At 68.6% G+C, this 56,062-nt stretch carries 56 protein-coding genes (2 of these 56 running past the window's edge); 17 read left to right on the top strand and 39 right to left on the bottom strand.

Annotated features, from left to right (window positions below):
- Positions 1-311 carry the 5' portion of a hypothetical protein gene (locus tag BS329_RS27130; protein WP_076164067.1) on the bottom strand. 124 nt of this gene lie to the left of the window's left edge, so only the first 311 of its 435 coding nucleotides appear in the window; its start codon is at positions 309-311; its stop codon lies beyond the left edge, outside the window.
- A gap of 36 nt (positions 312-347) precedes the next feature.
- Positions 348-977 (bottom strand): glycosyltransferase family 29 protein, encoded by a 630-nt coding sequence (locus BS329_RS27125; RefSeq protein WP_076164459.1) that lies wholly within the window; start codon positions 975-977, stop codon positions 348-350.
- A 143-nt stretch (positions 978-1,120) separates the two neighbouring features.
- Between BS329_RS27125 and wzm the strand changes: the two genes are divergently transcribed.
- The 4 genes from wzm to BS329_RS27105 all read left to right on the top strand — a co-directional run bounded on the left by wzm (position 1,121) and on the right by BS329_RS27105 (position 5,668).
- Positions 1,121-2,074, top strand: a complete 954-nt coding sequence (gene wzm, locus BS329_RS27120) for a galactan export ABC transporter permease subunit Wzm/RfbD (RefSeq protein WP_076164457.1) — start codon at positions 1,121-1,123, stop codon at positions 2,072-2,074.
- A 3-nt stretch (positions 2,075-2,077) separates the two neighbouring features.
- A complete protein-coding gene (gene wzt, locus BS329_RS27115) occupies positions 2,078-2,902 on the top strand; it encodes a galactan export ABC transporter ATP-binding subunit Wzt/RfbE (RefSeq protein WP_076164066.1) in 825 nt (274 codons plus the stop codon).
- Complete coding sequence (gene glfT1, locus BS329_RS27110) at positions 2,899-3,807, top strand: galactofuranosyltransferase GlfT1 (protein WP_076164065.1); 909 nt, start codon at positions 2,899-2,901, stop codon at positions 3,805-3,807. The genes wzt and glfT1 overlap by 4 nt, the downstream gene beginning before the upstream one ends.
- A gap of 145 nt (positions 3,808-3,952) precedes the next feature.
- The gene (locus BS329_RS27105; protein WP_084750209.1) at positions 3,953-5,668 is read left to right on the top strand and encodes an arabinofuranosyltransferase AftB family protein; all 1,716 of its coding nucleotides are present in this window, start codon (positions 3,953-3,955) and stop codon (positions 5,666-5,668) included.
- A 113-nt stretch (positions 5,669-5,781) separates the two neighbouring features.
- On the opposite strand, the gene BS329_RS27100 is transcribed toward BS329_RS27105, so the two are convergent.
- From BS329_RS27100 to BS329_RS27085, 4 genes are all read right to left on the bottom strand, one after another.
- Positions 5,782-7,263 carry a hypothetical protein gene (locus BS329_RS27100; protein ID WP_076164064.1) on the bottom strand — a complete coding sequence of 494 codons (1,482 nt, stop codon included), beginning with the start codon at positions 7,261-7,263 and terminating at the stop codon, positions 5,782-5,784.
- 12 nt (positions 7,264-7,275) lie between these two features.
- Complete coding sequence (locus BS329_RS27095) at positions 7,276-7,815, bottom strand: DUF3558 family protein (RefSeq protein ID WP_076164063.1); 540 nt, start codon at positions 7,813-7,815, stop codon at positions 7,276-7,278.
- Between the two features lie 5 nt (positions 7,816-7,820).
- Complete coding sequence (locus tag BS329_RS27090) at positions 7,821-8,297, bottom strand: hypothetical protein (RefSeq protein ID WP_244197305.1); 477 nt, start codon at positions 8,295-8,297, stop codon at positions 7,821-7,823.
- Positions 8,298-8,440: 143 nt separating this feature from the next.
- Entirely contained in the window at positions 8,441-9,205 is a 765-nt protein-coding gene (locus BS329_RS27085; RefSeq protein WP_076164062.1) for an ESX secretion-associated protein EspG, read from the bottom strand.
- 114 nt (positions 9,206-9,319) lie between these two features.
- Between BS329_RS27085 and BS329_RS27080 the strand changes: the two genes are divergently transcribed.
- Positions 9,320-9,562, top strand: a complete 243-nt coding sequence (locus BS329_RS27080) for a hypothetical protein (protein WP_076164061.1) — start codon at positions 9,320-9,322, stop codon at positions 9,560-9,562.
- A gap of 4 nt (positions 9,563-9,566) precedes the next feature.
- On the opposite strand, the gene BS329_RS27075 is transcribed toward BS329_RS27080, so the two are convergent.
- The 3 genes from BS329_RS27075 to BS329_RS27065 form a co-directional block, all read right to left on the bottom strand.
- Positions 9,567-10,007: a hypothetical protein gene (locus BS329_RS27075; RefSeq protein ID WP_244197304.1), complete on the bottom strand. Its 441-nt coding sequence runs from the start codon at positions 10,005-10,007 to the stop codon at positions 9,567-9,569.
- Between the two features lie 129 nt (positions 10,008-10,136).
- Positions 10,137-12,062 (bottom strand): glycosyltransferase, encoded by a 1,926-nt coding sequence (locus tag BS329_RS27070; protein WP_076164060.1) that lies wholly within the window; start codon positions 12,060-12,062, stop codon positions 10,137-10,139.
- A gap of 6 nt (positions 12,063-12,068) precedes the next feature.
- The gene (locus BS329_RS27065) at positions 12,069-12,566 is read right to left on the bottom strand and encodes a GtrA family protein (protein ID WP_076164059.1); all 498 of its coding nucleotides are present in this window, start codon (positions 12,564-12,566) and stop codon (positions 12,069-12,071) included.
- A gap of 101 nt (positions 12,567-12,667) precedes the next feature.
- Between BS329_RS27065 and dprE1 the strand changes: the two genes are divergently transcribed.
- Together dprE1 and dprE2 are read left to right on the top strand one after the other, a co-directional pair.
- Positions 12,668-14,038 carry a decaprenylphosphoryl-beta-D-ribose oxidase gene (gene dprE1, locus BS329_RS27060; protein WP_076164452.1) on the top strand — a complete coding sequence of 457 codons (1,371 nt, stop codon included), beginning with the start codon at positions 12,668-12,670 and terminating at the stop codon, positions 14,036-14,038.
- The gene (dprE2, locus tag BS329_RS27055) at positions 14,035-14,790 is read left to right on the top strand and encodes a decaprenylphospho-beta-D-erythro-pentofuranosid-2-ulose 2-reductase (protein WP_076164058.1); all 756 of its coding nucleotides are present in this window, start codon (positions 14,035-14,037) and stop codon (positions 14,788-14,790) included. Before dprE1 ends, dprE2 begins: the two co-directional genes overlap by 4 nt.
- 123 nt (positions 14,791-14,913) lie before the next feature.
- Here the strand turns inward: dprE2 and BS329_RS27050 are convergent, their stop codons facing one another.
- The 5 genes from BS329_RS27050 to glf form a co-directional block, all read right to left on the bottom strand.
- Positions 14,914-16,422, bottom strand: coding sequence for a hypothetical protein (locus tag BS329_RS27050; RefSeq protein ID WP_076164450.1), 1,509 nt, complete (start codon positions 16,420-16,422; stop codon positions 14,914-14,916).
- Positions 16,423-16,511: 89 nt separating this feature from the next.
- Entirely contained in the window at positions 16,512-16,850 is a 339-nt protein-coding gene (locus BS329_RS27045; RefSeq protein WP_076164057.1) for a hypothetical protein, read from the bottom strand.
- Positions 16,851-16,947: 97 nt separating this feature from the next.
- Complete coding sequence (locus BS329_RS27040) at positions 16,948-17,913, bottom strand: decaprenyl-phosphate phosphoribosyltransferase (RefSeq protein WP_076164056.1); 966 nt, start codon at positions 17,911-17,913, stop codon at positions 16,948-16,950.
- Positions 17,910-18,425, bottom strand: coding sequence for a phosphatase PAP2 family protein (locus BS329_RS27035; protein WP_076164448.1), 516 nt, complete (start codon positions 18,423-18,425; stop codon positions 17,910-17,912). Before BS329_RS27035 ends, BS329_RS27040 begins: the two co-directional genes overlap by 4 nt.
- The gene (glf, locus tag BS329_RS27030; RefSeq protein WP_076164447.1) at positions 18,418-19,644 is read right to left on the bottom strand and encodes a UDP-galactopyranose mutase; all 1,227 of its coding nucleotides are present in this window, start codon (positions 19,642-19,644) and stop codon (positions 18,418-18,420) included. Before glf ends, BS329_RS27035 begins: the two co-directional genes overlap by 8 nt.
- Before the next feature lie 83 nt (positions 19,645-19,727).
- On the opposite strand from glf, the gene BS329_RS27025 reads away from it, so the two are divergent.
- Positions 19,728-21,737: a DUF6541 family protein gene (locus BS329_RS27025; RefSeq protein WP_076164055.1), complete on the top strand. Its 2,010-nt coding sequence runs from the start codon at positions 19,728-19,730 to the stop codon at positions 21,735-21,737.
- Positions 21,738-21,869: 132 nt separating this feature from the next.
- On the opposite strand, the gene BS329_RS27020 is transcribed toward BS329_RS27025, so the two are convergent.
- Positions 21,870-22,763: an LLM class flavin-dependent oxidoreductase gene (locus tag BS329_RS27020; protein ID WP_076164054.1), complete on the bottom strand. Its 894-nt coding sequence runs from the start codon at positions 22,761-22,763 to the stop codon at positions 21,870-21,872.
- Positions 22,764-22,862: 99 nt separating this feature from the next.
- Here BS329_RS27020 and BS329_RS27015 point away from each other — a divergent pair, with 99 nt between their 5' ends.
- On the top strand, positions 22,863-23,699 hold the full coding sequence (locus BS329_RS27015) for an HAD family hydrolase (RefSeq protein WP_208619277.1): 837 nt from the start codon (positions 22,863-22,865) through the stop codon (positions 23,697-23,699).
- Positions 23,700-23,811: 112 nt separating this feature from the next.
- On the opposite strand, the gene BS329_RS27010 is transcribed toward BS329_RS27015, so the two are convergent.
- From BS329_RS27010 to BS329_RS27000, 3 genes are read right to left on the bottom strand one after another with little or no spacing between them, the layout of a single operon-like run.
- Complete coding sequence (locus BS329_RS27010; RefSeq protein ID WP_076164053.1) at positions 23,812-24,546, bottom strand: lysophospholipid acyltransferase family protein; 735 nt, start codon at positions 24,544-24,546, stop codon at positions 23,812-23,814.
- A 48-nt stretch (positions 24,547-24,594) separates the two neighbouring features.
- Entirely contained in the window at positions 24,595-26,034 is a 1,440-nt protein-coding gene (gene wsfD / locus BS329_RS27005) for a glycan biosynthesis hexose transferase WsfD (protein ID WP_076164444.1), read from the bottom strand.
- A complete protein-coding gene (locus BS329_RS27000; protein ID WP_076164052.1) occupies positions 26,031-27,641 on the bottom strand; it encodes a hypothetical protein in 1,611 nt (536 codons plus the stop codon). The genes wsfD and BS329_RS27000 overlap by 4 nt, the downstream gene beginning before the upstream one ends.
- A gap of 233 nt (positions 27,642-27,874) precedes the next feature.
- Between BS329_RS27000 and BS329_RS26995 the strand changes: the two genes are divergently transcribed.
- Positions 27,875-28,168, top strand: coding sequence for a DUF6541 family protein (locus BS329_RS26995; protein ID WP_341866341.1), 294 nt, complete (start codon positions 27,875-27,877; stop codon positions 28,166-28,168).
- Positions 28,169-28,474: 306 nt separating this feature from the next.
- Here the strand turns inward: BS329_RS26995 and BS329_RS26990 are convergent, their stop codons facing one another.
- Genes BS329_RS26990 through BS329_RS26960 form a run of 7 tightly spaced genes read right to left on the bottom strand, consistent with a single transcriptional unit; the run spans position 28,475 to position 34,868 of the window.
- On the bottom strand, positions 28,475-29,443 hold the full coding sequence (locus tag BS329_RS26990; protein WP_076164050.1) for a lysylphosphatidylglycerol synthase transmembrane domain-containing protein: 969 nt from the start codon (positions 29,441-29,443) through the stop codon (positions 28,475-28,477).
- 34 nt (positions 29,444-29,477) lie between these two features.
- A complete protein-coding gene (locus BS329_RS26985) occupies positions 29,478-30,719 on the bottom strand; it encodes an acyl-CoA reductase (RefSeq protein ID WP_076164049.1) in 1,242 nt (413 codons plus the stop codon).
- Entirely contained in the window at positions 30,716-31,768 is a 1,053-nt protein-coding gene (locus BS329_RS26980; RefSeq protein ID WP_076164048.1) for a LuxE/PaaK family acyltransferase, read from the bottom strand. Before BS329_RS26980 ends, BS329_RS26985 begins: the two co-directional genes overlap by 4 nt.
- Positions 31,765-33,162 (bottom strand): AMP-binding protein, encoded by a 1,398-nt coding sequence (locus BS329_RS26975; protein ID WP_076164047.1) that lies wholly within the window; start codon positions 33,160-33,162, stop codon positions 31,765-31,767. The genes BS329_RS26980 and BS329_RS26975 overlap by 4 nt, the downstream gene beginning before the upstream one ends.
- Positions 33,162-33,887, bottom strand: coding sequence for an SDR family NAD(P)-dependent oxidoreductase (locus BS329_RS26970; RefSeq protein WP_076164046.1), 726 nt, complete (start codon positions 33,885-33,887; stop codon positions 33,162-33,164). Before BS329_RS26970 ends, BS329_RS26975 begins: the two co-directional genes overlap by 1 nt.
- Positions 33,887-34,126, bottom strand: a complete 240-nt coding sequence (locus BS329_RS26965) for an acyl carrier protein (RefSeq protein WP_061980346.1) — start codon at positions 34,124-34,126, stop codon at positions 33,887-33,889. The genes BS329_RS26970 and BS329_RS26965 overlap by 1 nt, the downstream gene beginning before the upstream one ends.
- 16 nt (positions 34,127-34,142) lie before the next feature.
- Positions 34,143-34,868 carry an acyl-ACP--UDP-N-acetylglucosamine O-acyltransferase family protein gene (locus tag BS329_RS26960; RefSeq protein WP_076164045.1) on the bottom strand — a complete coding sequence of 242 codons (726 nt, stop codon included), beginning with the start codon at positions 34,866-34,868 and terminating at the stop codon, positions 34,143-34,145.
- A 157-nt stretch (positions 34,869-35,025) separates the two neighbouring features.
- Here BS329_RS26960 and BS329_RS26955 point away from each other — a divergent pair, with 157 nt between their 5' ends.
- Both BS329_RS26955 and BS329_RS26950 read left to right on the top strand, forming a co-directional pair.
- Positions 35,026-36,132, top strand: a complete 1,107-nt coding sequence (locus tag BS329_RS26955; RefSeq protein ID WP_076164044.1) for a DegT/DnrJ/EryC1/StrS family aminotransferase — start codon at positions 35,026-35,028, stop codon at positions 36,130-36,132.
- Positions 36,129-37,088, top strand: a complete 960-nt coding sequence (locus BS329_RS26950; protein WP_076164043.1) for a Gfo/Idh/MocA family protein — start codon at positions 36,129-36,131, stop codon at positions 37,086-37,088. The genes BS329_RS26955 and BS329_RS26950 overlap by 4 nt, the downstream gene beginning before the upstream one ends.
- Positions 37,089-37,159: 71 nt before the next feature.
- Here BS329_RS26950 and BS329_RS26945 read toward each other — a convergent pair whose 3' ends face one another.
- Both BS329_RS26945 and BS329_RS26940 read right to left on the bottom strand, forming a co-directional pair.
- On the bottom strand, positions 37,160-37,915 hold the full coding sequence (locus BS329_RS26945) for a hypothetical protein (protein ID WP_076164042.1): 756 nt from the start codon (positions 37,913-37,915) through the stop codon (positions 37,160-37,162).
- Complete coding sequence (locus BS329_RS26940) at positions 37,912-38,421, bottom strand: SigE family RNA polymerase sigma factor (protein ID WP_076164442.1); 510 nt, start codon at positions 38,419-38,421, stop codon at positions 37,912-37,914. The genes BS329_RS26945 and BS329_RS26940 overlap by 4 nt, the downstream gene beginning before the upstream one ends.
- A gap of 112 nt (positions 38,422-38,533) precedes the next feature.
- Here BS329_RS26940 and BS329_RS26935 point away from each other — a divergent pair, with 112 nt between their 5' ends.
- Positions 38,534-39,100, top strand: coding sequence for a hypothetical protein (locus BS329_RS26935; RefSeq protein WP_076164041.1), 567 nt, complete (start codon positions 38,534-38,536; stop codon positions 39,098-39,100).
- 2 nt (positions 39,101-39,102) lie between these two features.
- On the opposite strand, the gene BS329_RS26930 is transcribed toward BS329_RS26935, so the two are convergent.
- From BS329_RS26930 to BS329_RS26905, 6 genes are all read right to left on the bottom strand, one after another.
- Positions 39,103-39,678 carry a copper resistance CopC family protein gene (locus tag BS329_RS26930; protein ID WP_076164040.1) on the bottom strand — a complete coding sequence of 192 codons (576 nt, stop codon included), beginning with the start codon at positions 39,676-39,678 and terminating at the stop codon, positions 39,103-39,105.
- A gap of 123 nt (positions 39,679-39,801) precedes the next feature.
- The gene (locus BS329_RS26925; RefSeq protein ID WP_076164039.1) at positions 39,802-40,377 is read right to left on the bottom strand and encodes a Uma2 family endonuclease; all 576 of its coding nucleotides are present in this window, start codon (positions 40,375-40,377) and stop codon (positions 39,802-39,804) included.
- A gap of 180 nt (positions 40,378-40,557) precedes the next feature.
- Positions 40,558-41,184, bottom strand: coding sequence for an acyltransferase (locus tag BS329_RS26920; protein ID WP_076164038.1), 627 nt, complete (start codon positions 41,182-41,184; stop codon positions 40,558-40,560).
- Entirely contained in the window at positions 41,171-42,367 is a 1,197-nt protein-coding gene (locus BS329_RS26915) for a glycosyltransferase family 4 protein (RefSeq protein ID WP_076164037.1), read from the bottom strand. The genes BS329_RS26920 and BS329_RS26915 overlap by 14 nt, the downstream gene beginning before the upstream one ends.
- 26 nt (positions 42,368-42,393) lie before the next feature.
- The gene (locus BS329_RS26910) at positions 42,394-43,323 is read right to left on the bottom strand and encodes an NAD-dependent epimerase/dehydratase family protein (protein WP_076164036.1); all 930 of its coding nucleotides are present in this window, start codon (positions 43,321-43,323) and stop codon (positions 42,394-42,396) included.
- Positions 43,324-43,330: 7 nt separating this feature from the next.
- Positions 43,331-44,461 carry a DegT/DnrJ/EryC1/StrS family aminotransferase gene (locus tag BS329_RS26905; RefSeq protein WP_076164035.1) on the bottom strand — a complete coding sequence of 377 codons (1,131 nt, stop codon included), beginning with the start codon at positions 44,459-44,461 and terminating at the stop codon, positions 43,331-43,333.
- Between the two features lie 104 nt (positions 44,462-44,565).
- On the opposite strand from BS329_RS26905, the gene BS329_RS26900 reads away from it, so the two are divergent.
- Entirely contained in the window at positions 44,566-47,691 is a 3,126-nt protein-coding gene (locus BS329_RS26900; protein ID WP_076164034.1) for an AfsR/SARP family transcriptional regulator, read from the top strand.
- On the opposite strand, the gene BS329_RS26895 is transcribed toward BS329_RS26900, so the two are convergent.
- Positions 47,661-48,356, bottom strand: a complete 696-nt coding sequence (locus tag BS329_RS26895; RefSeq protein WP_076164033.1) for a hypothetical protein — start codon at positions 48,354-48,356, stop codon at positions 47,661-47,663. The genes BS329_RS26900 and BS329_RS26895 overlap by 31 nt on opposite strands.
- Positions 48,353-48,565 (bottom strand): hypothetical protein, encoded by a 213-nt coding sequence (locus tag BS329_RS26890; RefSeq protein WP_076164032.1) that lies wholly within the window; start codon positions 48,563-48,565, stop codon positions 48,353-48,355. Before BS329_RS26890 ends, BS329_RS26895 begins: the two co-directional genes overlap by 4 nt.
- Positions 48,566-48,709: 144 nt before the next feature.
- Here BS329_RS26890 and BS329_RS26885 point away from each other — a divergent pair, with 144 nt between their 5' ends.
- Both BS329_RS26885 and BS329_RS26880 read left to right on the top strand, forming a co-directional pair.
- On the top strand, positions 48,710-49,801 hold the full coding sequence (locus tag BS329_RS26885; RefSeq protein WP_076164031.1) for a C45 family peptidase: 1,092 nt from the start codon (positions 48,710-48,712) through the stop codon (positions 49,799-49,801).
- A complete protein-coding gene (locus BS329_RS26880; protein WP_076164030.1) occupies positions 49,798-51,354 on the top strand; it encodes an MFS transporter in 1,557 nt (518 codons plus the stop codon). The genes BS329_RS26885 and BS329_RS26880 overlap by 4 nt, the downstream gene beginning before the upstream one ends.
- A 147-nt stretch (positions 51,355-51,501) precedes the next feature.
- On the opposite strand, the gene BS329_RS26875 is transcribed toward BS329_RS26880, so the two are convergent.
- Both BS329_RS26875 and BS329_RS26870 read right to left on the bottom strand, forming a co-directional pair.
- Positions 51,502-51,993, bottom strand: a complete 492-nt coding sequence (locus tag BS329_RS26875; protein ID WP_076164029.1) for a nuclear transport factor 2 family protein — start codon at positions 51,991-51,993, stop codon at positions 51,502-51,504.
- Entirely contained in the window at positions 51,990-52,586 is a 597-nt protein-coding gene (locus tag BS329_RS26870) for a TetR/AcrR family transcriptional regulator (protein WP_076164028.1), read from the bottom strand. Before BS329_RS26870 ends, BS329_RS26875 begins: the two co-directional genes overlap by 4 nt.
- An 8-nt stretch (positions 52,587-52,594) precedes the next feature.
- Here BS329_RS26870 and lhgO point away from each other — a divergent pair, with 8 nt between their 5' ends.
- Positions 52,595-53,851, top strand: coding sequence for an L-2-hydroxyglutarate oxidase (lhgO, locus tag BS329_RS26865; protein ID WP_341866344.1), 1,257 nt, complete (start codon positions 52,595-52,597; stop codon positions 53,849-53,851).
- Between the two features lie 157 nt (positions 53,852-54,008).
- Here lhgO and BS329_RS26860 read toward each other — a convergent pair whose 3' ends face one another.
- Both BS329_RS26860 and serS read right to left on the bottom strand, forming a co-directional pair.
- Positions 54,009-55,001, bottom strand: a complete 993-nt coding sequence (locus BS329_RS26860) for a DUF3558 family protein (RefSeq protein ID WP_076164027.1) — start codon at positions 54,999-55,001, stop codon at positions 54,009-54,011.
- 25 nt (positions 55,002-55,026) lie between these two features.
- Positions 55,027-56,062, bottom strand: partial view of a serine--tRNA ligase gene (gene serS / locus BS329_RS26855; protein ID WP_076164026.1) — the 3' portion only. It continues 233 nt past the right edge of the window; the window shows 1,036 of its 1,269 coding nt (coding positions 234-1,269); its start codon lies beyond the right edge, outside the window; it ends in the stop codon at positions 55,027-55,029.

The following is a 56,062-nucleotide window of genomic DNA, read 5'->3' as shown; positions in this document are numbered from 1 at the left end:
CGCGCCTCGGCCAGTTCGGGCTTGTCGGCGTGCGCCGGCAGCGAGATCGACTCGCGCAGGTCCTCCAGCTGGGCCTCCTGGGCCGCGACGCTCGGGATCAGGCGGTCCAGCTCGGCGCGGGTCCAGCGCAGGTCGCCGCGCGCGTGCTCGAGGCCGCTTTCAGCGCCGTCGAGGCGGCGGCGGTGGTCCGCGGTGGCGTGTTCGAGTTCGTTGACACGCCCGTTGAGGTCGCGGAGCCGCTCGTCGATCCGGAAGTCGATGAGCCGGGCGATCCGGCCGATCACGCCGCTGCGGAGTTTCTGCACTGCCATGGGGTGGTTCCTTCTCGGGATGGGCTGGCTGGGAATTCAGCGCAGGAGTTCGGTTTCGCCGGTCTTCGTCCAGGAGTCCAGCAGCCTGCCCTCGGCGGCGATCCGGTGTTCGGGGCCGACGATGCAGGAGTCGCCCGCGGCGTGCTCCCAGTGGGTCTGGTTCGGGTCGTCGATGAACGAGAAACCGGAGATGACCAGGTTGGCGTGCGGGAAGGACGTGCGCGCGATCCAGGCGGCCAGCGTCCCGGTGGTCGACCACAGGCCCTCTTCGCGACTCGGCAGGCCGAGCGCGTCCGAGAGCGGCAGGACCACCTCGCGGTTCGGCACCGGGACGTAGCCGAGGTCACCGGGCCACCAGCCCGGGATGGCTTCGGGCTCCCAGTGCATCCGCCCCGGCTCGACCAGCAGGTACAGCCGCTTGCGGTAGTCGCGGAAGACATGCTTGGTGGCGCGGACGGCGCGGTTGAAAACGACGACGTGCACCCGGCTGCCGACGGTTTCGGGACCGCCCGGCTCGTCCACGACGAAGCCGTTGACCCGGATCACGAGGTCGCAGGCGTCGATGGCCTTCGCCCGCCGGGAGTCCGGCGACAGCGGCTGGTTCCCCACCACGGCCACCGAACGCGGCTCCGGCCGGTCGGCGTATGCGGCGAGCAGATTCACCATCAAGCTCGCGTCGCCGAGTGCAGCAGTCATGAGGGGAGAAAGTACCAGCACACCCACCACGTCGGGTGCGAAGCCGACGGTAGCTTTCCGTGGTCGGACGGGGCGGCCCCGGCACCGGCCGCCCCATCGGTACCCTCGTTCCCGTGCATGCCACCAGCACGGTTCACGCCGCCGACGGTGCTGCGCCGACCTCGGTTCCGCCGATTTCGGACAGCAAGACCTTCGCGCGCGCGTTCGCCGACATCAAGACCGGGTTCGCCGCCAAGGAGCTGTGGGGACACCTCGGCTGGCAGGACATCAAACAGCGCTATCGCCGCTCGGTGATCGGTCCGTTCTGGATCACCATCAGCCAGGGCGTCATCGCGCTCGGCCTCGGACTCCTGTACTCACAGTTGTTCCACATGCCGACGGCGACGTTCCTGCCCTACATCAGCACCGGGTTCATCATCTGGGGCTTCATCAGCGGCTGCCTGTCCGAGGGCATGGAGACCTTCATCTCCAACGAGGGGCTGATCAAACAGCTCCCGGCGCCGCTGTCGGTCTATGTACTGCGGACGGTGTGGCGCCAGACTCTGATGCTGGTGCACAACCTGATCGTCTACGTGATCGTGCTCGCGGTCTTCTTCACCTCGCTGAACCACCAGTACTCGCTGAACACCGGCAACTGTGACGGGAACTTCTCCGGTATCTGCCACCCGGGTATCGGCTGGTACTCCCTCAGCGCGATCCCCGGTTTCTTCCTGCTCGCGCTCAACGCCGGCTGGGTCACCCTGCTGCTGGGCATCATCTCGACCCGCTACCGCGACATCCCGCAGGTGATCAACTCGATCATCCAGCTGCTCTTCTACATGACGCCGATCGTGTGGCCGATCGACCAGCTGATGGCGGGCGGCGCCCGGGTCGACACCTCGTGGGCGTTGCCGTTCGTCTACGGCAACCCGTTGTTCCACTTCATCCAGATCGTGCGTGCTCCGATGATCGGGCAAGCCGTCAGCCCCTACAGCTGGGTGATCGTCGGTGGCATCACCGTCATCGGCTGGGGTCTCGCGCTGGTCGCGATGCGTAATTACCGTTCCCGCGTCTCTTATTGGGTGTGACAAGTGGTCAGCATTGATGTGCACAACGCCTTCGTCGACTTCCCGATCTTCGACGCTAAGACCCGCTCGCTGAAGAAGCGGGTGCTGGGCAAGGTCGGCGGCAAGATCGGCACCGAGAGCAAGGTGCCGATCATCGAAGCCCTCCACGACGTGACGCTCTCGCTGAAACAAGGCGACCGCGTCGGCCTGGTCGGCCACAACGGGGCCGGGAAGTCGACCCTGCTGCGGCTGCTGTCCGGGATCTACGAGCCCACCCGCGGTTCGGCGAAGATCTCCGGCAAGATCGCGCCGGTCTTCGACCTCGGCATCGGCATGGACCCGGAGATCTCCGGGCTGGAGAACATCATCGTCCGCGGCCTGTTCCTCGGGATGACCGCGAAGCAGATGGAAGCGCGCGTCGACGACATCGCGGAGTTCACCGAACTCGGCGACTACCTGCAGATGCCGCTGCGGACCTACTCCACTGGTATGCGCGTGCGGCTGGCGCTGGGCGTGGTCACCTCGATCGACCCGGAGATCCTGATCCTCGACGAGGGCATCGGCGCGGTCGACGCGGCGTTCCTCAACAAGGCCAAGGACCGGCTGAAGGACCTCGTCAAGCGGTCCGGCATCCTGGTGTTCGCCAGCCACTCGGACGAGTTCCTCTTCGAGCTCTGCGACTCCGCCATCTGGATGGACGAGGGGCACGTCAAGCAGCGCGGTTCGCTGCGCGAGGTGCTCACCGGCTACAAGGGCCGCGACCCGTTCGAGAACATGAGCCAGGAGACGCTGGAGCGGTTCGGCGTCGCACCCGAGCCCGTCTCGACGACGAACGGCGGCCAGGGATGACCAGCGAGACGAGGCAGTTGCCCGAAGGCGCCGTCGTCGGCGTCGTCGTCACGCGCCATCGGCGGGAACTGCTTTCGGACTCGCTCAAGGTGATCGCCGCGCAAACGCGGCCGGTCGACCACCTCGTCGTGGTCGACAACGGGCCGGACCAGTCGGCGCGGGCCATCGTCGAGAGTTACCCCCTCCCCGTCACGTACCTGCCTTCGCACCGCAACCTCGGCGGCGCGGGCGGGTTCGCGCTCGGCATGCTGCACGCGCTTTCCCTTGGCGCGGACTGGATCTGGCTGGCCGACGACGACGGCCGCCCGGCCGACGAGAACGTGCTCGCGATCCTGCTGGACGAGGCCGAAAAGCGGGGCCTCGCCGAGATTTCCCCGGTGGTGTCCAACATCGACGCGCCGGACAAGCTCGCGTTCCCGTTGCGGCGCGGGCTGACCTGGAAGCGCTCGTCGTCGGAACTGGGCGTCGACTTCCTGCCCGGCATCGCCTCGCTGATGAACGGCGCACTGTTCCGCGCGTCCACTTTGGACGTCGTCGGCGTGCCGGACCTGCGGCTGTTCTTCCGCGGCGACGAGGTCGAACTGCACCGGCGCCTTGTCCGTTCGGGACTGCCGTTCGGCACCTCGCTCAAGACCGCGTACCTGCACCCGGACGGCTCGGACGAGTTCAAGCCGATGCTGGGCGGCCGGTTCCACGCGCAGGACCCGGAGAACGAGGTCAAGCGCTACTACACCTACCGCAACCGCGGATACCTGCTGTCGCAGCCGGGAATGCGCAAGATCGGCGCGCTCGAAGTGGTGCGGTTCGGGTTGTACTTCGTCGGCGTGAAGCGGGATCCGAAGGCGTTCTTGCAGTGGCTCAAGCTGGTGCGGCAGGGCCGCAAGGAGAAGTTCTTCCGCTACTGAGACATCCGAAAGGCCAGGGTGGCCACCCGCGCCGATGAGGAAGCTCGACGGCGCGGGTGGCCACTTTTGTTCGCGGGGCAACCTGTGCCCGGCTCCAGTCGTGAATACAGAGCACAAGGACAAGAACCTTATAAGGGGTCAGATCGTGGACGCACCCGTACTCGCTCCGGAAACTCCCGAAGCGAGACCCAGATCCAGACCTCGTTTCGACCGGAACTTCGTCAGCATCGGGCTGGTCGTGGCCCTGTTCGCGGTCCTCGCGTGGAACCGAAGATGGGTGTGCGACGATGGACTCATCGTGCTGCGGACGGTGCAGAACCTCCTGGACGGCAACGGTCCGGTGTTCAACGCCGGTGAACGCGTCGAGGCGAACACCAGCACGCTGTGGACGTACATCCTCGCACTTGCCGGCCTTTTCGGCGTACGGCTCGAATGGGCGGCCGTCATCCTCGGCCTGCTCCTCGCGGTCGCCGGGATGGCGCTCGGCCTCGACGGCGCGCGGCGCCTGTACCCCTCGAAACTGATCGTACCGGCCGGAGCCCTCGTGCTTCTCGGCCTCTCGCCGTTCTGGGACTTCGCGACGTCGGGCCTCGAAACCGGCCTCGTCACCTGCTGGCTCGCGGGCGTGTGGTGGCTTTTGGTCCGCCACGCCACCCAGCCCGACACGCGGCCATGGGCGACGGTCTTCCTTCTCGGGCTCGGCCCGCTGGTCCGCCCCGAATTCGCACTGGTGACGGCGCTCGGGGGCGTCGCCCTGCTCCTCATCGCCAAGCCGGGCTGGAAACGCGCCCTGCTCTGGATTCTCGTGGCAGGCGTACTGCCGGTCGGCTACCAGGTCTTCCGGATGGGCTACTACGGCCTGATCACGCCCAACACGGCGCTGGCGAAAGAAGCTTCGAAGGCCCGCTGGGACCGGGGCTTCTTCTACATCGCCGACCTGCTCGACCCGTACCTGCTGGTGATCCCGCTGCTCACGCTGGTGGTCATCGCGGCGTTGGTACTCCGGAAGCTGACCCGTGCGACGACCATCGTGGTCGTGATGCCTGTCGTCGCCGCGCTCGGCCTGCTGTTCTACGTCACGCGCGTCGGTGGTGACTACATGCACGGCCGAATGCTGCTTCCGTCGCTCTTGCTGCTTCTCCTCCCGGTGCTCGCCGTACCGCTCGGCAAGTGGACCGCGCTGCCGCTGCTGGTGCTCGGCGTCTGGGCCGTGGTGAGCGGCGGCTGGTTGCGGGCGCCCTCGGCGATCGAGCACAAGATCGGCGCCCACGCCATCACCGATTCCCGCGTCTTCTGGGTCGACACCACGGCCAAGTCCCATCCGATCCTGGCCGAGGACGCCGCTTTGGCCCCCGGCTATCTGCCGGAGCTGGCCAAGGCCATGGAAGGCAAGCAGGGGCCGGTCGTCGTGGTGTCGGTCGACCACCGATGGCTCGTCGTACCGGCGCGGGAGCGGACCGTGGTCTCCTCTCCCGGCCCGCTCGGCTTCCCCGGCATGCTGCTGCCCTACGACTACAAGGTGGTCGACGACATCGGGTTGGCGGGCCCGCTGGCGTCGCACTCGATCTCGGTCCCAGGCTGGCCGATGGGGCACGACAAGCTGCTCTCGGTCGCCTGGGCCATCGCGGACGCCGGGCGGGGCACCCCGGAGGAGCTGTCCGCGGCGATCGAGGGCGCGGTACCCGGGGAGGAGATCGCGTCCGCGAGGCGTGCCCTCGCGCGGCCGGAGATCCAGGAAATGCTGGCTTCCGTGCGAGCGCCGCTGACCGGAAACCGGTTCTGGGAGAACCTGGTGCATTCGGTCGGCCGGTCCAGCCTGCGCTACGACCGCGACCCGTACATCGCCCAGCACGGGACCTGAGCCAGGGCAAGGCCCTTCAGGTACTGATGCGGTCGGCGGCGTGACAGGAAAGGCCCCTTCATTCGCGAAATTCGCAATGAAGGGGCCTTTCCTGTCACTCTCGCTGAGAACCTCTATTCGCCGATCACCGGGGGCGCGGTGCGCATGTCGGTGCCGAAGACCTCGTCCGGGTCGCCCTCGACGAGGTACGTCGGACGCTGGTGCTCGGTGTCCTCGTCCCCGTCGGCGTGCTGGCCGCGACCGCCCATGCCACCGCCCATGGCGGGCCCGCCGCGACCGGCGGCGCCACCGCCGAGACCACCCATACCTCGGCCTGCCGCCGCTTCGGCGGCGCCGACACCGCCGGGACGGGCCGCGCCGGACGCGGAACCCGAACCGGGCGTGGAACCGGCGCCGCTACCGGGACCGAAGCCGCTTCCGCCACCACCGCGGCTGTTCCGCCCGTTGTACTCGGAGTCGCCCATCCCGCCGCCCATCATGGGCGCCATCGGCATCGGGCTCATCGGCATCGCGTTCGAGTTCGAGGGGCCGGGTGTGGTGACCGGCGGCGGGGTGTTCAGGAGGCCGGACGGCGTCGTCCCCGAGGGGACACTGCCGGATCCCGTGCTGGATCCGGGGCCGGGCAGGTGCCCACCACCCGGCGGGATGGCGGTGCCGCCGCCGCCTCCACCGCCGCCTCCGCCCCCACCGCCGCCGCTACCGGGCGGGATGTAGGTGTTGCCGGGCGGGATGTAGGTGTTGCCGGGCGGGGTCGAGCCGGGCGGAACCTGGTATGGCTGCGGCTTGCCCGGCTCGTCGATCCCGCCGCCACCGCCGACGCCGAACTTCGGCGGCTCGGCGAACGCCGGCTGCTTCGACGCGGCCTCGTACAAGGACTTGTCGTAGGCGTGCATGGCGGAGGCCGCCTGGGTGTGGGCCTCCTGGCTGTCCTTCTGCTTCTGGATGGACTTGTCGATGTTGTCGCCGAGGTTGAACGGGTTCGACGTCATCCAGCCGCCGACCTCGTCCTTCCAGTTGAAGGGGATCGGCGCCGGCATCACGTTCTTCACGTGGGAAGCCGCGGTGCCCTGGTCGTAGATCGTCTCGGAGGCGAGCTTCGCGTTCTGGGAGTTCGTCTCGGACCACTTGCTGAGGCTCTTGAAGTAGCCCTGCGCGTTGCCCGCCGCGTCGCCTTCCCAGGTGCCCTGCGACGCCGTGACGGCCTTGTCCATCGTCGTCGAGAAGGTGTTGAACGCCTTGTGCAGATCGTGGTACGCCGTGGAGACCTCGGTGACCTGCTCGACGTTCAAGTCGCTCTTGATGAACTGCTCGAGCTTTTCGTGGTCGTAACCCTGGTAGTCCGCGTTCGACGGCTCCAGGCCTTCGACGTACTGGACGTCGCCGTCCTTGGTCAGCTGATCGACGTTCTTGTCGCCGACCTCCTGGGACTGCTGGTGTGCCTTCCCGGAGGCCATGAACTGCTTGACCGCGCCGAACAGCCAGCCGTCACTGGGGTCGACGCCCTCCTGGGCCTTCTGCTGGAAGTACGCGTCACGTGCCGCGGGAGAAAGGTCGGAGACCTGCTTCTCGCTCAGGTTCGGTGTCTTCGTGGTCATCCTGATTCCCCCTTAGCCCTTCGGAAGCTTCGGTTCGACGATGTCGGCGACCTTCTCGGCGATCCCGCAGGCCTTCTCGGTCTCGTCGGCCGCGACCAGCACGTCGACCCGCGCCGACGTGCCCAGTTCGAGCGCCATCAGGCACCCCGCCGGGGGCCTGGGCGCGAGCACGGCCTTGCGCCCGTTGACGTTGCCGGTGGTCTTGCCGTTACCGGCGTCGCTCACCGTGTCGAGACCCTGGGTGTCGCGAACACCGACACCGATCGAGAGGCTTTCCGAGGCTGTCGCCGCCTCCTTGTTCAGCGTGCAAAGACGGGCTCCACCCGCGTTTTCGGACGTCGGTGGCTTGAACGTCCCGTAGGACGCCAGGTCCGTCACGCCGACGAGTGAACACGGGTCGATCGACGCGGTGTCCGCGCCGGACGTGGGCGCGGCGCTGGACGCGCTCGACGACGCGGGAGGGGCGGGACTGGCGCTTCCCGGCTTTTCGCTGGAGCACGCGGCCAGTACCAGTGCGGCCGCGGCGAGCGGCACCACGTAGAGCTTTTTCATCGTCCTCAGGCCTGGACCTTCTTGGTGGCGTCGATCGCCCGGTCTTCGACACCCTTGTACAGTCCGGCGGCCCTGGCCAGCGCCTCGTCGGCGTCCTTGACCACCTGCTCGAACTGCCCGATGACCGCGCTGGCGGAGTTGGCCGACTGGGCCGCGCCCTTGTGGTCGTGTGCCGCGACCGCCTTGCCGTAAGGGTGGCCGCCCAGCTTCGGCGCGTCGTTCAGCGCCATGGTCTTGATCTTCAGCGCGCTGAGTTCCTCCGACATGTTCGCCAGAGCCTCACGAAGCGGCTTGACACCCTCTTCGCTGATCTTGAAGCCACCGCTCTTGGCGGCCGAGACCAGCTTCTGGGTCTCGGCGCTGACCTTGGCGATCGCCTCCTGGTTCAGCCCGCCCTTGGCCACATAGCCGGCTGCCGCGCCCATGGCGGCGCCCATCGAGTAGTCCGGTGCCGCCTGTCCGCCGTCCGCTTCGAAAGCCATCGTCCGCCCCACTGCATCGTCTGCTCGCCCGTGCGTACCGCCCGGCAGTCTACTAGCCGGACACTCGGCGCGACGGTGATCGCCCGATCACCGAAGATCTCCGGAACTGTGACGAAACGGGCGTCATCCCGGTTCCCGACAGTTCAGAACTGGCCTTCGAGCTGGGCGTACAGCTGCTGAGCGATCCTCGCGTTGTCGGCCGGGGCGTAGGTCAGCCAGCTTTGCCCGTCGGCCGCCTGGCGCGAGGTCATCATGAACCGGCCTGCTTCGGTGTCGAACCAGGCCAGCGGCGGGAAGACCTGGCCGCCGCGGATGAACACGCTGAACTGGCCCACCCGCGTCTTCGGCTTCTCGAACATCCGCTCCACCTGCCGCTGCTGCGGGTTCGACCCATGGGAACGGGGACCGCTGACGTTGGCGAAGGGGTCGTAGGCGTCATCGCTGCGAGGGCGCTTCGGCGCGCTGACCGGCTTCGCGATGGTGACGGACTGACCAGGACCCGCAGGGGTGAGCGGCAGCAGGTCGACGATCGACGCGACGATCGCGGTCGGCCTGGTCTTTTCGAAAACGAGCAAGTTCTCTTCCTGGCGCGTGATGACCGCGAACTGGCCGTTCGTCGCCGCCCTCGCGAAGAGCTGCTTGTCCTTCTCCATCTGCGCGACCGCCCAGACGGCGAGCTGCGGGTTGACGAACGTGGCGAGCGCGAGTTCGACGTCGGCGTCGAGTCTGCCGCCGCGCATCAGGCCGCGGCCTTCGAGATCACGGAAGACGGCCTCGCGCACCATCGCGCGCTGATCGGTGGTGGTGCCGATGTGCGGGACGTCGAACGGCACCGGCGACGGCCCGAACCGCCCGTGTTCGAGCAGGATGTCCACCGCCGCCAGCGACAGCGAGAACGAATGCGGCATCGCCTTTTCCCCCCGCGGGTGTCTTGTTCGTCGGGATGAACGTAGTCCACGCACCCGATACGCCCGCAGCGAACCCGCTTGCCCGGTTGTGATCAAGGCTGGTGCCATGGGTCCATGGCAGACCAGAAACCCGCGCTCGTCCTGCATCTCGCCGCCGGTGGGGAGCCGCTGCTCTTCGCGCTCACGACGGAGGAGACCGAACGGCTGACCAAGGACCTTTCGCATTTCGTCCGCACCGGTTCGGTCCAGACGATCCAGACCAAGGACGACTCCGAGGTGGCGATCAACTTCTCCCACGTCGCCGCCGCCTACATCGACGACCTGAACCGCAAGAACCGGGTGTTCGGGCTGCACTAGTCGGCTAATCGCGGGAGAAGAGCTTTAGCAAGCCCGTCTTGATCTCCGGGCGGCTGGCAGCGACCAGCAGGAAGGTCGCTTCCCGGACGAGCCGCTGGGGGTGTCGTCCGGCGAGTACCGACGCGCTGCCGTTGGCCGCGACCAGCGCGCCCGCGGCCCGGAACGCGAGTTCCGCACCGGCCGCCCGGGCCGCGGGCAGCGACGGCGGATCGGCGAGGCCCGCGTCGAGCCGCTCGCGGACGGCGTCGATCTCCGTCCTGATCCCGGCGGCGACGTCGGGCTTCCCCAGCTCCTCGATGAGCCGCGCGGCGCGGGCGGCCAGGCCGAGCGGCGCACAGCCGTTGAGGCGGGAGGGGAAGGTGTTGCCCGCGACGAACTCCGCGTGCGGGGTCTTGCCGTAGACGCGTTCGTCGGCGAGGAAGTAGCGGGTGAAGCCGAGGTGCACGGTGGACGTGCCCTGCGCCGCGACGAGGTCGAGCGGCTGGAGTCGCGCCTTCCCAAGTACGTGAAGGCCCCCTTCATTGCGTCTAGTGCAATGAAGGGGGCCTTCACGTACTTGCCGGGCGGCGGCGACCTACAGCTCGTACAGGCGCTTCCAGTTGTCCCGCGACGTCAGTTCGGGCATGGAGCGCTTGTACTGCTCCTGCACCGCCACGCCTTCCTTCCGGAGCCGCTGGATCACCTTGGCACCGCGACGCGCCAGGTCGAACATCTTCGCGCGGTCGTACGAGCGGACCCGCACGCCTTCCTGCGAAGCGTCGGTGACGACGGCCGTGTCGAAGGTCGCGACGTGCCACCAGTGGGCCTCGTCGATCGGGATCGCGCCGAGCGAGTGGCGGCTGCGGCCGAGCACGCGGTCGAGGATCCGCTTGATCAGCACCAGGCGCTGCATGCTGGGCCGCGGCGCGCTGTTGATGATGCCGATGTCGTTCGACGCGATGCCCGGGACGTCGGTGGCCTTGTGCCGCTTGGTCTCGGGGTACTCGTCGCGGATCCGGCGGATCTCCTTCATCGCGGCGACGCCGCCGTCACGCAGGACCTCCGGTCCCTCGAGGAAGTCCTCGACGGCCTTGATCAACGTGGCGGACAGGCCGTACTGCATGCCGAGCAGGTACCGGACCAGCTGCGCGATGAGCACGCGCGAGAGCAGGTTCAGGTTGAACGGCGAGTGCAGCGCGGCGGTGATGATCGAGTTCCGCAGGTTGAAGTAGCGGTGCCACTCGTCCCAGTCCTTCCAGTGGAAGTCGGCGTGCCAGACGCCGGCGCCCGGAAGGGTGACCGTGGGGAAGCCGTGCGCACGGGCGCGGTAGCTGTACTCCGCGTCGTCCCACTGGAAGAAGAACGGCAGCGGGTAGCCCGTGGCCTTGACGACCTCGTACGGGATCAGGCACGACCACCAGCCGTTGTATCCGGCGTCGAGGCGGCGTTCCTGGCGGTTCGGCTTGAGAGTCTCCTCGTCGACGCCGAGCAGGTCGGCGGTCGAAAGCGAGTGCGTGACCGGCTGGCCGGGTTCGAGGGTGTTCAGCCGGGCGTATTCGGCGCCGACGTGCAGCTGGTTCGGGTGCAGCAGGTTCAGCATCTGCCCGCCGACGATGACCGGGTTGACCGTGCGGTTGGAGAACGCGGTCATCCGGATCACCAGGTCCGGCTCCAGCAGCACGTCGTCGTCCATGAACAGGACGTTCGCGTGCTCGGTCTCGGTGTGCCCGGCGACCTCGTAGAGGCCGCGGGTGAAACCGCCGGCGCCGCCGAGGTTCGGCTGCTTGATGTAGTGCAGCTTGTCGCCGAGGTCCTTCGCGACCTGCTCGAAGCCGTCACGCGACTCGACGAGGTCGGTGCCCTGGTCGGCGACGTAGATCGCGTCGAGCGTCTCCAGTGAGGAGACGTCGGCGGCGAGTGCCTGGAGGTTCGACAGGCAGTCGTCGGCGCGGTTCATCGTGCAGATGGTGACCGCGGTCGGACGGATCTTCTCCGGCGCCTCGACCGTCCAGCGGACGTTCTCGACCCGCAGCGACTGGCCGCCCTCGGTCTCGAGGTCGAGCCAGAGCGCGCCGCCGTCGTAGAACTTGTCGAGCTTCGCGGTGAGCGCCACCTTCTGCTGCTTCGCGCCCGCGATGATCTCGGCGGCGACCACCCGCGAGTCGCCCTCGATGTCGGAAGCACCGACGGACAGCTGCCCGTCACCGGTGACGACGGCCTCGACGGCGACCTCGGTCACGTCGGTCCAGCGCTGCCAGTAGCTCGCGGGGAAGCGCCCGAAGTAGGTGTTGCCGGACACCTTCGACGCCGGCTCGATGGCGATGCCCGCGCGTTCGCGCACGGCGGTGCCCCATTCGAGCTCGGCGTAGAGGTCCTTGCTGACGATGGGGGCCGGGCCGGCGTAGAGCCCGCGCTGCGCGGTGAGACGGCCCTGCGGGGTGCGTTCCGCGAAGCGGGTGTCGTCGACAGTGCTCACCATGGCGCTCGGGGCCTCTCCGGTGACGGCGGCTTTACCGGGCATGAATCCTCAGTTCTCCTCTGTGCTTGTCAAGACTGGGCGGGTGGCGCTTGCGCGGGGCTCACGGAAGACGACCCACTTGAGCATGACGAAATTGATCACGGTCGCGGTTGCCTGCGAGACGACCCAACCGAAAGTGGCCTTCCAGGCCGACTCCGGCAGGACGTGCAGCATCGTGCGGTTGACGCCCACGGCGACGAGGAACGTCACGGCATACAGGAGTACGAAGCTACCGATCTGACGTGCGCCCTCCTGGCGTCCACCGGCGAAGGTGAACTTGCGGTTCAGGAAGAAGGCGGTCGTGGTGCCCACGATGAAGCTGAGCGCGCGGGCGATGTCCACCCACGGCGTCGCGTCCATTCCGAGAGCACGAAGCCCTTGGTAGACGCCGAAATCGACCAAGGCACAGAAGCCGCCCACCAGCGCGAAGCGGATGAGCTGCCCGAACAGCCCAGGGGAGGACGGTGCTGCCGCCGTCGAACCGGCTTGCGGGTCGGTCGCCACCACTGCTCTACCTCATAAACTGCTGGGGCTGGTGCCCAAAGTGTAGAAGCGAGCACTTCAGGGTCACGTTCCGGGCGTTGTTCGGCGTGGTTACCCTGGTCGGCGTGACCCAAGCACCCAAGACACAGCGGCAGTCGCTCATGGGCTGGGCAAGGACGTCGCCGAGTATCGCGGACGTCCTGAGCACCCCCGACGTGGAGACGATCGCCCGCGCGGTGACGCGGGCCGGGGAACGCGGGGTCATCGCGCGCGGTCTCGGCCGGTCCTACGGCGACCCGGCGCAGAACGCGGGCGGCCTGGTCGTCGACATGACCGCGCTGGACCGCATCCACTCGATCGACCCGGATTCCGGCATCGTCGACCTCGACGCGGGCGTCAGCCTCGACAAGCTGATGCGCGAGGGCCTCCCCTACGGCCTGTGGGTCCCGGTGTTGCCGGGCACCCGCCAGGTGACGATCGGCGGCGCGATCGCGAACGACATCCACGGCAAGAACCACCACTCGGCGGGCAGCTTCGGCAACCACGTCGTGTCGCTGGACCTCGTCACCGCCGACGGCCAGGTGCGCACGCTGTCCCCGGAGAGCCCCGACTCGGAGCTGTTCTGGGCGACCGTCGCGGGCATCGGCCTGACGGGCATCATCGTCCGGGCCAAGATCCGGATGACGAAGACGGAGACGGCCTACTTCAAGGCCGACATCCAGCGCACGGCGAATCTCGATGAGACCCTGGCGCTGGTCACCGACGGCTCCGAGGACAACTACACGTACTCGTCCGGCTGGTTCGACTCGATCTCCAGGGGCGCGAAGCTCGGCCGCGCCGCGTTCCAGCGCGGCTCGTTGGCCAAACTGGACGAACTGCCGCCCAAGCTGCGGACGGATCCGCTCAAGTTCAACCCCGGCACGCTCGCGACGCTGCCGGACGTGTTCCCGAACGGGCTGGCCAACAAGCTGTCGTTCTCGGCGATCGGCGAGCTGTACTACCGCAAGACCGCGAAGAACGCGCGAGACCAGATCCAGAGTCTGACCGCGTTCTATCACCCGCTGGACCTGTTCGGCGAGTGGAACCGCGCCTACGGCTCCAAGGGATTCCTGCAGTACCAGTTCAGCACGCCGCTGAACGCGCACGAGCCGCTGCGCCGCATCATCCAGAAGGTCGCCGACTCGGGGCACGTGTCGTTCCTCAACGTGTTCAAGCAGATGGGCGAGGGCAACGCGGCGCCGCTGTCGTTCCCGCACCCCGGCTGGATGGTCTGCCTCGACTTCCCGATCAAGGACGGCCTGAGCCGGTTCTGCCAGGAACTCGACGAGGACGTGCTCGCGCTCGGCGGCCGCCTGTACACGGCGAAGGACTCGCGGACCTCCGCGGAGAACTTCGCCAAGATGTACCCGCGGCTCGAGGAATGGCGCAAGGTCCGCGCTTCCGTTGACCCCGAAGGCGTTTTCGCCTCTGACATGTCCCGAAGGTTGGAACTGTGATCGACGCTGTGGGCAACCCCCAGTCCCTGCTGCTGCTCGGCGGCACCTCCGACATCGCGCTCGCGATCGCGGAGAAGTACCTGGCCGAGCGCCCCCTCCGGGTGGTGCTGGCCGGGCGCCAGTCCCCGCGGCTCGACGCCGCTGCCCAGCGTCTGAAGGACAAGGGCGCCGAAGTGTCCACTGTGGACTTCGACGCCAAGGCCGTGGACACCCACCCCGCCGTGCTGGACAAGGCCTTCGAAGGCGGCGACATCGACGTCACCGTCGTGGCGTTCGGCCTGCTCGGCGACCAGGAAGAGCTGTGGCAGGACCACGCGAAGGCCGTCGAGGTGGCGACCGTGAACTACACGGCCGCGGTTTCGGTGGGTGTCGCGCTGTCGAACAAGCTCAAGACGCAGGGACACGGCAAGGTCATCGCGCTGTCGTCGGTCGCCGGTGAACGCGTCCGCCGCTCGAACTTCGTCTACGGCTCCACGAAGGCCGGTTTCGACGGCTTCTACCTCGGCCTCGGCGAGGCCCTGTCCGAATTCGGTGTGCAGATCACCGTCGTCCGCCCCGGGCACGTGAAGACCAAGATGACCGAGGGTCTCGAGGACGCCCCGCTGGCGCAGACCGCCGAGCAGGTCGCCGAGATCGCCGTCAACGCCTCGCGCGCGGGCAAGGAACTGGTGTGGGCTCCCGCCCCGTTCCGCCTGGTCATGTCCGCCCTGCGGCACGTGCCCCGGCCGATCTTCCGGAAACTGCCGATCTAGGGAACGAGCGCGTCACTCCATTCCTCCCACCCGGGCACGGACGCCCCTCCGCCCCCGCGTTTCGTCCTCTAGTTGCGGTAGTTGCACGTGCAAGGACCGCAACTAGAGGACGAAACGCGGCCCTTAGCGGGTGGCGGGCAGGAGGTAGAGCTTCTGGGTGCCCATCCATGGGGAGCTGATCGTCCAGGTGGCCAGCGCGTTCGGCGGCGGCGCCTTCCGGGTGGTGGCCAGCACCAGGTCCGGGGTCGCGGGCGGGACGCTGTGGTCGAAGAACCGGAAGTTCGCTTCCAGCAAGGCCTTGCCGAGGTCGCCGCTGCGGCTCTTCGTCTCGACGATCGCCGGATCGACCGAGCCGCGGTCGGAGAACTGGTCGACGATGTCGCAATCGCAGGAGTAGGCGAGCGCGCCGACCTCACCGGCGCTTTCCACCTTGCGCCCCCTGGTTAGTTCGCCCAGTTGCGAGCCGATCTGGCGGTATTCGTCGGACGCGGCGTGATTACTGGTGATCGGCGCGAACCGGCGAGGCAGTTCGGGAGTCGCGTAGGCGACGGCGCTCACGAGCACGAAGGCGCCGGCGAAGACTCCCGCGCCGAGCCGGGCACGGCCGGGTACCGCGCAGGCAGCGGCGGCGAGGAACACCGTCGCGCCGATGATGCTGGGCGCGTAATACCAGTGATACGGCGGAACATTCAGCCAGCAGTAGGCCAGATAGTGCGCCGCACCGGCGATCGCGAGTGTCGCGAACGGCGCCAGCCGCTTCGCCCGTTCCGAGCCACGACGGTAGTGAAATGTCCACAGTAGACCGACGAAACCGCCGATCACGAGTGGCAGGAAGGAAAGCGTCGCCGCCACCGGGAAGTTTCGCCAATACAGCAGCGGACCGTTGGTGAAGCTGAACGGTCCCCACGAGCGCTGCATGATCTTGATGACCAGGGTGTCCGGCACCGCCGAACCCAGCACCAGCCAGCTGAACAGGAACCACGGCAGCATCACCGCGAGCGCGGCGAACGTCATGCGCCAGATACCCGCCCAGAACTCGCGGCGCGCGAGGAACAGGACGAACGCGATCAGCAGCAGGTCGACCCGGATCAGCGCGATCAGGCCGATCACCGCGCCCGCGGCGGCGGGGTGGCGTTCGTGCAGGAACACCATCAGCCAGACGACGGCGGCCGAGCCGAGTGCGACTTCGAGCCCGACCGAGGAAATCAGTAGCGGGTTCACCAGCAGCAGGCCCAGCGCCAGCGGGGCGAACCCGCCGGGCAGGCCGGTCGCGACGCCGATGCGGCGCAGGCCGAGCACGAGTGCCACCTGGCTGACGACGAAGACGATCCCGGCGGCGAAGACGGCGTCACGGGCGACGAACGTGACGAGCGCCAGTACGAGGACGTTCAGCGGGGACGTCGCGGTGTTGGCTGTGCCGTCCTCGATCAGGCCCCAATGACCGTGGAAAGCGAGGTTCTTCGCATACGACAGCGTGATGTAGGTGTCGTCGATCAAATGTCCGCTGACCAGCACGAACACCAGGGCCGAAACAACCGCCGCACCGGCGGGCAGCACCCAGGGGCGGGCAAGGACGGCGGCTCCCGGCAGCGCACCGGAGGCCTGGGGAAGTTCAGCGGAGGCGCTTCGCATCACGAACACCGTACACGGTGTCGTGATGATTCCGTTATCTACCCTCCGTGGGACTGGTCACGCCGGGCGGTCCCACGGACGGTGGATGCTCAGTTTCCGTCGTGACGCCAGCCGCGGTCACCAGGGCCGTCACGGAAGTCGCGGTGCGCGCCGTGCCCGTCCGGACCACGGTGTTCACGGGCGATCCCCGGCCGATCGCCATGCCTGCCGACGGCGAGACCGACGGCGGTGCCGATGACTCCGCCACCGAGAATGAAGCCGAGCAAGCCGACCGCGACCAGCTGAGTGGCCCGGGCGGCGGCGAAGCGGCGGAAACCGCTCTTCCGGGGCGCCACGACCGGCTGAGCCGCGGGAGGTGACGCCGGGGTTTCGGCGGGTTGCTCGACCGTCTTGTCCTCGTCATCGGACGGCCGCTGCGGGTCGCTCATCTTTCGCTCCTAAGTCGATGGGGGCGGGCGTGGTGCCCGCCCCCATCACCGAGGATGCGTGCGCAACCTGTGGATGCGCTGTGTCCCAGCTGTCGAATCAGAGGTAGAACGACAGGAACAGCGTGACGACCCAGCTCGCGCCGAGCACCTGGAGCACGCGGTCCTTGAGCGCGATCTCCTCCGGCTCGCCCGCGTTGCCGCCGTCGACGTCGACGGCGTAGCGCAGGACGGCCACCACGAACGGGACCATCGAGACGACCGCCCAGACCGAGTCGTGCTCGACCTGGCGGATCTCGAACGCCCACAGGCAGTAGGACATGATCAGGATCGCCGCGGACGTCGCCCACACGAACCGCAGGTAACTCGCCGAGTACTTCTTCAGCGAAGAGCGGATCTTCGCCCCTGTGCGCTCGAAGAGCATGATCTCGGCGTAGCGCTTGCCCGCCACCATGAACAGCGAGCCGAACGCCGTGACCAGCAGGAACCACTGCGAAAGCGCGATCCCGGCGGCCACACCACCGGCGATCGACCGCATCAGGAAGCCCGAGCCGACGATGGCGAGATCGACCACCGGCTGGTGCTTGAGCCCGAAGCAGTAGCCGAGCTGGACGGCTTCGTAGACCGCCAGAACTACCGCGAGCTGCCAGCTGGCGAAGAACGAGATGCCGAGGCCGGCGGCGAAGAAGAAGCCCGCCGCGACGAAGGCCACCGGGACCGGCACGATCCCGGCCGCGATCGGCCGGTTCCGCTTGGTCGGGTGAGCCTTGTCCGCCTCGACGTCGATCGCGTCGTTGATGAGATAGACCGAGGAGGCCACCAGCGAGAAGGCCGCGAAGGCGATCAGCGCGGCGACCAGCAGGCCGGTCCGGTCCGTCGACTTGGAGAAAGCGAAGAACGGTGCGGCGAACACCAGCACGTTCTTCACCCACTGGCGCGGGCGTGCCGTCTTGATGATGCCGCCGACGAGACCGCCGGCGACCTTCTTCGGTTCGGCGGCCTCTGTCGCGGCCACGGGTTCTACGTCGTCAGGCTTGGAATCGGCCTTCTCGGTCGTTTCACTCATCGTCGCTTCAGCTTCCTACGTATCAAGCCGCCGACTACGCCCCCAAGGGCCGCTCCGGCCAGAACGTCGGTCGGGTAGTGGACGCCGAGCACGAGCCGGGAGGCCAGCATCGGCGGTACCAGGGCCGGGACAAGGTTACGCCCGGTCAATCCGGAGTAGAGCACCGCCGCCGCCGTAGTGGAGGTCGCGTGCGAGGACGGGAAGCTCAGCTTGCTCGGTGTGGAGACCAGGACCTCGACACTCGGGTGGTCCGGTCGCGGCCGCCTGACCACGCGTTTCACCGCGATCGATGCGGCGTGCGCGCCGACGACACCGACCGCCGCGACCAGCCAGTCCTTGCGGCGTTTCTTGTCGACCGCGGCCCCGACGAGGCCCAGCGCGAACCATCCCGCGCTGTGCTCGCCGAAGTGCGAAAGACCCCGTGCCGCCTTCACCGTGACGTCACTCTTCAGGACGCCCTGTGCCTTCGCCAGGACCGCTACCTCACCCGTGGGTACGCCCTTCTCAAGCATCGAGGGACCCATCCAGAGGCGCGCCATCGGTCAGGTGCGGCGCGATCTTGTTGTCGAACGCGGACAGCGCCGAGCCGATGGCCATGTGCATGTCGAGGTACTTGTAGGTACCGAGACGGCCGCCGAACAGCACGTTCTTGTCCTTGGCCTCGGCCTTCGCCAGCTCGCGGTAGGCCTCGAGCTTCTCGCGGTTGTCCGGGGTGTTGATCGGGTAGTACGGCTCGTCGGCCTCACCGGCGAAGCGGGAGTACTCGCGGAACACGACCGTCTTGTCGTTCGGGTAGTGCTTGCGCTCCGGGTGGAAGTGCCGGAACTCGATGATCCGGGTGTAGGGCACTTCTTCGTCGTTGTAGTTGACCACCGAGGTGCCCTGGAAGTCGCCCGTCTCGACGACCTCGGACTCGAAGTCCACCGTGCGCCAGGTGAACCGGCCGGCGGAGTACTCGAAGTAGCGGTCCAGGGGGCCGGTGTAGACGGTCGGCGTGCCGGCGGGGATGTGCTCGCGGACGTCGAAGTAGTCGACGTTCAGCCGCACCTCGATGTTCTCGTGCTCGGCCATCTTCTCGAGCCACGCGGTGTAGCCGTCGACCGGCAGACCCTCGTAGGTGTCGTTGAAGTAGCGGTTGTCGAAGGTGTAGCGGACCGGGAGCCGGGTGATGATGTCGGCGCCGAGGTTCTTCGGGTCGTTCTCCCACTGCTTGGCCGTGTAGCCGCGGATGAACGCCTCGTACAGCGGGCGGCCGACCAGCGAGATCGCCTTCTCTTCGAGGTTCTGCGCGTTCGCGGTCTCGAACTCCGACGCCTGCTTCGCGATCAGCTCACGGGCCTCGTCCGGCGTGTGCGACTTGCCGAAGAACTCGTTGATCAGGCCCAGGTTCATCGGGAAGGAGTAGACCTGGTCCTTGACCTTGGCGAAGACCCGGTGCTGGTAGCCGGTGAACTCGGTGAAACGGTTGACGTACTCCCACACCCGCTTGTTCGACGTGTGGAACAGGTGCGCACCGTAGCGGTGCACCTCGATCCCGGTCTCCGGTTCGGCCTCGGAGTAGGCGTTCCCACCGATGTGGTGGCGCCGCTCCAGCACGAGGACCTTCTTGCCGAGCTCGGCCGCGGCCCGTTCGGCGACGGTCAGCCCGAAGAAACCGGACCCGACCACGATGAGGTCGTAGCCGGTGAAATCGGCTTCAGTAATCTTGTCGGGGTTCGTGTGCGCGCTCACGGGCGTCGAGGGTACGCAGGTCGCCTCGGTGCTCTGCATCCGAGCACCGGTTTCCACCTTCGACAGACACATTTTAGGAAGCAGTGCCTACTCCGGACACCTTCTGGTCCTACTTCGGTGCGACCCTCACTTACCTGGCCGTACTGGCGATCCCCGGCGGTCTCGTCGGCCGGGCCGCCGGTCTGCGCGGCTGGGCCCTGGCGGGGCTGGCCCCGCTGTTGTCCTACACGGTAACCGGCCTGGCCGGTCCGTGGCTGGCACTCGCGGGCGTGTCGTACAACCCCCTTACCGTGGCAGGCGTCACTGCCGTGCTCGCCGGGGTCGGTTTCGGTCTCAGAAAGCTGGGTCAGAGCCGCGGCTGGATCAAGCCGGGTGCCGAGGAGCCGCCGACGGAGTGGCATCCGCGGGCGCACTACGCCGTCGCGGCCTGTGTGGCGCTCGCCGTCGGGATCTCGATTGTCGTGGTGCTCTCGGCCCGCGGCGGGACGACGGCGGTGTTCCAGCGCTGGGACACCGTGTTCCACGCGAACGGCATCCGCTACATCGCCGAGACCGGCGACGGCTCGCTGACCGGTATGGGCACCATCAACTGGTATCCGGACGGCTCGTTCTACCCGAACGCGTATCACCTCGTCGGCTCGCTCGTGTACTCGATTTCGGGTACGTCGATCCCGGTCACGCTGAACGCCATCACGATGCCGGTCGCCGGGATCTTCGCGCTGTCGATGGTCGCCCTGATCCGCCAGCTCGGCGGGCGGGCGGTGTTCGCGGGCTGCACGGCACTGGTGGCCGCCGCGGCCACCACCGGCGCGTACGAGTCGGTGTCCAGCGGGCTGCTGCCGTTCGCGCTGGGGATCGTGCTGACGCCGCTGGCCGTGGTCGCGCTGGCCCGGTTCCTCGCGCGGCCGGGCCTCGACACCGGATTCGTCCTCGCGCTGACCGCCGTCGGGCTGCTGGCGGCGCACTCGTCGGCGTTGTTCGGGGCGCTGCTGTTCGCCTTCCCGCTGGTGGTGCAGCGCTGGTACCGCGCGTTGCGGCACAAACCGCTCGACGGTGTGCCCGAAGGCCGCGGCGGGCTGCGGGTCGTCGGCGGCGACGTCGTCAAGATGGTGCCGGTGATGGTGGCGAGCGGGCTGCTCGCGGCGCCGCACATTCTCGGCGCGCTGAAATTCACTTCGGGTTCATATCCGTACTACGCCTGGGGCTCGGATTTGCCGGTGGTGAAGTCGCTGGGGCTCCTGGTGACCTTCCGGCAGGTGCTGAGCGTGCCGCAGGTGTGGCTGACGGTGCTGTTGGCCATCGGCGTGCTGAGCCTGTTCCGGCTCGGCCGGATGCGCTGGATCGGGCTCGCCGCGCTGGGCTTCTCGGCGCTGTTCGTGCTGGTCGCCTCGTTCGGCGCCGAACCGTGGGTGATCTCGCTGTCGCGGCCGTGGTGGAACGACCGCTACCGGCTGATGGCGCTCGCCGCGATCCCGCTCTGCCTGCTGGCCGGGCACGGGATGGCGGAACTGCAACGCTGGTTCGCGAAATGGGCGAGCGGCCGGTCCTGGGTGAAGAGCAGGCCCGCCCTTCCCGCCCGGCTCGGGCTGGCGACCGCCGTGTTCGTCGTGGCCGCGTCGGCCGTGCTGACCAAGGGCTTCTACACCGAGTCGAACGCGCACGCGGTGTCGTTCCTGTATTACAACGGCCCTGAGGGCGAGGTCACCCCGCCGGTCAGCGCCGACGAACTCGCCGCGATGGACCAGCTCACCAAGATGAACATCGGGCCGGACGAGAAGGTGCTCAACGAGCGCTTCGACGGAACGGCCTGGCTGTACGCGATCACCGGTATCCGCCCGGTCGCCGGGCATTACGACCCGGGCGTGCCGCCGCCGGACGCGAAGTATCTGGCGCTGCACTTCCGGGACTACGACACCGACCCCGAGGTTCAGGCCGCGGTGAAGCGGCTGAACATCAAGCACGTCCTGATCGGGAGCACGCCGATCAAGATCGGCGAGCCGCCCGCGCCGGGGCTGCGGGATCTGGACGGGCTGAGCTTCCTGCGGAAGGACTTCGGCAACGCGGGCGCCTCGATCTACACGCTGACCCGCTGAGGTCTCGTGAGCGGGTACCGAGGGTGTCTTAGGTACCTACCGGGGTGCGCGTATGGCGGTTTCGCGTGATACCCCACAGACGAGCAGGTGGCGGAACCGGTTGACCCGGCCCGCCGACGCCACCCGATCGGCCTAAGAGTTCTTGCCTTGGAGTACCGGGAGTACGTCGCCTGCGACCGTCTCGAGGGTCGACTCGCGGCCGACGTAGTAGTCGCCGGACCGCGGCCAGTGCGTGACGATGTCGGTGAACCCGAGTTCCCCGGCCCGCCCGGCGGCGTCGGTGAACGCGTCGACGCTGGAGAGTGAGAAGACCGGCGCCGAGTCGAGGCTCAGGAACCGCTGCACGCTCGTCTTGTCCCGGCCGACGGCCTCGACCCGCTCGTCGAAGGTCTTCACGCGTTCCGCGATGCCCTTCCACCATTCGTCCTGGGTGTCGGCCTTGCCCCCGGTGGTGACCCAGCCCGCGCCGAACCGCGCGGCGAGGGTCATCGTGCGCGGGCCGTTCGCGGCGACCAGGAACGGCAACCGGGGCCGTTGCACGCAGCCGGGCAGGTTCCGGGCGCCCTTGGCCCGGTAGTACTCGCCCTCGAAGTCGAACCCGTCGGTCATCAGCAGCCCGTCGAGCGCTTCGACGAACTCGCTGAAGCGGTCCGTGCGCTCCTTGACCGAGAGTTCGGGGCCGTCGAGGACGGTGGCGTCGTAGTTGGACGGCGGGACGCCGGCGCCCACGCCGAGGATGAAGCGGCCGTCGGAGATGTCGTCGAGGGTGGTCAGCTCACGCATGAACGGCACGGGATGCCGCGCGACCGGCGACGCCACGTAGGTGCCGAGTCTGATCCGCGACGTCACCATCGCGGCCGCCGTCAACGTTGGCATCGCACTGAACCACGGGCCGTCGACGAGGTTCCGCCAGCCGAGGTGGTCGTACGTCCAAGCGTGGTCGAAGCCGTATTCCTCGGCGGCCCGCCATTTCGGCTCGGCCGCCCACCAACGATCTTCCGGAAGAATCACGATGCCTACGCGCACACCCGGGAACGTACCGCGAAGCGAAGCTTCTGCTGTGAGGGCGGTGGCGGGGGCATGGATGGACTAGCGGCGCCGGGCGACACTTCGCCCGATGGGTGGATGTTCGGGGACAATGTGCCGGTGGAAAAACCCCTTCTGATCGCGTCCGACGTCGACGGCACCCTGCTCGGCCCGCTGGAGGTCCTGTCCGAACGCACGATCGGCGTCGTCCGGCGCGTCGCCGCGGCCGGAGTCCCGTTCGTGCTGGCCAGCGGCCGTCCGCCGCGCTGGATCGCGCCGATCGCGAACCCGCTGGACCTGACCGGGTACGCGGTCTGCGCGAACGGCGCGGTCCTGTACGAGATCGGGACGGATCGGATCGTGGCGGTCCACGGCCTGCTGGAACCCCAGTTGCTGCACGACGCCGTGAGTGCTCTTGATCACGCTCTTCCCGGCTGCCGGTACGCCGCGGAGCGGGTCGGCGAGTCCGCGCTCGACCCGGAGATGCGCAACTTCGTGATCGAGCCGGACTACCACAATCCGTGGGGCAACCACGAGGGCACGGAGGCGCCGCGGGCCGAGGTGCTCGGGCATCCGGCGATCAAACTGCTGATCAGCAGGCGCGGGATGAACTCCGACGAGATGGCGCGAGCGGCGCGCGAAGTGCTCGACGGCGCCGTCGACATCACCTATTCGACGAACACCGGCCTGATCGAGGTCGCCGCGCGTGGCATCACGAAGGCGACCGGGCTGGCCGAGGTCGCCGATCGCCTCGGCGTCCCGGCCGAACGGGTGATCGCGTTCGGTGACATGCCCAACGACGTCGAGATGCTTGGCTGGGCCGGGCACGGGGTGGCGATGGCCAACGGGCACCGCTACGTCCTCGACGCCGCCGACGAGGTGACGGCGCCGAACTCCGAGGACGGCGTCGCACAGGTGCTGGAGCGCTGGTTCTAGGTCGCGGCCGAACGCCGCCGTGTCGTCCATCTGATCACGCGAACCCGCCGCTGAAGGGCGGCGCGCGTGACGGAATGGACATCACGCGTGATCAGACGGACGACACGGCGGTCTAGCGGCCTTCGCGATCGAGCTTGGCGGCTTCCTCCGGCGTCGGAGCGGTGCCGCCGAGGTGCGCGGGCAGCCACCAGCGCTCGTCGTCGGAGGACGGCTTCTCCGGATAGCCCGCCTGGACGCGGTCCACGAGCGCGGACATCCGCACGCGAAGGTCCTTCGAAAGGACTTCGGCGTCTTCTTCGGCCTTCGGGTGCATCGCCTCGCCGACGAGGATCGAGATCGGGACGTGGCGTTTGGTCAAGTCCTTCGGGTGGCCCTTGGTCCACAGCCGCTGCGTGCCCCACAGCGCCATCGGCACGACCGGCACACCGGCTTCGGCCGCCATCCGGACGGCGCCGGATTTGATGTCCTTCACGGTGAACGACCGGCTGATCGTGGCTTCGGGGAACACCCCGACGACCTCTCCGGACTTCAGCCGCTCGACGGCTTCCCGGTACGACGCGAGGCCCGCGCCGCGGTCGACGGAGATGTGGTGCATGCCGCGCATGAGCGGCCCGGCGACGCGGTTGCCGAAGATCTCCTTCTTCGCCATGAACCTGACCAGGCGTTTCGCCGGCTGCGCGCCGAGCCCGCAGAAGATGAAGTCGAGGTAGCTCACGTGGTTGCAGGCGATGACCGCCCCGCCGGTCGACGGGATGTGCTCGGTCCCCTCGACTCGGATGCGGTTGTCCAGCACCCGGAACATCAGCTTCGCCGCCATGATGACGGGCGGGTAAACGAGATCGGCCATTCGCCCAGGTTACGCTACCGTAGGGTAGCCAACCTACGGTCGCGTAGGTCACACGCGTTCGCGGCCGAATGTCACCAGCGCCAGGACGACGCCGAGCAGCGTGCAGTACAACGCGATCACCTGGTGCTTGACGTTCTCCAGGCCGTCGCCCAGCGCGGCCAGCGCGAACTGGCCGGCGGCGACGGCGAGCAGGAATCCGAGCGCGACACCCACCGCGCCACGCCGGGTCTTCCAGCCACGCCAGGCGATGCAGGACCATATCGGCAGCAAGGCGAAGAAACCCAGTGGTGCCAACAGTTTCGTCACCGTCGACGCGATCGGGACGCGGTGTTCCTGTGCCTCGGGGGCGAAGCCGGCCGACTGGTCGAAGCTGCCGAGGTACGGTGGCCGCGCGGTGAGCAGATCCCCTGCCGCGCGGTCCAGGATTCCGATGGTGCGCAAGGGATGCGTCGCGAAATACCCGACGACGTTGCGCCTGCTGATCTGCTCGCGGTACTTCGGGTACTCGGGATCCAGCGTGGCGGGCCGCGGATGCCACCAGCCGTTGCCCGCGTACTGGCCGAACGAGTCGGGCAGGCCCAGCGCGGCGAGATCGGCGCCGGTGTCGTGCCGACCGTCCACAATGGTCAGAAAGATCGTGTTGAACATGTTGATCTCGCGTGAATCGTCGCCAGGACGCGCGGCGAGGGAGCCGTCGGGCAGCTTCGCCGGTTCGACGGTCTGCTGCGCGTAGGCCGTGCCTCCGGCGAGCGCGCCGACGACGAACACCACGGGAAGCCATCGCTTCAGACCGCGGACGCCCGCCGGGCGGACGAGCACCGCGGCGAGCGCGAGCAACGGCAGGATCATCAGCGTCTGGACCTTGGCGTTGACCGCGACCAAGCCGCCGAAGAGCAGCACCGCCAGGCCCGCGTAGCGCCACCAGCCGGGCCGCGCGGCCACCAGCAAGCCTCCGACGGCGAGCAGAAGACCCAGGAACGCGGCACCTTCGCCGAGCACGGACGCGAAGTAACCGAAGAACGCGGAGTCCGCGACGACCAGCAACAGCCCTACGGCCGCGAAGCCCTGGACACGGCGTGAGTACGGCAGTCCGACGACGATCAGCGCCACCGCCGCGGCGGCGAGCACGCTCATCAGCACGCCGAGTACCACCAGGCTGAGTGTCGCTTCGAGGCCTAGCAGCCCGCCGATCGACCGCGCCATCCGCGCGAACCAGCTCTGGGTCAGGAGATACGTGGCGTCACATTCGCCGGCGGGGGCGGTGTAGGCGAGGTGCACGAACTGCTCCGGCTTGCCCTTCCACGGGATTCCGGCGCCACACAGCACGCGGAAGCCGTCGCCGTTGTCGGACATCGCGACCGGCCGCGGCACGAGGAAGCGGAGGAGCAGCACGGTGAGCGCGGCGGCGAACACGCTGAGCCCGAACAGGCGCGAAGGTGCTTCAAGCGCTGCTGGTCGGCTCAGGGAGACACGGTCGTCGACACTCACGAAGGGCACGGTACGTGGCGGAAGTCGGGCGAAAAGTCGAGGGCGGCCGTGACCGATCGTTCGACGTCGGCCCGGAGGAACACGGTGAGCCACGATGAGGTTCCTTCACGCGCGAAGGTCGCGACGCGATACCTCGACGCGTACGCCGGGTCGATCACACAGGACTGTGTCGCCGAGTAGCCGCTGTCGGTGATGACGGCGATCGTGGGACGCCGCCGGGAGACGACGGCCTCACCCGCTTCTTCGGTCTGACCGCGGACGCCGACGATCTGCAGTTGTGTCCCGGCGTGGTACGACAGCACACCGGGCGCGGAGGTGCTCACGACCGAACCCGGCGGCAGGTAGACGTCGAGCCAGCGGCCGATCTCCTCCATCTGCGCGCCGTGGTCGTGCCAGGCGCGGACGCGGGGCAGCATCTCCGGGCTGAACACCGACACCAGCACCGCGAGCCCGGACAACGTCACCGCGGCGGCGGGCATCAGCCGCTGGATCGGCGGCCGCGGCCGCGGGCTCGGTTTCGGGGCCGCGGTGAGCACGCCGTAGACCGAGACCGCCGCCACGGCGAGCAGCGGCGGGATCGGTGCCAGCAGGCGCCACGCCGGGCCCTCGTCGCCACCGAAGAACACCACGAACCCGGTGAGCGCGACGGCGGTGAGGAGCATCAACCAGGTCAGCGATCTGGCCTCGGCCTCATGCGGCGTCCGGCCGTTGCGGCGCAGGAGCAGCGCCACCGCCGCGACCAGGCCGAGCAGCAGGAAGCCCTGGTGCACCACCGAGAAGCCCGAGAGGTACTGCCAGCCGTGGTCGACCCGCGCCGAAACCTCGATGTCGAAGGGGATGAGCACCGACGTCGGCAGGACTTGGCCGTAGTAGATGACCCGCCACGCCGTCCACGGCGCGGCGAAGACGAGCCCGCCGAGCAGCCAGCCGGCCGGCGACCACCATGTGTACCGGCCGCGCAGCGCGGCGACGACCAGCCAGCCCCCGACAAGCACCGCGAGCACCGTCCCCGACGGGCGCGTCATCATCGCGAAGGCGACGAGCACGCCCGCGACGACCGGACGCCGGGACGCGAGCGCGGCGAAAACACCGAACAAGAGCAGCACGAACAGCGGCGTCTCGGTACCTGATCCGCCGGACGCGGCGAGACCCCCGGCGCCCGCGACGAGTACCGCGGCGGCCACCCCGAAGGCCTGTCGCGGCTCGCCCGCCGCCCGCGCGACCAACCGGTTGACCGTCACGTTCGCGAGCAGCACGGCGCCGAGGGTGGCGAGGATCCCGAGCACGATCGCCGACATCTCGATATCGGCCCCGAACGCGGCCTTCGGCAGCGCGATCGCGATCATCCAGAGGAAATTCGCGTAACCCTCGATCCGTTCACCGGTGTTGAACACCGGGCCATTGCCGTCGACGATGTTCTGCGCGTAACGGAAAGTGATGTACGCGTCTTCCGCGATGGTCGAGAACACCAGCTGGTGCACCAAGGAGAAACCGAGGGTCAGCGTCAGCGCGGCGACCCGCCAGTTCTTGTCGGCGCTGATCTTGGGCCAGGCCACGATGACGAAGACGGCGACCACGAACCAGGCGACGACGAGCGCGACCACCACCTGATCCCACCCTTCGGGCCGAGCCACTCCCCTGACGGAAAGACTACGGTCAAGTATCGATCGTCGCGCCAGGGTGTTTCTTTCGGCGCAGTTACTTGACACGAATGGGTGAGCAAAAGTGCGCGCGGAGTAGGCGTCGCTCCGCCGTTGCCCCATCGGGATGTGACTCGTTCGTGCGACGACGGTCGGCCGTTGACCTGGGTTCCCCTTCCGTTCCGCACGGCGGGGGTTCCGTGCGGATTCCCCGCTCGAGGATCACCGAGACCTCCGCGCTGACCGATGTCGTCACGGCCTGTGCCACCCTGCTCGTCCTCGGCGTTCCCGGCCTGCTCACCGGTCTCGCCGCGGGCCTGCGCGGCTGGGTGCTCGCGGGCATGACGCCGTTGCCGGGCTACGCCGTCGGCGGCCTCGCCGGACCGGGGGCGACCGCCCTCGGACTCTCGTTCACCCCGTTCACGTATGCCGTGGCGACGGCCTTGTTCGCCGGTGCCGCGTATGGCCTGCGACAGCTCACCCCGCGCCGATGACCCGAAGAACCACTTGTGGGCAAGGAGACCGCGTTTCGTCCTCTAGTTGCGGTCCTTGCGCGGGGCAACTACCGCAACTAGAGGACTACTTGCGTGGGCCGGGTGGGGCGTGACCACCTGCACTGGGCATATCGCGAAAGCCACTTTAGGGACACCTGATGTCCCGAAAGTGGCTTTCGCGACACCCAGATCGGGACCCTGGCGAGCACGTAAGACGCCGCCTTTCCCCCTCACGACCACCGGGACGAATCGCGTTTCGTCCTCTAGTTGCGGTCCTTGCGCGGGGCAACTATCGCAACTAGAGGACTAAACGCGGGGGGCGGCGAGGCGGGCGGAGAGGGCGGCGCCGCCGGCGGTGATCAGGTCGGCGACGGTGAACATGACCCGCGAAGCGACGGCGAACGCGGTCGCCTGGCCGACGGTGAGGCCCGAAGCGGTCAGGACGGCGACCTGCGCGACCTCGCGGACACCGACCCCGCTGGGCAGGATGAACGCGAACGTCCCGACGGTCATCGCGACGGCCATCGCGCCGACGCACAGCACGAATCCGCTGAACCCCGGCGTGCCGACGGAGTTCGCCAGCAGCCACAGGTGCACGCCCTGCAACGCCCACGCGGCGGTCGACGAGCCGAACACCTTGCCGATGACCGACCAGCTCAGCCGGTGGTCCAGCGGCGGGCGGCGCAGGATCCGCAGCACCAGCGAGGTGCCCCAGGTGAGCACGCGCGGGTGCAGCATCGCCAGTCCGACCGGGATGAGCACGAACAGCCACATCGCGCGCGGGCTGTTGCTGAACACCGCGGGGGCCGCGAGCAGCGAGACGACCAGCGCCGACACCACGCCGACGCCGAGCTGGATCAGCGAACCGGTGAAGATCCGGGCCCTCGCGAGCCCGGCCTTGCGCCCCAGTTCCATCTGCAACAGGTACGCCCACACCGAACCCGGCACGTACTTGCCGAGCGAGCCGACGAGACAGATCTGCGCGCCCCTGGCGTAGCCGATCGGCTTGCCGAGATCGTCGACCATGACCTGCCAGCCGTAGGTCGACACCATGATCGCGGCGATCAGCGCGAGCAGGCTCAACGTGGAGGATTCCCAGGCGACATCGGACAACGTCCGCCAGAATTCACCCCACGTGGCGACAAGTGTCTCCGCCGCGAAACCGACGACCGCGAGGATCGCGATCCAGCGGACGACGTCGAGGATCTTCGCCTTCGTGGATTTCGGCTGCTTTACCGCAACCGAAGACTCTTCGGGCATTTCGACGGTCGTCACTGAACCTCCTCGCACAAGACTCTTTCGCCGCTGGTCAGGCCTGTACGGTCACCAAACGGCTGAACTCGGTCAGCAGATCGTAGCCGTCCCAAATCGCGGAGAACGTCAGGGCCGATCCGAAGGGAACGACGCGATCGACACCGCGGCCCGCCAATTCCGTCACGAATTGCGTCAATTCTTCCTTGCTGAAGCCGAATTGACCGACAGTTTGATCCTTGCGCAGCACGATCGGAACGAGGTCGGAAAGCGTGTCGACCCGCGCGTTGGCGAAAGTGCCCGCGCCGAGCCATTCGCGCGGAAGGATCGCGGGGTCGGCCAGTTCGAGCGTCGCGATGCCGTTGCCCTGGAACTCGATGCCGTCGACCAGCCCGTCGACGGCCGCGCCGTACGCCGAAACCCGCTTCTGGACGGCCATCGCGGGCTCGGTGACGTGCTGCTTCTTCGCCAGCACCTCGGCGAGCAACGTCCGGAATTCCTGTCCGGCTTCGCGAGCGCCCGCCTCGTCGCCGACCCAGAACACCGCACGCGGCGACGAGCAGGCGGCTTGGTCGAACCAGTATGAGTCGTTGTAGAAACCTTCGGCGGCACCGCGGCGCTCGGTCTCGGAGGCCTCATGCCAGCCACGCACCGACGCGACCGCGAACGAAGACCGGTCCGGGAAGGTCAGGTCACGCGCGTGCGGCGCGAGCGGGTACTTGCGCAGTGCCGCGACCGAGGCGTCGCCGCCCCAGATGACCCGCAGATCCGCGGCGAACGACAGCGCACCGCTGATCGCGTCACTGCGGTCGTAGGTGACCATGCGCTGGGTCGCGGTGATCGCGGCGGCGGTGTCCGCGTCCACTTCGGACAGTGCGGCGTTCAGCGCCTCCAACACCGTTTCGGCGGCACCGGCCGAACGCGACGACACGCGGACGACGTTGTGGTTGCCCGCCAGCGCGGAAAGCGCCCACGAGTACACGAAAATCGTGTCGACGTTGGCGGGCGGCACGTGGAAGACCAGCCCGCGCGGGAACCGCAGCGCGTCGCCGGAAGTCTCCAAAGTGGACAGTGCTTTGGCGATCTCTCCCTTGCGCAGGAAGAAACCGAGCGACGCCAGCTCCGGGAAGCGGCGAGCCGTCGCGGGCGCGAGGAGCTTGCGCGCGAACTTCGTCAGGAACTCGACGACACGCGGGTCACCGACGCGAAGTCGTCCACCGACGGGCTCGGCCCGCAGCTCTTCGACCAGCGAGGAGACCTCGATGCCGCCGCCGAGCGGGAAACGCTGCTTGAGAGTCATGCCGCCGCTCCCTGGAAGGTGTCCGAGCAGCCGCGGGCCTCGGCCTTGGGCAGCCTGCCCATGACCGAGAAGTGCTTGCCAGGCCAGTCGCCGTCGTCGATTCCGTTGTAGACACCGAGGTCCTCGGTGAGCAGGACGTGGCCCGGATACGAGTTCGGCAGCGTGCTGACGACCTCGATCACCCCGGGCTCGCCGACCGGCTGCTCTTCCCAGGTTTCCGGGTTCCGGATCACGACGTCGGCGAAATCGGGGCAGTACAACGAGTTCCCGGACGGTCCTTCGAGGAACACGGTGCCGATCTGCTCGATCATCCCGTAGTAGTTGTGGATCCGCTCCAGGCCGGTGTCCTCTTTGAAGCGACGGCGGAACTCGGTGTTGTCGACCGCTCGGTCGATCAGCTTCTTCCAGCCGCCGGAGTGGATCAAGATCCCGTTGGACAGGTCCAGCTCGTGCTCACGCGCGACCTCGTAGAGGTACTGCCACACCATGAAGGTGAAACCGAAGATCAAGAACGGCTTGTCGCCGTAGGTCGCGAGGAACGTCTTGACCGCCTCGACGTCCGGCTGGTCGTTCTCGTCCAGCACGTACGTGTGCTTGCGGCCGAAATTCGCCATGCCCAGCACACCCGCGCCGCGCGCGGAGAACGAGCGGCGGTTCTTGATGATGCCGATGGTGTCGACCATCAGCATCGGCAGCCGCTCGCCGCCGAGGACCTCTTGCAGCGTCGCGCCGAGCTGCTTGGTCTGCGCGCCGGCGGCGGCCTTGTCCAGGTAGATCCGCGACGCGCCCGCGCCGGTGGTGCCCGAGGACGTCAGCGTCTTGAAGATCTCGGACTCGGGGATGCTGCGCAGGTCGTGCGTCTTGAACATCCGCACCGGCAGCCAGGGCAGGTCCGCGATGGACTCGAACGACGCGTCCCGCGCGATGCCCAGGGACGAGAGGATGCGCTCGTACCCCTCGGAGTTCTCGCGGTGGTGCGCGGTCAGCTCGGCGAGCTGCGGAAGCAGATGCTTCTCGCGCTCAGCCTGCGAAAGCGTGAACACACTCATACCTGGGCCTCCAGCGACCGGTAGTCGATCTTGCCGCTGGCCAGCAGCGGCACGGTGTCGCATGCGCGGACGTCGAACCCGCTGGTGTGCAGGTGCAGCCGCTCGGACAGCGCCTTCGCGGCGTCCTTGCACATATCCTTGTCGGCCCCTTCGGCGAACAGGACGACCTTGTCCCCGGCCGGGACGGCGGCCACGACGTCGATCCCCACCGAAGCGGAACGCACGGCGTGCTCGAGATCATCCAGGCTGACCCGGTTGCCGAAGACCTTGCCGATTCGCTTGAGCCGTCCGGTGATGTAGAGGAACCCGTCCTCGTCGAGGTAACCGAGATCGCCAGTGGGCAGCACACCGCCCCATTCGTCGCCCGCGGCCAGCCCGGCCTCGTCGTCGGCGTAGCCCATCATCACGTTGGGCCCGCGATAGACGACCTCGCCGACGATCTTCGGATGCGTGGTTTCGGAACCGTCCTCGCGCCGGATCGCGAACGAGCCACCGGGCAGCGCGGGCCCGGCCGAACCGAGCTTCTCGGCGAGCCGTTCCGCCGGGACGGTGGTCATTCGCGGGGCGGCCTCGGTCTGCCCGTACATCACGAACATTTGCCCGCCGACCTCGCGGATCTTGTCGTTGAACTGGGCGACGAGGTCGTCGCGGAGCTTGCCGCCAGCCTGGGTCAGCGTGCGCAGCGTCGGGTACTTCGCCGGGTCGAACTTGAGGCGCCGCAGCATCTCGTAGTGGTACGGAACGCCCGCGAGCGAGGTGACCTTGTGCTCGTTGACCGCGTCCCAGAACCCGCGCCCGAGCACCCCTGAAGGCTCGATGACCACGGTCGCGCCGCGGACGAGATGGGAGTTCACCACGGACAGGCCGTAGCTGTAGTGCAGTGGGAGGCTGGTCGGCGCGATCTCGTGCCTGTCGATGCCGAGCACCTCGGCGATCGCGTCGGCGTTGGCCAGCACCGCGCCACGCGAGAGCCGGACCAGCTTCGGGTTGCCGGTGGAACCACTGGTCGGCAACAGGACCGCGAGATGCGGATGCGGCTCGACACCCTCGGCGGACTTCCGGACCCAGTGGCTGTCGAAAACGCCGTACCCGTCGGGTGCGGGCGCGTCCGGCGCGGACAGCACGGCGGCCGGGCGGAAACGCTCGATGAGCCCCGCCAGGACGTCGGCGTCCAGCGCCGGATCGATCAGCGCGATCGCGCGGCCCGCCTCGAACGCGCCGAGGTAGTTCAGCACGCTTTCGAGGTCCACCGACATCCGGGCGAACAACGCGCCCGGCGGCAGCAGCGACAACGCGGCCCCCACGCGGGTGACCTCGGTGTCGAGTTCCTCACCGGCGAGCGTCTTGCCGCTCGTGACCTCGATCAGTCGTGCGCCCACACCCAAAAGGGTCATCAGAGAACTAATCCTCCATCGATGCCCAGCACCTGCCCGGTGATGAACGCGGCGTCATCACTGACCAGGAACCGGATCGCGTTCGCCACGTCCTCGGGCGTCCCGAGCCGTCCGAGGGGGGTCTTGCCGATGTTCTCGGCCTTGGCGTCCTCGGTCAGGCCCGAGGTCAGGTCGGTGTCGATGACGCCGGGCGCCACCGCGTTGACCCGGATCCCGGAACGGCCGAGTTCCTTCGCGGCCGAACGCGCGATGTTCGCCACCGCCGCCTTCGAGGCCGCGTACACGGTCTGACCAGCGCTTCCGTGCTCGCCGACGATCGAGGCCAGCACCACGATGGCGCCCGATTTCTTGCGCATCATCGCCCTGGCCGCGGCCTGGACGGTGTGCAGCGTGCCCGCGACGTTCGTGCTCAGCGTGGCGTCGACCAGTTCCTCGCGGATCATGCCGAGGAGCGCGTCCTCCATGATCCCGGCGTTGGCGACCACGATGTCGAGCTTGCCGTGCTCCTTGGCCACACCGCGGACCAGCGTCGACACGGCCTTGGCGTCGGTGACGTCCAGCGCGAGCCCGCTCGCGGCCCCCGCCGCGGCCGCCGCTTCCTTGGCCTTCGCCTCGTCGCGGCCGGTCAGCACGACGGTGGCGCCCGCCTCGGCGAGCGCCCGCGCGGTGGCCAGCCCGATCCCCCGGGTACCGCCGGTGACCAGGGCGATCTTGCCTTCGAGCATCACTTGTTCTGGAGGTCCGTGACCATGTCCACGGCGACCTTGAAGCTCGACATGTCGATCACCTGGTCGGTGTCGAACTCGACGTCGAACTCGTCCTCGATGGCCGCGACCAGCGCCATGTGACCGACCGAGTCCCACGCCTCGATGTCGCGGTACTTCAGGTTTTCGACGTCGACATCGCCATCGAGGTCCAGCGCCTCGACGAAGACCTCACGCAGCTTGCCGGCGACTTCCGCCATCTTCTGACTCCTAGTGTCACTCGCGCGGACGGGCGTCCCACGCCTTCACCAAGGTAGAGAGGTCGCCGGGCAGCCGGTCGGCCAGCCCGTCCTCAGGGAGACCGGCCTTACCCTTCAGCCACGGTCCCAGTGCCTCGATGGTGGCCTCGTCCAGCCCTCGGCGGGACAGCCCCACGGTGTTGACGCCCGTCACCCGCGCGGGGTTGCCGACGGCGATGGTGAACGCGCCCACCTCCTTGCGGACCGCGGAGCTCATGCCGACCATCGCGCCGGGGCCGATGACGACCCGCTGGTGCAGAATCGCGCCCATGCCGAGGTTCGCCCCGGACCAGAGGTGGCAGTGGCCGCCGGTGACGACGTTCGACGCGACCGTGACGGCGTCCTCGACCAGGCAGTCGTGGGCGATGTGGGAACCGCGGAGGAAGTAGCCGCCGTCGCCGATGGTGGTCGTGCGCCAGGTGCCCTGGTGGACGCTGGCGTATTCGCGGATCCGGTTGCGGCTGCCGATGACGACGCCGTGCCCGTCGTGATCGGGATCACCGTTCGGCGCGGAGTCCCAGGCGGCGGGGTGCTCACGGCCGCGGTCCTCACCCGGGGTCCCGATGGTCACGTGCGGGCCGATCCAGTTGCCGTCACCGATGCGCGCCGGGCCCACGATGACGGTGAACGGGCCGATGACGTTGTCTTCCCCGAGTTCGACACCCTCGCCGATGACTGCTGTCGGGTGGATGCGGTTCACCACGTGAGATCCGTTCGTTGTGGCTGGAGGCAGCCTGGGGTATTGGGCGCTTCGGCGGTCCCGGTAACGTGTGGCCCGCGCCAGAGAGGGCGGCCGGGCGCAGAACCGGCGGCTCACTGTACCGGACGCACCAGAACGCCCAGTCGAGAGAGACTTGCAGATGATCCCCATTACCGTGGTCGACGTCCGTGACGCGGAGGACCTCGTCGTCGAGGTGCTGCGATCCGGCGCCATCGCACAGGGACCGATGGTCAAGCGCTTCGAGGACGCGTTCGCGAGCGTTTCCGGCACGAAGCACGCGATCGCCGTGAACAACGGCACCACCGCGCTGGTCGCCGCCCTTCAGGCGCTCGGCCTTCAGCCGGGCGACGAGGTCGTCACCTCGCCGTTCACCTTCGTGGCGACGCTGAACGCGATCCTGGAAGCGGGCGCGACCGTCCGGTTCGCCGACATCCGGCGCGACGACTTCGCGATCGACCCGGACGCCGTCGCCGCCGCGATCACCGACCGCACCAAGGTCCTCATGCCCGTGCACCTCTACGGGCAGACCGCGGACATGGGCAAGCTCGCGCCGCTGGCCGCCGAGCACGGCCTCAAGGTCATCGAGGACTCCGCGCAGGCCGTCGGCGCGTCGTTCCAGGGCAAGCCGTCGGGATCCTTCGGGATCGGCTGCTTCTCCTTGTACGCCACCAAGAACGTGACCACCGCCGAGGGCGGCGTGATCACCACGGACGACGACGAGCTGGCCGACGCGCTGCGCGTCCTGCGCAACCAGGGCATGCGCGCCCGCTACCAGTACGAGGTCGCCGGGCACAACTACCGGATGACCGACCTGCACGCCGCGGTCGGCATCCCGCAGCTGGAGAAGCTGGACCAGCTCACCGCCGCCCGCCAGGCCAACGCGAAGCGCCTCACCGAAGGCCTCGCCGGCACCCCGGGTCTCGACCTCCCGCAGGTCCTGCCGGGCCGCGAACACGTGTGGCACCAGTACACCGTGCTGGTCGGCCCGCACGCGTTCCTCTCGCGCGACGAACTCGCCGCCGCCCTCACCGAACGCGGCATCGGCAACGGGATCTACTACCCGAAGATCGTCTTCGACTACGACTGCTACCGGAACAACCCGCTGATCCGAGGAGCGAAGGTCGAGAACTACCCGGTGGCCGCTTCCGTTGCCGCGCAGGCGCTTTCGCTGCCGGTGCACCCGCACCTTTCCGAGTCCGACCTGGACACCATCATCGAAACGGTTCGCGAGGTGCTCGGCGCATGACGACGCACAAGATCGCCCTCATCGGCACCGGGAACATGGGCTCGCTGCACGCCCGTGTCCTCGCCGCGAACGAGCGCGTGGACCTCGTCCGCGTGATCGACCCGCGCGAAGAGGCGGGCCGCAAGGTCGCCGAGCGCTACGAAACCCAGTGGACGCCCGAAATCGGCTCGCTGTCCGATGTGGACGCCGTCGTGCTCGCTTCGGCCACCGAGGCGCATTACGAGCTGGCGCAGGAGATCCTGGGCCAGGGCAAGCCGTTGCTGGTCGAGAAGCCGGTGTGCAACAGCCTGGAATTCTCCAAGGAGATCGTCTCGCTGTCGGCGAAGAAGGACGTCCCGCTGATGTGCGGGCTCCTGGAGCGCTACAACCCGGCCGTGATGACCGCGCGGGCGCTGGTGCACGAGCCGATCCACCTGATGGCCCGCCGCCACGGCCCGTACGCGCCGCGGATCAAGACCGGTGTCGCGTGGGATCTGCTGGTGCACGACGTCGACCTGGCGATCCAGTTCTTCGGCGGCGCGACCCCGCAGCGGGTCGCCTCCGGTGCCGGCTACTTCCACCCGCATTCGGTCGAGGGCGCCGAAGACACCATCGAGACGGTGCTGTCGTTCGAGTCCGGGCTCGCCACGGTTTCCGCGTCCCGCCTCGGCCAGCGCAAGGTCCGCTCGCTGTGGGTGTCCGAACTGGACCGTATGATCGAGATCGACCTGCTCCGCCGTGACGTCACCATCTACCGGCACGTCTCGCACGACTCGGTCACCGAGGACGGCCTCGGCTACCGGCAGCAGACCGTCATCGAGATCCCGGAACTGGTCACCGCGCGGGAGCCGCTGGCGACCCAGCTGGACCGGTTCCTCGAGCTGCTCGAGGGCAAGATCGACGCCGACACCGAGCGGGACCTGATCCTGCCTTCGCACGCCGTCGTCGACCAGGTCCTCACCCAGGCCGCGGCCTGACCTCTTTTGCAATTCGTCCTCTAGTTGCGGTACTTGCACACGCAAGGACCGCAACTAGAGGACGAATTGCGTTATTTGGTGAGGCGCTGGCCCTTGGCGTCGTAGGCGACGAGGGGGGTCAGGACGTCCGACGACTCGACGTCCGACGCGGGGAACCAGAAGAACACGACCGTCGGGTCTTCGGACCAGGTGGCCGTCTTCGCCTCGACCGGCTTTCCCCGGACGGTGCTGCTGATCCGCGCCGCCGGGCCGGCGAAGTAGCCGAACACGGGGACGAACGCGCCCCGGATCAGTTCGCCGCCGTCCGTGGCGTGGAAGCCGAACGACCGGTCGTCTCCCTTGAACTCGTTGGTGCCCAGGAGTCCCTCGTAGGTGCCGTCGTCGTTCCGGTAGGCGATCTGAAGACCGAACGCGACGCCCGGCAGAACGGATTCGTCGAGAGGCGTGGCGTAAAGCACCATTTCCCGGCCGTCGCCGCCGCCAGTGCCGAGTGAGATCACGTCGCCCAGCGGTCCCGCGTCCGCCGGGGACGCGGGCGACGGGGGGCCCGTCACGGTCGGGGCGGGCAACATCGGTGACGGGGAAGACGGGGCGCTCGCGGCCGGCGGAAGCTGCCGCCGCTCGGGCGACGGTTCCTTCAGCGCGACAGCGCCGACGATCACCAGGACCGTCACCACGGTGGCGGCGATTCCGCCCGCGCCGGTCGCGAGACGGCGACGACGGCGGATACGCCTGCCCTTGGTCATGATCGCGCCGAGATCGGGCGCGGCGAACTCCTCGGACGGCGGCTCCCGCAATGCCGAGCGCAGCGTCTCGAGATCGGTCATCGGCCCAGCCCCCCGATCAGTTCCGTTCCGTCCTCCGCGGTGATCCGCAGCTTGGTCAAGGCACGGGAGTTGGTGCTCTTCACGGTGCCCACCGAGACACCCAGCTCGCCGGCCACATCGGACTCCTTCAAATCGAAGAAATGCCGAAGCACCACGACCGCCCTCTCCCGGTCTGTGAGCGTACGCAACGCGTCAAGCAGCCATTTCCGCTGGACAACGGCGTCGGCGACGTCCGTGCCGCTCGGCCGCTCGGGGATCTCCCCGGTCGCGTTCTCCCGGATCGGGCGCCGCCAGCCGTCGATGATGTGGTTGACGAGGACCTGCCGCGCGTAGGCGTAGGCGTCCCTGCGGCGTACCCGCGACCAGGCCGCGTACGTCTTGGCGAACGCCGTCTGCGCGGCGTCCTCGGCCTGATGACGGTCGCTGGTCAGCAGGTAGGCGGCCTGTTGCAGACGGTTCGACGAGGTCCGCACGAACTCGACGAACTCGTCGTCGCCACGAGCCACCCTGGTCCTCATCTCCGTTCGACGGTTGACCACCTGAAAGGTTGCCTCAACCTTTTCGGGCGCTCCCCCGTAGATGTTTCTGAATGATCTTCTGTCACGGGGAGGAACACCCATGAAATCACCCGGGAAGCGGACGCTCCTGGCCGGTGGTGCGGTGCTGGCCGTGGTGCTCATGAGCACCCTGACGGCGAACGCCGTCCCCGCTCCGGCGCCCGCCATCGTTCAGACTGCCCAGGCCGGCACGCCGTGGGGCGACGTCATCGGCACCGGTGTCCATGGTGACGGCGGTGAGCTGGTGTTCTCCGGCGTGAAGATCGACGTCGAGCAGCTTCCGGGGACGACCTTCGGGATCATGGCGGGGCGCCGTCCGGCCGGAGGCCAGGTGACCGCGGGCGTCGTCGCCAACGAGTTCGAAGGCTCCGACAAGGCACCCGGTTTCCACGCGGTGTCCGGTGGGATCAACGGCTATCCGTCGTTCGGTTACTACGCGGGACCGGCCGTGAAGATCACCGCGAAGGTGGCGGGCAAGAGCGTCACCGCGCGTCAGGCGCCGTGGAGCGTGGACCCGAACGTCGTCGTGTTCTGGTTCGACTCGGACGCCGACCCGCTGGAACTGGCCGCCTTCGACGCCTCCGGCAAGGAACTGCCCGCGGGGAACACCGGCGTCGGCCACGGCTGACGTCAGGACCGGTCGTTTTTGCGGCGGACGATGCGGAGCGCGCCCACGAGCCCGGCGACGACCACGGCGACCGCGAGGACGATCCACACCCAGCCCGGCACCAGGCCTTCGGGAGTGGTCTCGTCGGCCTGCGGCACCGGGGTCGCGCTGGTTTCCGGGGCCGCGCTGCTCGCCGAGACCGCCGCGCTGCCCGATGACGGGGGCGCGGCCGGGGCGCTGAGGTTGAACTTCACCGTTCCGCTGGACTCGTGCGTGTCCTCGAAGGTCACCTTGTAGCGCAGCGTGTACTCGCCCGCGGGCCCGACCGCCTGGACCGGCGCGGTGATCACGGCCCCGGCGACCTCCGCCCGGCCGACGGTCCACTTCGCGTTTTCGGGCCCGGTGATCTGGATCGGATCGGCCGCGAGGGTGACCGGGCCGGAGAAGGTCAGCTTGATCTGCGTCGGGGGCGTCGCCAGCGAAGCGCCCTTCGCCGGGTCGCTGCTCTTCAGCTCCGAGTGGGCCATCGCCGGAGTCGCGGCACCCAGCAGGGCGACCCCGGCGACCAGCAACGACGCGCCGAACCGCTTGAACCTCATCTGGACATACCCTCCGGCCGGGAAACTCGCACACTGAGCTTAGTAGTCGGATCCGGCGGGGTGGTGGTTCCCGCGGTCGGCTCGCGGGGACAGTCGCGAGATCGACCTGAGGTGGTCGAATGCTCAGGGGCGCTGCGCGCGCCGGGTGGTGAGGGCGTCGAGATCGAGAGTCAGCGGGGTGCCGTCGAAATCGAGGGACACCTTGCCGGTGTGCTCGCCGAAATTCTCGTAGTCACCGTCGACGAGGCGATAGGTGATCATGCTCGCCGGATCGTCGAGGTCGACGATCCAGTAGTGCTCGATGCCGACCTCGGCGTATTCGGAGAACTTGGTGACCCGGTCGGTACGGCGGGTGCCTTCCGACAGAACTTCGATGACCATTCGCGCCGCGTCGGCCGGGATACGAGCCGGACTGCTGTCCATAACCTCGGTCCTCGCCACCACCACGTCGGGCACCCGGACGGTGAGCGGGGTCTGACCGATGATCATCTCGGCCTCGCTCCACGCACTGAGCCCCTCGGGAAGCTGATCATGGAACAGGAAGCCCAGACGCGTGACGGCCCACTGATGGACCAGCGACGGACGCGGCGACACGACGAGGACCCCTTTGACGACTTCCACCCGGTGCTCCGGCGTTTCCGGCAGACCGGCCCAGTCTTCGAGGGTCAGGAGGCGGTGAGGCCACTGCACGACACTCATCGAACTCCTCCTTCGCCGGTGATCACCAGACCATCTTCCCACGATTTCCTCGAAACGGTATCACTACACACTGTAGTGAAGAGCTGCCCGCCCAGTTGCCGCGATGCAAGTTTTCGCAGGTCAGTGGAATTCAGGCGCAGGAACAATCGACAGAGTCCGGGCACCGAGAAGCGCTGTCGGCTACTCCGTGAAGTCACCCGCCGGAGCGCCCCACGACCCCGGGGTGTCACCGCGTTCCTCCGCCAGCGCGCGCCGCCGCGCGTTCTCGCCGCGCACACGCTCCACTTCGGACTGGATGTACTCGTCGTCGTACTTCTGGAACACACGCGCCGGATTACCCGCGACCAGGGTGCGCGGCGGGACGTCCTTGGCGACCACCGAGTTCGGCTGCACGGTGGCGAAGTCGCCGATCGTCACACCCGCCATGATCACCACCAGGCCGCCGATGAAGCAGCCCTTGCCGATCTTCACCGGTTTGCGTTCGATGAGGTCACTGCCGGAGTGGTTCTGCAGCGTCATGTTCGCGAGCCAGCTGGAGTGCGTGAAGATCAGCGTGTTGAGGCCGATGCTGGTGTGCTCGCCGATCTCCAGCCCGCCGCTCGCGTCGAGCGCGGCGCCTTCGCCGATCCAGCAGTGTTCACCGATCTTCAGGTTCTCCGGGCTGATGATCTTGACCCGCTCGCGGACCCGCGTCGACTCCGGCAGTCCGTAGAAACGGGCGCGCTCGGCGTCGTTCATGTACTGCGAGACGAGTTCGGTCAGGATCTGCGGGCGCAGGCGGTTGCTGCGCTCGTCATCGAAGAACATCGGCCTCGGTCACCAGTTTCTCGAAGGTACGCAGGTGTTCTTCGGCGACGACGTCGAGGCCGAAGTTGGCCCGCACCATCGCGCTTTCCCGCTGTGCCACCAAAGCCCGCTTCCGGGGGTCGTCGAGCAGTTCGATGACGGTGTTCGCCACCGCCTCGCTGTCGTCCGGCCGCACCAGCAGGATGTTCTCGCCGTTGCGCAGTTCGATGCCCGGGTAGTTGTCCTCGGTGACCGACGCGATGGTCGCGGTGCCCGAGAGCATCGCCTCCAGCGACGCGGTGCCGCAGCCGCCGTTGAGGTCGTGCGTGACGATGTCGGCGGCGGCGAAGTACGCGGGCACGTCGGCCTTCGGCACGGCGCCGGTGACGATGATGGCGTCCGCGACGCCGAGTTCTTCGGCCCGCTTCAGGAAGACGTCGTGGTACACGCGGCCGACGACGAGCACCTTCACGCCGGGATGTTTGTCCAAAATGGACGGAAGGGCCTCCACCAGCGGGAGCCGGTTGCGCAGCGGGATCACGTGTCCGAGCGAGACGATCACCGGGCCGTCGCCCAGCTCGTGTTCGGCACGCACGTCGAGCGTGAGCGGCTTCTCGAAGTTCCCGGTGTCGACGGCGATCGGGAAGTAGTCCGAGTTGTCGTCGCTGGTGCCGTAGCGCTCGACGCAGTAGTCCACCCCGAGCTTGTCGAGGATGACGTACCGCGGCTTGAGGTAGCGCAGGATCGGGTTCACCAGCACGGTGTCCAGGAACCGGAAGACGCCGCCGTACAGCTTGTTGTCGCTGATCAGCAGGGTGTGGATGGTCAGCAGCATCGGCAGCTTCCGCCGCCGCGCGTACAGCCCGGCCAGCCAGGACAGGTCGAAGAACTGCCCGTGGAGGTGGATCGCGTCCGGTTCGAACTCGTCCAGCAGCTTCCACAGCCGCCGCCAGTTCCCCGGCCGCAGCGAGGCGAAGCTCATGTCGAAGTCGATCGACAGGCCCAGCTGCGGCATCTTCACCGCGGGCAGGCGGACGACGCGGTAGCCGTCCTTCGTCTCGTCGGCCGGGGCGTCGGCGTAGGCCGCGGTGATCGCGAGCACCTCGTGCCCGCGAGCCGCGTACTGCTCGGCCAGGGACGCCGCCATGTGCGCGCTTCCGCCCACCCTCGGCGGGAAGAAGTTGTTCACCACGGCGATCCGCATGGGGCGGCTTTCCCCTGGCCCGGCACTCACTCCGAAGCCTTGACCAGTTCGTGCATGCCCTCTTCCACGGAGATCTTCGGCTCCCAGCCGAGGATCTCACGGGCACGGGTGATGTCCGCGGCACGCCGCGAAACGAGCACATCGCGCTCGTTGAACAGCGGCTCGACGTTGACGCCGACGGCGTCGATGAGGATCTTCGCCAGTGTCGCGATGGAAGTGTCGATCCCGGTGCCGATGTTGATCGGCACTCCCGCCTGCTCCGACTCCAGCGCCGCGACGACGGCGCGGGCCAGGTCCGTGACGTGCACGAAGTCCATCGACTGGTCGCCGCGGCCGTCGATGATCGGCGGCTGGCCGGCGCGCAGACGCTGAATGAAGTGGTTGATCACCGACGTGTAGTAGGCCTCGATCTTCTGGCCGGGGCCGTACACGTTGAAGAACCGGAGCGCGTTCCAGGACAGGCCCTTGGTGCGCTCGTAGAAGCCGAGCATGTCCTCGCCCGCGCGCTTCGAGATGCAGTACGGCGTGAGCGGCTTGAGCTCGTCGTCTTCGTGCATCGGCAGCCGCTTCGGCTCGCCGTAGACCGACGCGGTCGACGCGAACACGACCCGCTCGACACCCTCGTCCGCCGCGGCGGCGAAGACGTTGTGGTTGCCGACCATGTTGATGTCGATGGACTCGTGCGGATCCGCGACCGACTTGTTGATCGACACGGTCGCGAAGTGGATCACGTGCGTGCAGCCGCGCATGGCCTCGCGCACGGCGCCGCCGTAGCGCACGTCCTTCTCGACCAGTTCGACCTTGCCGGTGGCGACGAAGTCGTTGATCCTGGCGCGATCGCCGCGCGTCATGTTGTCGAAGACGCGGACGGTGTAGCCGCCTTCGATCAGCATCGGGATGACGTGCGCGGCGATGAAACCGCCGCCCCCGGTGAAGAGGACCTTCTTGTCGGGCATTTCTCTCCTAGCTCGGCAGTGCGGCGCTGACGGTCCCGATGACCCGGTCGACCTGGTCATCGGTGAGGTTGGCGTGCATCGGGATGGCGAGATGACGGGCGAAGAGGTCCGCCGAAACCGGCAAGGTCTGCTTCTTGCCGTAGATGGGCTGGAGGTGCGAGGCGTAGGTGCCGAAGTTGCACTGCACGCCCTGTTCCCGGATCCGCAGCGCGAGCGCGTCGCGGTCGATCTCCGGGGCCACGGTGAGGATGTAGGCCTGCCACGGGTGTTCGCGGTCCGGCAGTTCCACCGGGACGTCGAGACCGGGCAGGTTCTCGAACGCCTCGTGGTAGCGCTTGGCCACCGAACGGCGGGCCGAGAGCAGGTCCGGGAGCCGGTCCAACTGGACGTTCATGATCGCTGCCTGCACGTCCGAGAGCCGGAAGTTGTAGCCCAGCTCGTGGAATTCCGGGATCGGCAGCGCGCCGGAACCCTCACGGGTGATGGCGGGCTCGATGCCGTAGGTGTGCAGCTTGCGCGCGTGCGCGATGAGGTCTTCGCGGTCCGAGACCAGCGCGCCGCCCTCGCCCGCGGTGATGCCCTTGCGGCCGTGGAAGGAGAACGCGGCCAGGTCGGCGAGGCTGCCGGCCGGACGGGTCTTGTAGGTCGCGCCCGCGGCGCAGGCGGCGTCCTCGAAGAGCCACAGGCCGTGCTTGTCGGCGATGGCGCGGTACTCGTCGAAGTCACCCGGCTGCCCGGCGACGTCGACGGCGAGGATGCCGACGGTGCGCGGGGTGACCAGGCTTTCGATCGAGACCGGGTCCGCGCTCCACACGTCCGGGTGAATGTCGGCGAACACCGGCGTCGCACCCGCTTGGAGCACGGCGTGGCCGGTGGCGGGGAACGTGTAGTCGCCGACGATGACCTCGTCGCCCGGTTTCACGCCGAGCACACGCAACCCGAGGAAAAGTGCCGAGCCACAGTTGCTGGTGGTCAGGGCGTGCGCGGTGCCGACGGTCTTCGCGAAGCGCTCTTCGAAGCGGCGGCACGCGGGGCCGGCTCCGGCCAGCCAGCCGGACCGGAACACCTCCGCCACGGCGGCGAGTTCTTCGTCGCCGACGGTCGGCTGACCGAGGACCACGGGTTCCTGGTTGGACATACCTCTCCCATTGCGTGGGGACCCGGCGAAGTGTATAGACGCCATTCGGCGGATCTCGGGCGGGCCGGATCCGCCCAGGTCAACGAAGGCCTAACCTCTGACCCATGCGATTCGGCGTTCTGGGGGCGACGGAGGTGCGCCGAGAAGACGGCACCGTCGTCCCGGTCGGCGGGCCAAGGGTCCGGACGTTGTTCGCGTTGCTCGCGCTGGAGGCTGGCCGGGTCGTCCCGGCGGAGCGGCTCATCGACGGTCTCTACGGCGAGCAGCCACCCGAAGGAGTGGCGAACGCGCTCCAATCGCAGGTCTCGCGGCTGCGCGGCGCGTTGAAGGACCTCGCGCCCGTCGAGTTCAGCCCGGCGGGTTACCGGCTGGCCGCGGATCCCGACGACGTCGACGTGCACCGCTTCGAGCGGCTCGCCGCCGAAGGCCGACGTACTCTCTCGGCGGGAGACGCAGCGAAGGCGTCCGAACTGCTTCGCGACGCTCTCGATCTCTGGCGCGGCCCGGCGTTCGCGGACATCACCGACGCGCCGTTCCGCGATCCGCAGGTCACCAGGCTCACCGAACTGAAGACGTCGGCGATCGAGGACCGTGTCGAGGCCGAACTCAGGCTGGGAAGACACGAAGACGTCCTCACCGAGCTTCGCGAGGTCATCGACGGTCAACCGCTCCGGGAACGGCCACGCGCGCTGCTGATCCGCGCACTGCATGCCGCGGGCCGTCAGGCCGACGCGCTCACCGCGTTCGAGGACGCCCGGCGTGTCCTCGCCGACGAACTCGGCGCCGACCCCGGACCGGATCTCGCCGCGGCGCATCTGGCCGTGTTGCGCGGCGGGACACCGCCCGCCAAGGCCGCGACCCTTCCCGCGCAGCTCACCAGCTTCATCGGCCGCGAAGGCGACCTCCGGCACGTGCTCGCCCAGCTGGACCGCTCCCGGCTGGTGACGCTGACCGGCCCCGGCGGGGCGGGCAAGACCCGACTGGCCGTCGAAGCGGCCGCCGAGGTGAGCCTCCCGGTGGTCTTCGTCGAACTCGCGCCCTACACCGAGGACGCCGACGTCGCCCACGCCGTGCTGACCGCGCTCGGCCTGCGGACGGTCCCGCTCGGCGCGGTCAACGCCCCGGTCGAGCACGCGCCGCTGGAGCGGCTGATCGACGCGCTCACCGACCGGGCGGTCCTGCTGGTGTTCGACAACTGCGAGCATCTGATCGAGGCCGCCGCGAAACTGGCCGCCCGGCTGCTCGGCGCGGCCCCCGCGCTGCGGGTGCTCGCCACCAGCCGCGAACCGCTGGGCATCACCGGCGAGGTCGTCTCCCCCGTGCCGCGGCTCGCCGTGCCGCCACCGGGAACGCCGCCCGCCCGTTCGCTGGAGTTCGCCGCGGTCCGGTTGTTCGCCGACCGCGCGCGGGCGGGCGATCCGGGCTTCGCCGTCGACGACACCACCGCGGGCGACGTCCAGCGGGTCTGCGCCGCCCTCGACGGGCTGCCGCTGGCCATCGAACTCGCCGCCGCGCGCGTGCGGACCTTGACCGTCGGTGAGATCGCCTCCCGGCTGGGCGACCGCTTCGGGTTGCTCTCGCGGGGCAGCCGGGTCGCCGAGAGCCGTCATCGCACTTTGCGCGCCGTCGTCGACTGGAGCTGGGATCTCCTGGAGGAGGACGAACGCCTGCTGGGCAGGCGGCTGACCGTCTTCGCGGGCGGCACGACCCTCGCCGACGCCGAAGCGGTCTGTGCCGTGCCGGACATCGCGGAGCTGCTTCCGTCCCTTGTGGACAGATCGCTGGTGGAGCGCACCGGGGACCGGTATCGGATGCTCGAGACCATCCGGGCCTTCTTCGCCGGGAAACTCGCCGAGGCGGGCGAAACCGAGCGGTTGCGGCGCGCACACGCCGAGCACTTCCTCGCCCTCGCCGAGCGGGCGGACCCGCTCGTGCGCACCGGCGACCAGCTGGTCTGGCTCGACCGGCTCGACGACGCCTACGACGACCTCCTGGCCGCGTTGCGCTGGTCCGCCGAGTCCGACGTGCGGATCGCGCTCCGGCTTTCGGCTTCGCTGGTGACGTACTGGTGGATGCGCGGCCGCCGGTTCGAAGGTTCGACGCTGAGCCTGGAAGTGGTCAAGCGGCTCGGACAGCGGCCGCCAGGCGATCTCGAAGAGGAGTACCAGCTCTGCGTGCTCACCGCCGCCGCGGGACTGCGGGGCCACGAAGCACTCGACAGGCATCTGCCGTTGGTAGACGACCTCACGCTGACCCTGGACAAGGCGCCCCGGAACCCGGCGCTCCTGCTGTTGATGGGTGTCGTGGCCGGTCCGCCCGGTGACGACGACGCGCTGATCAAACGTAGTCAGGCCCTGCTCGCGCACAGCGACGCCTGGAGTCTCGCCCTCGCGCCGACCGGTTACGGCCTCCGCGCGCTGATGCAGGGCGACCTCGAAACGGCGGAACAGTTCCTGCGCGAAGGGGCGGAGGCGTTTCGCCGGATCGGGGAACGCTGGGGCCTTTCGATGGCCCTTGACCATCTGTCACAGATCCTGATCTGGACGAACCGGCAGACCGAAGCCCTCGAAACGATGAACGAGGCCCTGCGGCTGATCCGGGAACTCGGCGCGTCCGACGACAACGCCGACCTGCTGAGCCGTCGCGGCGGGAGCAAGCTGCTCCAGGGCGACGCGGCGGGTGCGCGGGCGGATTTCGAGCTCGCCATCGAGATCGCGCGCCGAGCCGGGATGCCGGAAAGCCGGGCGGCCGGGTACATCGGGCTGGCGTTCCTCACCCGGCACGAGGGTGATCTGGCCGGGGCCCGCGCGCTGAGCGAACTCGCGCTCGCGGAGTGTTCCGGTGGTTCGTTCGCGGCCGAAGGGGTCCGTGCCGGTGCGAAGATCTCGCTCGGCTGGGTCCTGGCCGCCGAGGGCGACGCCGACGGGGCCGAGGAGCTGCACCGGCTGGCCCTCGTGTCGGCGGACAGCTGGCACGACAGCATCACCGTCGCCCTCGCCGTCGAAGGCCTCGCCGGGGTCGCGCTGCTGCGGGGCGACCCCGAGCGGGCGGCGGTCCTGATCGGCGCCGCGGTGACCATCCGGGGCACCCCGTTCGCCGTCGATCTGGACGCCGCCCTGCTCCGGACGACCGTGCGGGAGCGGCTCGGCGACGACTTCGACCGGGCCTACCGCCGAGGGCTGGGTCTGCGCGGCGCCGCTCACTTGGCCGGATTGCCCAGCGAGTCCTGAGCGCGGGTCAGCAAGGTCCCCTGCGGCGCGAAACGGCCGACGGCTTCGGCGAGGAGACGCTGGTCGAGTTCGGTGTCCTGGACGGCGACGTACAGCGGTGCCGCGTTGACCGGGACCGCGCCGAGCCGGGTCATCCCGGGGCCGACGGGGTCGATCGTGAGCCGGGTGACGTCACGCCAGGGCACGACGGTCCGTTCGACGCGGACGCCCACCGCGTCCAGTTCGAAGAGCACCCACTGCTGGTCGTGCAGCGACTTCACGTAGCCGATGGCGGCGCAGCCGACGGCGATCGCGATGATCCGCAGCACGCCGGGTCCGTCCAGTGAGCCGACCAGGGCGATGAACCCGAGGACGACCACGACCATTCCGGTCAGCTTCGCGGCGCCGACCAGTCCCGCGTTCGGTTTGTGCACCCGGAACCGCACGGCGCGCATCAGGTTTTTGGTGAGCACGCCGCCACCGATCGCGGCGGCGAGCGCGATCATCGTCACCACCAGCGAAACCGGGGAGAAGTCCACGAGGACGTTGTATCCGGCGACCAGCGCGACGAAGGCGCCGACGACGGCCAGCATGAGCGCCAGTTTGCCCTTGCGGACGTCCCGCTCGCGCTGGTCGAGCGCGGCCTGATCCGGAGCGGCGAGGAAGCCGCCGTCGATGTTCCTCATCGGGCATCACGCCGGGCGGCCGCGCGACGCTCGCGCTGACGGCGGTCGAGGACGTACAGCAGCGTGCCGGCGCCGGCGCTCACCGCCGCGTAGAGGAGGTCCTGGAGGCCGTCGTCCGGGTAGCCGGTGGAGAACTCGACCATCGCGAGCGCGACGAACAGGACGCTGATGACGCCCCCGGCGATGATGTACACCTTGTTGCCGATCATGGCTTTCCCTCGCTTGTCGTTGCCTTGGTGGGACCACTTTCGCGCGGGGCACATGACATTCCGATGACAGGCACGGCCAAGCGCTGACATGCGCTGACAGCGTTCGGTGCGTGAACAGTCAGCGCTCGTGGACAAGCTCCCGCCATGACTTACGCAGCGGGATCTCCCGAAGACTTCCTCGCCGTGCGGCATCTGACGTTGCGCGGCACCCAGGCCGAAATCGGCCAGGCGCTCGGCGCCGAAGTGAAGGCGCGCTCGGACTGGTCGCCGCCGCCGATCGATCCGTTGGTGGCCAGGGCGCGGCGCACCTGGTTCGCGCGGAACTGGCCGCAGTACGCCGGGCGCACGGCCGGGTTCGCCGAGGCCTGCGGGCTCCCGGCGGACGCGGCGGTCTCCTTCGACGACGCGAGCGCCCTGCCCGCCGGATCGGGCTGTTCGGCGTTGTGGACGGGGAGCACGCTCGGCCGGAACTACGACTTCTTCACGATGAGCTGGACTCAACTGGGCGCGGTGCTGGCGGGTGAGGAGCCCGTCGACGACGGGACGGTGCCGATGGCGTCACGGCCCTACGTCCTGACGACGATCCCCGACGACGGTATCGCCTCGACCGCCCTGTCGATGGCCACGATGGACGGTGGGACGGAGGGGGTCAACGAGGCCGGGCTCGTCGTCGCGCTGCTGATGGCCGACGTCGAAACGGCCACTCCGCTGGCGCACGGCCCCCAGGCGGGCCTCTCGGTGTTACAGGTGTGCCGGTATCTGCTGGACACCTGCGAAACCGTCGAGGAGGCCAAAGAAGCGCTGATGCTCGCCAAGCAGTACGCGCATGGCGCGCCCTGCCACTACATCGTCGCCGACGCCTCCGGCCGCGGCTTCGTTCACGAGCGCGGGGAGCACGACGTCGAGTACTTCGTCGAAGTCGGCGACGGGCCGCTGTGCGTCACGAACCACCTGTTGCACCGCCATCCGGACCTCGACGCGCTGCCCGAGGACACACCGGACTCCATGCTCACCTATCAGCGGCTGCGCACCCTCACCGAGGAGGCGGGCGCCGGGGCGCGCGACGCGCTCGACACGGTGTCCTTCGCGGTCGAACCCGGCGCGCCGTGGCGAACGTTGTGGCGCAGCGTCCTCGATCCGGCGGCCCGCACCATGAGCACCCGGTTCTACCTGGGTGACGGCGAGAACGGCACCGCGCGGCACTCGCCGGAACTCACCTTCGGCGTGTCGCGGTGAACATCGGCAAGGGCCGCAAGATCGGCACACTCGTGGTCTGCGTCCTCGCGCAACTGCTGATCGCGATCGACCTGACCGTCCTGCATCTGGTGTTGCCGTCCCTTTCGGAACAAATGCGCCCGTCGACGACGGAAATGCTGTGGATCGCCGACGCGTACGGGTTCGCGCTCGCCGGACTGCTGATCACGATGGGCAACATCGGTGACCGCGTCGGCCGGAAGAAGCTGCTGCTGATCGGGGCGTCGCTGTTCGGCGTCGCTTCGGTGATCACGGCGTACGCGCCGACGGCGGAACTGCTGATCGCCGCCCGCGCGCTGCTCGGGATCGCCGCCGCGACGCTGATGCCGTCGACGTTGTCGATCATCCGGAACGTGTTCACCGGCAAGGAACGCGCGGCCGCGATCGGGGTGTCGAGCGGGCTGACGATCCTCGGTTTCGGGCTGGGGCCACTCGTCGGCGGCGTCCTGCTCGACCACTTCTGGTGGGGTTCGGTGTTCCTGGTCAACGTGCCGGTGGTGCTCGTGCTGGTGATCGCGGGCGCGGTGATCCTGCCCGAATCGAAGAACCCGGCACCGGGCCGGATCGACGTGCTCAGCGTGCTGCTGTCCGTCGTCGGCATGGTCGGGATCGTCTACACGATCAAGGAAGTCGCCTACCGAGGCTGGGGGCACTGGGATATCGCGGTCGCCGCGGTGCTGGGTCTCGGCGGCCTGCTGGCGTTCGTCCTGCGGCAGCCGCGGCTGGCCGAGCCGCTGATGGACCTGAAACTGTTCACGCAGCGGGCGTTCTCGGCGACCGTCGCCACCACGATCCTGGCGATGTTCGCGCAGCTCGCGGTCTCCCTGATGTTCGCGCAATATCTTCAGCTGGTGGCGGGCTGGTCGCCGCTGAAGTCCGGGCTCGCCGGGCTGCCGGGGATGGGTGGCGCGATCGTCGGCGGCGTGCTCGCGCCGCTGGTGATCAAGGCGTTCGGCCGGGCGGTCACGATCGCGCTGGGATGCGGTCTTTCGGCGGCCGGCTTCGCGTTGTACTCGGGTATCGGCGTGACGATCGTGTACTCGGACCTGCTCGCGGCGATGATCGTCTTCGGTGTCGGGCTGGCGCTGATCCTCGCGACCGCGACGGACACGGTGCTCGGCGTCGTGCCGAAGGCGAGGGCGGGCGCGGCGTCGGCGATCTCCGAAACGGCGACCGAACTCGGCGGGGCGCTGGGGATCGCGGTCCTCGGCAGCGTGCTCGGCGCGCTGTACCGGAGCGAACTCGTCATCCCGGCGGGGGTGCCGCCCGAGGCGGCCGGGGCGATCGCGGACACCCTCGGCGGCGCGGTCCAGGTCGCGGCGCGGCTTCCGCCGTCACAAGGAGCGGTGGTGCTGGACAGCGCGAAGGTGGCGTTCGTCGACGGGATGCAGGTGACGATGCTGTGCTCGGCCGGGCTGATGGCGCTGCTGGCGGTGAGTGCGCTGTTCACGCTGCGCGGAGTCCCGAAGGTCCTCGAAGACCCCGAAGAGGACGACGCCGTTTCGGCCACTTCGCCCGCCTCTGCTGGAGTCTGATGGCGCGTGAACCCTCGCAAGTAGTCCTCTAGTTAAGTAATTCCGTGAAGTGCGCCCGAGGGAGGACGCCCTGTCGACGCGAAATAGACAGTCACAGCGCCTCACTGAGCTTCACGTGATCTCACGGAATCAACCGTCTAGTTGCGATCAGGCCCTCGGTCCGGCCAGCGGGACGGCACGGCGGTCGCCCGACCGGACCATGGCCAGCAAGGGTTTCGCGGCCACGGCGAGGAGCCTCGCCGCGAAGGGGCGGCCGTTGCGGCGGGCGATGTCCGGGCCGAAGGCGTCCATCAACGCGACGAGCCCGGGCAACGGCCGCACGAACAGCGTCGCTTCGGCGATGAGGCCGTCTTCGTCGAGCTTCAGCACCGCCGTCTCCTCGATCTCCTCGCCGCCGATGCGCGCGGTGTGGACGACGACCCGCGTCGACGCGTCACCGGTGTCGGTGTGGAATCGGATGTCGCGAAGATGCGAGTACGCGACTTCGAGCAGCGGCCCGAGTTCGGCGTGCCCGGTGAACCGGACCCGGCCGGTCAGCGGCGAATGCACCACCGCGTCCGGCGCGAAGGCGCTCAGCGCGAGTTCGACGTCCTGGGTCTCGGCGGCCCGGCGATACCGCTCGGTGGTCTGCGTGCTCATGTGTCCTCCTGGATCAGGTTCCCCAGACCGCGCCACAACAGATCCGTCGTGAGCGCGACGACTTGCTCCCGTGGGATGTCACGGTTGCTCCACCACCAGGTGGCGATGGCGTTCAGCGCGCTCTTCGCCGCTTCGGCGAGCGCTTCGTTCGCGCGGTCGCGCGGCAGGTCCGCGCTCAGCGCCAGGCCGGGGACCTGCGCGAACACCCCGGTCAGCTGCCCGGTGGCCCTGGCCTGCCCGCGCCGGTGCACCTCGGCGACGGCCGGATCCGACGGCGTCTCGGCGAAGATCATCCGCCAGCCGCGTTCGTTCGTCTCCATCCAGGCGAAGATCGCGGCGACCCGGCCGCGCAGCAGCTCCTCGGCGGTGCCCGACGGCGGCAGCGCGTCCCAGCCGGCCAGCAGACTGTCCACTTCGGACTCCAGCAGCCCGGCGTACAGCCGCGCCTTGGACGGGAAATGGTCGTAGAGCACCGGTGTGCTGATCCCGGCCGCCGTCGCGACCTCGCGCATCCCGGACGCGTCGTACCCGGACGCGGCGAACACGCGCGCCGCCGCGGCCAGGATCCGTTCCCGGCGTTCATCTCTGCTCAACCGCTTACCTGACATCGGTCAGGTACGCTACCACTCAACCTGACAACTGTCAGGTAGTGGGCCGGGTAGCCTGGTCGATCGTGCGTACAGTCGTAGTCATCGGGGGCGGGATCGTCGGTCTCGCCACGGCCTGGGAGCTGACGAAGCGGGGCCTGGACGTCACGGTGCTCGAGAAGGAGGACCGCTGGGCTGTCCACCAGACCGGGCACAACTCGAACGTCGTGCACGCCGGGCTCTACTACAAGCCGGGTTCCTTCAAGGCCAGGATGTCCACCGCGGGCAATCGGTCCATTGTGGACTTCGCACGGCAGTACGGGGTGCCGGTGGAGGTCTGCGGCAAACTGGTCGTCGCCACCTCCGAAGCGGAGCTTCCGGCGCTGAAGGTGCTCGCCGAACGGGCCGAAGCCAACGGCGTCCCGGCGAAGCTGATCACCCCGAGCGAGGCCCGCGAGTACGAACCCGAGGTCTCGTGCGTCGCCGCGCTGCGGGTGGAATCCACCGGCATCATCGATTTCCCGGCCGTCTGCGCCGCACTGGTCCGGCTGCTCGACGAATCCGACGCCGACCTGCGCCTCGGCACGCCCGCGCTGGGGATCCGCGCGGGCCGCACCGGGGGCGTCGAGGTGGCGACCGGCGACGACGTGATCCACGCGGACGCGCTCGTCAACTGCGCGGGCCTGCACGCGGACCGTGTCGCACGGCTCGCCGGGCTCACCCCGAGCGCGCGGATCGTGCCGTTCCGCGGCGAGTACTACGAACTCAAGCCCGGCCGCCGCCACCTGGTGCGAGGCCTGATCTACCCGGTCCCGGACGCGTCGCTGCCGTTCCTCGGCGTGCACCTGACCCGCATGCTCGACGGCAGTGTGCACGCCGGCCCCAACGCCGTGCTCGCGCTGCGCCGCGAGGGCTACACCTGGCGCGACGTCTCCGCGAAGGACCTCGCCGAAGTCGCCCGCTTCCCCGGCGTCTGGCGGCTCGCGCGCAAGTACGCCTATCCGACCGGGCTCGACGAGGTCCGCCGGTCGTTCTCGAAGCGCCGCTTCGCCGAAAGCCTCGCGCGGCTCGTGCCCGCCGTCACCGAGGACGACATCGTGCGGCACGGCTCCGGTGTCCGTGCGCAGGCACTGCGTCCGGACGGCGCGCTCGTCGACGACTTCCTGATCGAGACAACGCGGAACCAGGTGCACGTCCTCAACGCGCCCTCACCGGCGGCGACCAGCGCGCTGGAGATCGCGAAGCACATCGCCGACGAGGTGTCGGACTAGGCAGGGTGTCGTTGGTCGCGGGACTCTCGTGACCACACCACCCGCACCAGGCATGTCGCGAAAGCCACTTTCGGGACATCAGGTGTCCCGAAAGTGGCTTTCGCGACACCCAGATCAGCACCCGGCCGAGCAGGTAGGACGCTGAACCGAGAGACACCTAGGCGGCGGGCGCGTTCGCGGTCACGAGCGGCATCACGGCCTGCGGGATCTCGCAGGCCTTCGCGTTGTCACTGAGGTCGCCGGTGTCGAGCTTGATCGCCGACGTCGGGGTGAGCGGGTACAGCGCGACGCAGAGCGGGCTGTCCGGAGACGAGTAGACGAGCCACTTCTTGCCGTTCACCACCTGCTCGGCGGAAGTGCCTTCGAGGCCGGGAACGTCCTCGGTCCTGGTCGCGGTGTAGACCCAGAGGTCGAGTGCCTTTTTGCCCTTGTCGCCGTCGGTGTCGTCCCACTGGCAGCCGTTCTTCGGGTCGTTGGACGAACCGTTCATCGGCCGCGCGGCCATGAGGCTGAACTGGGCGGCCTGCTCGGGCTTCAGCAGCGTGCACGGATCGACGCTCACCAACGGCCCGGACGGCTCGATCGGCTTCTGCCCCGGCGGCGCGGTGATCTGTGGATCCTGCTGCCCGCCGGGCAGATGCGAGGCGACCGCGGGGATCGCCGCCTTCGCCAGGTCGCACGCCTTGTTGTTGTCGTCGCCAGGGGCGTCGCTGGAGACCTCGATGAACGTCTTCGCGTCGAGTTCGGTGGCCAGCGAGCAGTAGCTCGGGCCGAGGATGGTCGCGTACCGCGTCCAGGTGAACCCGCCGATGCCGAACTTCTCACCCGGCAGGGCACCGGCGTAGTAGTCGACAGCGGACAGGTCCTTGCTCCGCGAGATCTCCAGCGCGACGCCGTCCGGCGCGTCCTCCAGTTCCTGGAACCGGCAGACCGCGGGGATCTTCTGTTCGGGCTTCGCCGGACGCTCCTTGCCCGGGTACAGGACACCGAGGGAGTCCGCCTGCTGCTGCGTCAGCAGCCCGCACGGCTCGGCCTTCGTGATCACCGGCCCCTGTCCGGGTACCGGCGCGGCCGCACCGCCGATCGTCGACGTGCAGCCGCCGAGCGCCAGCACCGCCAGCCCGGCCGCGACCGGGTTCCGAAACCGCATGCGTCCCTCCTCGTCGGCTCGCACCCTACTTCGATGTCGGCGCGAGCACCTCGGTTCCGCCGAGGAAGGGACGAAGCGCTTCCGGCACCCGGACCGAACCGTCTTCGAGCTGGTGGTTCTCCAGGATCGCGACGATCCACCGGGTGGTGGCGAGCGTGCCGTTCAGCGTGGCGACGGTCTGCGGGCGGCCGTCGTCGTCGCGGTAGCGGATGCCGAGGCGGCGGGCCTGGAACGTCGTGCAGTTCGACGTCGAGGTCAGCTCGCGGTAGGTGTCCTGCGACGGCACCCACGCCTCGCAGTCGAACTTCCGGTACGCGGAGGTGCCGAGATCGCCGGTGGCGGTGTCGATCACCCGGTATGGGACCTCGATCTTGGCGAGCATCTGCTCTTCCCAGTCCAGCAGGCGCGCGTGCTCGGCCTCGGCGTCCTCGGGACGCGTGTAGACGAACATCTCGACCTTGTCGAACTGGTGGACGCGGATGATGCCGCGGGTGTCCTTGCCGTACGAACCGGCCTCGCGGCGGTAGCAGGACGACCAGCCCGCGTAGCGCTTCGGGCCCTTGCCGAGGTCGAGGATCTCGTCGGCGTGGTAGCCGGCGAGCGGGACCTCGGAGGTGCCGACGAGGTACAGGTCGTCGTCGCGCAGCCGGTAGACCTCCGACGAGTGCGCGCCGAGGAAGCCGGTGCCCGCCATGATCTCCGGCCGCACCAGGGTGGGCGTGATCATCGGCGTGAACCCGTTCGCCGTCGCCTGCGCGATGGCCATGTTCAGCAGGCCGAGTTGCAGCTGGGCGCCGATGCCGGTGAGGAAGTAGAACCGCGAGCCCGAGACCTTCGCGCCACGCTCCATGTCGAGCGCGCCGAGGCCTTCGCAGAGTTCGAGGTGGTCCTTCGGCTTGAAGTCGAACTTCTTCGGCTCGCCGACGTGCTTGAGCACGACGTAGTCGTCCTCGCCGCCTTCGGGGGCTTCGGGGTGGACCAGGTTCGGCACCACGCGGTGCAGCTGCTCGAACTCCTCCGACGCCTCGGTCTGCTCGACTTCGGCGGCCTTCACCTGCGCG

Source organism: Amycolatopsis coloradensis (assembly GCF_001953865.1).
In the GTDB taxonomy this organism is placed as follows: Bacteria; Actinomycetota; Actinomycetes; order Mycobacteriales; family Pseudonocardiaceae; genus Amycolatopsis; species Amycolatopsis coloradensis.
The sequence above is the reverse complement of the archived record's forward strand: the minus strand, read 5'-3'. Positions and strand labels throughout refer to the sequence as shown.

Coding starts and splice junctions, on each gene's coding strand:
- BS329_RS26965 (WP_061980346.1), bottom strand. CDS start 34,126: ATGGCGGAAGTCGCCGGCAAGCTGCGTGAGGTCTTCGTCGAGGCGCTG.
- BS329_RS27080 (WP_076164061.1), top strand. CDS start 9,320: ATGGCAGACCAGAAACCCGCGCTCGTCCTGCATCTCGCCGCCGGTGGG.
- BS329_RS26975 (WP_076164047.1), bottom strand. CDS start 33,162: ATGACCCTTTTGGGTGTGGGCGCACGACTGATCGAGGTCACGAGCGGC.
- BS329_RS26935 (WP_076164041.1), top strand. CDS start 38,534: ATGAAATCACCCGGGAAGCGGACGCTCCTGGCCGGTGGTGCGGTGCTG.
- BS329_RS27045 (WP_076164057.1), bottom strand. CDS start 16,850: ATGAGCGACCCGCAGCGGCCGTCCGATGACGAGGACAAGACGGTCGAG.
- BS329_RS26955 (WP_076164044.1), top strand. CDS start 35,026: ATGATCCCCATTACCGTGGTCGACGTCCGTGACGCGGAGGACCTCGTC.
- BS329_RS26900 (WP_076164034.1), top strand. CDS start 44,566: ATGCGATTCGGCGTTCTGGGGGCGACGGAGGTGCGCCGAGAAGACGGC.
- BS329_RS26885 (WP_076164031.1), top strand. CDS start 48,710: ATGACTTACGCAGCGGGATCTCCCGAAGACTTCCTCGCCGTGCGGCAT.
- BS329_RS26930 (WP_076164040.1), bottom strand. CDS start 39,678: ATGAGGTTCAAGCGGTTCGGCGCGTCGTTGCTGGTCGCCGGGGTCGCC.
- BS329_RS26905 (WP_076164035.1), bottom strand. CDS start 44,461: ATGTCCAACCAGGAACCCGTGGTCCTCGGTCAGCCGACCGTCGGCGAC.
- BS329_RS27035 (WP_076164448.1), bottom strand. CDS start 18,425: ATGCTTGAGAAGGGCGTACCCACGGGTGAGGTAGCGGTCCTGGCGAAG.
- BS329_RS27015 (WP_208619277.1), top strand. CDS start 22,863: ATGTTCGGGGACAATGTGCCGGTGGAAAAACCCCTTCTGATCGCGTCC.
- BS329_RS27090 (WP_244197305.1), bottom strand. CDS start 8,297: ATGGCTTTCGAAGCGGACGGCGGACAGGCGGCACCGGACTACTCGATG.
- BS329_RS26950 (WP_076164043.1), top strand. CDS start 36,129: ATGACGACGCACAAGATCGCCCTCATCGGCACCGGGAACATGGGCTCG.
- BS329_RS27085 (WP_076164062.1), bottom strand. CDS start 9,205: ATGCCGCATTCGTTCTCGCTGTCGCTGGCGGCGGTGGACATCCTGCTC.
- BS329_RS26915 (WP_076164037.1), bottom strand. CDS start 42,367: ATGCGGATCGCCGTGGTGAACAACTTCTTCCCGCCGAGGGTGGGCGGA.
- BS329_RS27050 (WP_076164450.1), bottom strand. CDS start 16,422: ATGCGAAGCGCCTCCGCTGAACTTCCCCAGGCCTCCGGTGCGCTGCCG.
- BS329_RS26910 (WP_076164036.1), bottom strand. CDS start 43,323: ATGCCCGACAAGAAGGTCCTCTTCACCGGGGGCGGCGGTTTCATCGCC.
- glfT1 (WP_076164065.1), top strand. CDS start 2,899: ATGACCAGCGAGACGAGGCAGTTGCCCGAAGGCGCCGTCGTCGGCGTC.
- BS329_RS27125 (WP_076164459.1), bottom strand. CDS start 977: ATGGTGAATCTGCTCGCCGCATACGCCGACCGGCCGGAGCCGCGTTCG.
- BS329_RS26895 (WP_076164033.1), bottom strand. CDS start 48,356: ATGAGGAACATCGACGGCGGCTTCCTCGCCGCTCCGGATCAGGCCGCG.
- BS329_RS26875 (WP_076164029.1), bottom strand. CDS start 51,993: ATGAGCACGCAGACCACCGAGCGGTATCGCCGGGCCGCCGAGACCCAG.
- BS329_RS26945 (WP_076164042.1), bottom strand. CDS start 37,915: ATGACCGATCTCGAGACGCTGCGCTCGGCATTGCGGGAGCCGCCGTCC.
- BS329_RS27095 (WP_076164063.1), bottom strand. CDS start 7,815: ATGAAAAAGCTCTACGTGGTGCCGCTCGCCGCGGCCGCACTGGTACTG.
- BS329_RS26890 (WP_076164032.1), bottom strand. CDS start 48,565: ATGATCGGCAACAAGGTGTACATCATCGCCGGGGGCGTCATCAGCGTC.
- BS329_RS26860 (WP_076164027.1), bottom strand. CDS start 55,001: ATGCGGTTTCGGAACCCGGTCGCGGCCGGGCTGGCGGTGCTGGCGCTC.
- BS329_RS27070 (WP_076164060.1), bottom strand. CDS start 12,062: ATGCCCGGTAAAGCCGCCGTCACCGGAGAGGCCCCGAGCGCCATGGTG.
- BS329_RS26980 (WP_076164048.1), bottom strand. CDS start 31,768: ATGAGTGTGTTCACGCTTTCGCAGGCTGAGCGCGAGAAGCATCTGCTT.
- BS329_RS26970 (WP_076164046.1), bottom strand. CDS start 33,887: ATGCTCGAAGGCAAGATCGCCCTGGTCACCGGCGGTACCCGGGGGATC.
- BS329_RS27040 (WP_076164056.1), bottom strand. CDS start 17,913: ATGAGTGAAACGACCGAGAAGGCCGATTCCAAGCCTGACGACGTAGAA.
- BS329_RS27100 (WP_076164064.1), bottom strand. CDS start 7,263: ATGACCACGAAGACACCGAACCTGAGCGAGAAGCAGGTCTCCGACCTT.
- BS329_RS26920 (WP_076164038.1), bottom strand. CDS start 41,184: ATGTTCTTCGATGACGAGCGCAGCAACCGCCTGCGCCCGCAGATCCTG.
- BS329_RS26925 (WP_076164039.1), bottom strand. CDS start 40,377: ATGAGTGTCGTGCAGTGGCCTCACCGCCTCCTGACCCTCGAAGACTGG.
- BS329_RS27010 (WP_076164053.1), bottom strand. CDS start 24,546: ATGGCCGATCTCGTTTACCCGCCCGTCATCATGGCGGCGAAGCTGATG.
- BS329_RS26985 (WP_076164049.1), bottom strand. CDS start 30,719: ATGACTCTCAAGCAGCGTTTCCCGCTCGGCGGCGGCATCGAGGTCTCC.